General features: G+C 51.9%; 39 protein-coding genes, 1 other RNA gene, 1 pseudogene and 1 riboswitch (1 of these 42 running past the window's edge). Of the genes and pseudogenes, 17 read left to right on the top strand and 24 right to left on the bottom strand.

The annotated features are described in order from the left end of the window. Both AC0QH1_RS30310 and AC0QH1_RS30305 read left to right on the top strand, forming a co-directional pair. Positions 1–1,762: the 3' portion of a response regulator gene (locus AC0QH1_RS30310; RefSeq protein WP_324635169.1), read on the top strand. The gene continues 1,394 nt to the left of window position 1, outside the view; the window shows 1,762 of its 3,156 coding nt (coding positions 1,395–3,156); its start codon lies off the left edge, out of view; the stop codon is at positions 1,760–1,762. Between the two features lie 92 nt (positions 1,763–1,854). Then, positions 1,855–2,658 carry a creatininase family protein gene (locus tag AC0QH1_RS30305; protein ID WP_324635177.1) on the top strand — a complete coding sequence of 268 codons (804 nt, stop codon included), beginning with the start codon at positions 1,855–1,857 and terminating at the stop codon, positions 2,656–2,658. 206 nt (positions 2,659–2,864) lie between these two features. Here AC0QH1_RS30305 and ssrA read toward each other — a convergent pair. After that, positions 2,865–3,260, bottom strand: a transfer-messenger RNA (tmRNA) gene (gene ssrA, locus AC0QH1_RS30300). Between the two features lie 136 nt (positions 3,261–3,396). Between ssrA and AC0QH1_RS30295 the strand changes: the two genes are divergently transcribed. Further along, entirely contained in the window at positions 3,397–4,725 is a 1,329-nt protein-coding gene (locus tag AC0QH1_RS30295) for a lipid-A-disaccharide synthase-related protein (RefSeq protein WP_324635176.1), read from the top strand. A 108-nt stretch (positions 4,726–4,833) separates the two neighbouring features. Here the strand turns inward: AC0QH1_RS30295 and AC0QH1_RS30290 are convergent, their stop codons facing one another. Further along, a complete protein-coding gene (locus tag AC0QH1_RS30290; protein WP_324635168.1) occupies positions 4,834–5,571 on the bottom strand; it encodes a 2-phosphosulfolactate phosphatase family protein in 738 nt (245 codons plus the stop codon). Positions 5,572–5,938: 367 nt separating this feature from the next. On the opposite strand from AC0QH1_RS30290, the gene AC0QH1_RS30285 reads away from it, so the two are divergent. Further along, on the top strand, positions 5,939–6,115 hold the full coding sequence (locus AC0QH1_RS30285) for a hypothetical protein (RefSeq protein WP_324635167.1): 177 nt from the start codon (positions 5,939–5,941) through the stop codon (positions 6,113–6,115). Here the strand turns inward: AC0QH1_RS30285 and AC0QH1_RS30280 are convergent. The 10 genes from AC0QH1_RS30280 to AC0QH1_RS30235 all read right to left on the bottom strand — a co-directional run bounded on the left by AC0QH1_RS30280 (position 6,112) and on the right by AC0QH1_RS30235 (position 18,660). Further along, on the bottom strand, positions 6,112–7,473 hold the full coding sequence (locus AC0QH1_RS30280; RefSeq protein ID WP_324635166.1) for a glycoside hydrolase 100 family protein: 1,362 nt from the start codon (positions 7,471–7,473) through the stop codon (positions 6,112–6,114). The genes AC0QH1_RS30285 and AC0QH1_RS30280 overlap by 4 nt on opposite strands. A 33-nt stretch (positions 7,474–7,506) precedes the next feature. Next, positions 7,507–7,674 (bottom strand): hypothetical protein, encoded by a 168-nt coding sequence (locus tag AC0QH1_RS30275; protein ID WP_324635165.1) that lies wholly within the window; start codon positions 7,672–7,674, stop codon positions 7,507–7,509. Positions 7,675–7,791: 117 nt separating this feature from the next. Continuing rightward, on the bottom strand, positions 7,792–9,465 hold the full coding sequence (locus AC0QH1_RS30270; RefSeq protein WP_324635164.1) for a tetratricopeptide repeat-containing S1 family peptidase: 1,674 nt from the start codon (positions 9,463–9,465) through the stop codon (positions 7,792–7,794). A gap of 144 nt (positions 9,466–9,609) precedes the next feature. Further along, positions 9,610–10,485 (bottom strand): S1 family peptidase, encoded by an 876-nt coding sequence (locus AC0QH1_RS30265; RefSeq protein WP_324635163.1) that lies wholly within the window; start codon positions 10,483–10,485, stop codon positions 9,610–9,612. Between the two features lie 71 nt (positions 10,486–10,556). Beyond that, a complete protein-coding gene (locus tag AC0QH1_RS30260; protein ID WP_324635162.1) occupies positions 10,557–11,252 on the bottom strand; it encodes a COP23 domain-containing protein in 696 nt (231 codons plus the stop codon). Between the two features lie 48 nt (positions 11,253–11,300). Then, positions 11,301–12,317, bottom strand: a complete 1,017-nt coding sequence (locus AC0QH1_RS30255) for a hypothetical protein (RefSeq protein WP_324635161.1) — start codon at positions 12,315–12,317, stop codon at positions 11,301–11,303. A 219-nt stretch (positions 12,318–12,536) separates the two neighbouring features. After that, a complete protein-coding gene (locus AC0QH1_RS30250; RefSeq protein ID WP_324635160.1) occupies positions 12,537–13,988 on the bottom strand; it encodes a hypothetical protein in 1,452 nt (483 codons plus the stop codon). A 530-nt stretch (positions 13,989–14,518) separates the two neighbouring features. Then, positions 14,519–18,106, bottom strand: coding sequence for a WD40 domain-containing protein (locus AC0QH1_RS30245; RefSeq protein ID WP_324635159.1), 3,588 nt, complete (start codon positions 18,104–18,106; stop codon positions 14,519–14,521). Positions 18,107–18,174: 68 nt separating this feature from the next. Beyond that, a complete protein-coding gene (locus tag AC0QH1_RS30240; RefSeq protein WP_324635158.1) occupies positions 18,175–18,360 on the bottom strand; it encodes a hypothetical protein in 186 nt (61 codons plus the stop codon). A gap of 156 nt (positions 18,361–18,516) precedes the next feature. Beyond that, the gene (locus tag AC0QH1_RS30235; RefSeq protein ID WP_324635157.1) at positions 18,517–18,660 is read right to left on the bottom strand and encodes a high light inducible protein; all 144 of its coding nucleotides are present in this window, start codon (positions 18,658–18,660) and stop codon (positions 18,517–18,519) included. Positions 18,661–18,855: 195 nt separating this feature from the next. On the opposite strand from AC0QH1_RS30235, the gene AC0QH1_RS30230 reads away from it, so the two are divergent. Next, complete coding sequence (locus AC0QH1_RS30230) at positions 18,856–19,764, top strand: ChaN family lipoprotein (protein ID WP_324635156.1); 909 nt, start codon at positions 18,856–18,858, stop codon at positions 19,762–19,764. A gap of 60 nt (positions 19,765–19,824) precedes the next feature. On the opposite strand, the gene AC0QH1_RS30225 is transcribed toward AC0QH1_RS30230, so the two are convergent. From AC0QH1_RS30225 to AC0QH1_RS30205, 5 genes are all read right to left on the bottom strand, one after another. After that, positions 19,825–20,637 (bottom strand): inositol monophosphatase family protein, encoded by an 813-nt coding sequence (locus tag AC0QH1_RS30225; protein ID WP_324635155.1) that lies wholly within the window; start codon positions 20,635–20,637, stop codon positions 19,825–19,827. 130 nt (positions 20,638–20,767) lie between these two features. Further along, a complete protein-coding gene (locus AC0QH1_RS30220; protein WP_324635154.1) occupies positions 20,768–22,204 on the bottom strand; it encodes a BCD family MFS transporter in 1,437 nt (478 codons plus the stop codon). 282 nt (positions 22,205–22,486) lie between these two features. Beyond that, on the bottom strand, positions 22,487–26,191 hold the full coding sequence (locus AC0QH1_RS30215; RefSeq protein WP_324635153.1) for a cadherin domain-containing protein: 3,705 nt from the start codon (positions 26,189–26,191) through the stop codon (positions 22,487–22,489). Between the two features lie 278 nt (positions 26,192–26,469). After that, a complete protein-coding gene (locus AC0QH1_RS30210) occupies positions 26,470–27,519 on the bottom strand; it encodes a TIGR03032 family protein (protein WP_324635152.1) in 1,050 nt (349 codons plus the stop codon). Positions 27,520–27,654: 135 nt separating this feature from the next. Continuing rightward, a complete protein-coding gene (locus tag AC0QH1_RS30205) occupies positions 27,655–32,517 on the bottom strand; it encodes a beta strand repeat-containing protein (protein ID WP_324635151.1) in 4,863 nt (1,620 codons plus the stop codon). Positions 32,518–33,276: 759 nt separating this feature from the next. Between AC0QH1_RS30205 and AC0QH1_RS30200 the strand changes: the two genes are divergently transcribed. The 3 genes from AC0QH1_RS30200 to AC0QH1_RS30190 all read left to right on the top strand — a co-directional run bounded on the left by AC0QH1_RS30200 (position 33,277) and on the right by AC0QH1_RS30190 (position 39,993). Continuing rightward, a complete protein-coding gene (locus AC0QH1_RS30200; protein ID WP_324635150.1) occupies positions 33,277–38,301 on the top strand; it encodes a CHAT domain-containing protein in 5,025 nt (1,674 codons plus the stop codon). Between the two features lie 107 nt (positions 38,302–38,408). Then, positions 38,409–39,353 carry an aldo/keto reductase gene (locus AC0QH1_RS30195; RefSeq protein ID WP_324635149.1) on the top strand — a complete coding sequence of 315 codons (945 nt, stop codon included), beginning with the start codon at positions 38,409–38,411 and terminating at the stop codon, positions 39,351–39,353. 124 nt (positions 39,354–39,477) lie between these two features. Continuing rightward, positions 39,478–39,993, top strand: coding sequence for a methyltransferase family protein (locus AC0QH1_RS30190; protein ID WP_324635148.1), 516 nt, complete (start codon positions 39,478–39,480; stop codon positions 39,991–39,993). Positions 39,994–40,118: 125 nt separating this feature from the next. Here the strand turns inward: AC0QH1_RS30190 and AC0QH1_RS30185 are convergent, their stop codons facing one another. Beyond that, entirely contained in the window at positions 40,119–40,847 is a 729-nt protein-coding gene (locus AC0QH1_RS30185; protein ID WP_324635147.1) for a hypothetical protein, read from the bottom strand. 349 nt (positions 40,848–41,196) lie between these two features. Between AC0QH1_RS30185 and AC0QH1_RS30180 the strand changes: the two genes are divergently transcribed. The 5 genes from AC0QH1_RS30180 (at position 41,197) to AC0QH1_RS30160 (ending at position 46,733) form a co-directional block, all read left to right on the top strand. Next, a complete protein-coding gene (locus tag AC0QH1_RS30180; RefSeq protein ID WP_324635146.1) occupies positions 41,197–41,529 on the top strand; it encodes a hypothetical protein in 333 nt (110 codons plus the stop codon). A gap of 293 nt (positions 41,530–41,822) precedes the next feature. After that, positions 41,823–42,074, top strand: a complete 252-nt coding sequence (locus AC0QH1_RS30175) for a hypothetical protein (protein ID WP_324635175.1) — start codon at positions 41,823–41,825, stop codon at positions 42,072–42,074. Between the two features lie 418 nt (positions 42,075–42,492). Then, positions 42,493–42,587: riboswitch (TPP riboswitch) on the top strand. 6 nt (positions 42,588–42,593) lie between these two features. Further along, the gene (gene thiC, locus AC0QH1_RS30170) at positions 42,594–43,967 is read left to right on the top strand and encodes a phosphomethylpyrimidine synthase (RefSeq protein ID WP_324635145.1); all 1,374 of its coding nucleotides are present in this window, start codon (positions 42,594–42,596) and stop codon (positions 43,965–43,967) included. Between the two features lie 439 nt (positions 43,968–44,406). Further along, positions 44,407–45,741 carry a TrkH family potassium uptake protein gene (locus AC0QH1_RS30165; protein ID WP_324635144.1) on the top strand — a complete coding sequence of 445 codons (1,335 nt, stop codon included), beginning with the start codon at positions 44,407–44,409 and terminating at the stop codon, positions 45,739–45,741. Between the two features lie 296 nt (positions 45,742–46,037). After that, positions 46,038–46,733 carry a potassium channel family protein gene (locus AC0QH1_RS30160; protein WP_324635143.1) on the top strand — a complete coding sequence of 232 codons (696 nt, stop codon included), beginning with the start codon at positions 46,038–46,040 and terminating at the stop codon, positions 46,731–46,733. A gap of 228 nt (positions 46,734–46,961) precedes the next feature. Here AC0QH1_RS30160 and AC0QH1_RS30155 read toward each other — a convergent pair whose 3' ends face one another. The 3 genes and pseudogenes from AC0QH1_RS30155 to AC0QH1_RS30145 all read right to left on the bottom strand — a co-directional run bounded on the left by AC0QH1_RS30155 (position 46,962) and on the right by AC0QH1_RS30145 (position 48,414). Continuing rightward, positions 46,962–47,186 (bottom strand): tetratricopeptide repeat protein, encoded by a 225-nt coding sequence (locus tag AC0QH1_RS30155; RefSeq protein WP_442957393.1) that lies wholly within the window; start codon positions 47,184–47,186, stop codon positions 46,962–46,964. A gap of 64 nt (positions 47,187–47,250) precedes the next feature. After that, positions 47,251–47,652: pseudogene (locus AC0QH1_RS30150) on the bottom strand (tetratricopeptide repeat protein); the annotation flags it as partial. A gap of 3 nt (positions 47,653–47,655) precedes the next feature. Continuing rightward, on the bottom strand, positions 47,656–48,414 hold the full coding sequence (locus AC0QH1_RS30145; RefSeq protein ID WP_324635142.1) for a tetratricopeptide repeat protein: 759 nt from the start codon (positions 48,412–48,414) through the stop codon (positions 47,656–47,658). A 425-nt stretch (positions 48,415–48,839) separates the two neighbouring features. Between AC0QH1_RS30145 and AC0QH1_RS30140 the strand changes: the two genes are divergently transcribed. Beyond that, positions 48,840–49,448: a sulfite oxidase-like oxidoreductase gene (locus AC0QH1_RS30140; RefSeq protein WP_324635141.1), complete on the top strand. Its 609-nt coding sequence runs from the start codon at positions 48,840–48,842 to the stop codon at positions 49,446–49,448. 67 nt (positions 49,449–49,515) lie between these two features. Here the strand turns inward: AC0QH1_RS30140 and AC0QH1_RS30135 are convergent, their stop codons facing one another. After that, positions 49,516–50,901: an aldehyde dehydrogenase gene (locus tag AC0QH1_RS30135; RefSeq protein WP_324635140.1), complete on the bottom strand. Its 1,386-nt coding sequence runs from the start codon at positions 50,899–50,901 to the stop codon at positions 49,516–49,518. 354 nt (positions 50,902–51,255) lie between these two features. On the opposite strand from AC0QH1_RS30135, the gene AC0QH1_RS30130 reads away from it, so the two are divergent. Then, positions 51,256–51,909, top strand: a complete 654-nt coding sequence (locus tag AC0QH1_RS30130; protein WP_324635139.1) for a Uma2 family endonuclease — start codon at positions 51,256–51,258, stop codon at positions 51,907–51,909. Between the two features lie 158 nt (positions 51,910–52,067). Here the strand turns inward: AC0QH1_RS30130 and AC0QH1_RS30125 are convergent, their stop codons facing one another. Next, positions 52,068–53,309 carry a nuclease-related domain-containing protein gene (locus AC0QH1_RS30125; protein WP_324635138.1) on the bottom strand — a complete coding sequence of 414 codons (1,242 nt, stop codon included), beginning with the start codon at positions 53,307–53,309 and terminating at the stop codon, positions 52,068–52,070. A gap of 465 nt (positions 53,310–53,774) precedes the next feature. On the opposite strand from AC0QH1_RS30125, the gene AC0QH1_RS30120 reads away from it, so the two are divergent. Then, the gene (locus tag AC0QH1_RS30120) at positions 53,775–54,155 is read left to right on the top strand and encodes a DUF6464 family protein (protein WP_324635137.1); all 381 of its coding nucleotides are present in this window, start codon (positions 53,775–53,777) and stop codon (positions 54,153–54,155) included. A 12-nt stretch (positions 54,156–54,167) separates the two neighbouring features. Here the strand turns inward: AC0QH1_RS30120 and fmt are convergent, their stop codons facing one another. After that, positions 54,168–55,169, bottom strand: a complete 1,002-nt coding sequence (gene fmt / locus AC0QH1_RS30115; protein ID WP_324635136.1) for a methionyl-tRNA formyltransferase — start codon at positions 55,167–55,169, stop codon at positions 54,168–54,170. Positions 55,170–55,549: 380 nt separating this feature from the next. On the opposite strand from fmt, the gene AC0QH1_RS30110 reads away from it, so the two are divergent. Further along, on the top strand, positions 55,550–57,571 hold the full coding sequence (locus tag AC0QH1_RS30110) for an abortive infection protein (protein ID WP_324635135.1): 2,022 nt from the start codon (positions 55,550–55,552) through the stop codon (positions 57,569–57,571). Positions 57,572–57,671 lie beyond the last annotated feature (100 nt).

Raw genomic sequence — 57,671 nt, 5'->3', positions numbered from 1 at the left:
CGGGATAAATCCCGCGCACGAACGATTAACGGGTTTTTCTGACAAGGCAATCCGAGGCAAAACCCCCGAAGAAGTTCTGCCTGCGGAGGTGGCTGAAAGTATTACCCAGCGCTATCAAACTTGCGTGGAAAAGGGGACGGCAATTTGCTATGAAGAGTGCTTGCCTTTGCATGGGGAAGCAACTTGGTGGCTGACTACTCTCACACCCCTGCGAGACGAGAACGGAAAAATCTATCGGATCGTGGGAACTGCGAGCCAGATTGGCGATCTCAAACGGGCGGAAGAACAACTGCGAGAAGCTGCATACGCCGCCGAAGCCGCCAACCGCGCCAAAAGTGCTTTCCTCACGAATATGACTCACGAATTGCGAACGCCGCTCAATGCCATTTTGGGATTCGCGCAGGTGCTAGATAGCAGCCCCAATCTCACCGCCCAGGAACGGGATTATTTGAAAATTATTCAACGCAGTGGCGAAAATTTTCTTGGATTAATTAACGATATTCTCGAATTTTCTAAAATGGAAGCCGGACGCACCACGATCCGTGAAGAGGAGTTTAATTTACTGCAACTGTTGCGCGATATTAAAGAAATGTTTCGCCTTAAAGCCGAACAAAAACAGTTGAAACTAGATTTTATCTTGGCTTCTAATTTGCCGCGCTACGTCCGATGCGATCGCTTCAAACTGCGTCAGATTTTAATGCATTTGCTGAGCAACGCCATTAAATTTACCCGCCAAGGGGAGGTGATTCTACGCGGCACTTACCTGCGCGACAACTACTCCAAAACCACGAGTCGCTTGCATTTTAGTATCAGCGATACGGGGGTGGGAATTGCACCGTCAGACCTGGAAACCTTGTTCGATCCGTTCGTGCAAACCGGATCGGGGAAAAAATTCCAAGAGGGTACGGGATTGGGGCTGGCAATTTGTCGCCAATATGTGGAATTGCTAGGCGGCGAAATTGACGTGACCTCTAAATTGGGAATGGGAAGTACGTTTTACTTTGAAGTGCAGGTGAGGCCACTGGAAAGCCACAATTTCGCATCAGTTTCCGCCGCAACGACTCGCGATCGCCACACCATCACCTGGGAATCCCCCCAAACCGAGTATCGCATCTTAATTGTCGATGATTCTCGGGACAACCAGAAACATCTGGCACAATTGCTCTCACCCCTGGGATTTCAACTGCGCGAAGCGGGCAACGGAGAGGAAGCGATCGCCCTGTGGAAAGCCTTTCATCCGCATCTGATTTTGATGGATATGAATATGCCGATTTTAGATGGGTACGAAGCCACTCGCCAAATTCGGGCTGAAGCACAAGGGATTCCCCCCAATGCTTCTCCTCCTCCCCCACCGGCGATCGTCGGGATGAGTGCGAGTCCCTTGTCTGAGGAAAAATCCGCTGCTTTCGCGGTGGGTTGCGATGACCTGATCGCCCCACCGATTCAATTGTCCACCCTGTTAAATAAAATCGCACAGCACCTTAATATTCCCTACTTAGATGCAGAAGAAATGCGCCAATCACCCTCCCTGGAAAAACCAAGCGATCGCGCCATTATTCACAGCTTTCTCTCGATGCCTGCGGAATGGAAATCTGCCCTAGAACAAGCCACGTTAGGATTAAATTATAGCGAATTGCTCAACCTTCTCGCGCGCATTCCTCCCGAACATGCGTGTTTGGCGGCACAACTGCAAACCGCGATCGATAATTTCGACTATGAAGGCATTTTACAGCTCATTGAGCAGGCTCGCAAACTGGGCTAACTCTCCCCATTTTTCAGGCGATCGCGGCGATAAACTCCCGGTTCCCCACTGATTTACTCACTATTTCAAGTCAATTTCAGGTGAAAACGATGATGCATGGCTTTATTCCTCCCCAGCGGTTTTTTGCATATCTCAGTTGGCCGCAAATCGCGGCACTGCCCGATAAAAACAATACGGTTTTAATTCAACCGTTAGGGGCGATCGAACAACATGGTCCTCATTTACCGCTGATTGTGGATAGCGCGATCGGGATGGCGGTGTTGGGTAAAGCCCTGGAAAAGTTAAATCCCGAAATTCCCGCCTATGCTTTGCCCCCTTTATATTACGGCAAATCTAACGAACATGGAAAATTTCCCGGCACCATTACTTTAACCGCCGAAACCTTATTGGCTACTTTAATGGAAATTGCGGAAAGTTTGTATCGGTCGGGATTTAGAAAATTAGTGTTAATGAATTCCCACGGTGGACAACCGCAAGTGGTGGAAATTGCCGCCCAAGATATCAAGGTCAAACATGAGGAGTTTAACGTTTTTCCTATCTTTACCTGGCGCGTGCCTAATATTAGTAAAGAATTGATGGCGGAAAAAGAGCGATCGCTTTCCATGCATGCCGCCGATGCCGAAACCAGTTTGATGTTGTCTATTTTGCCCGAATGGGTTAATATGGAAAAGGCCGTTGCTGAATATCCCCCGCCGCGACCCGACGGTAGTTTATTGGGCACCAAAGGAGCGCTCACCTTTGCTTGGGTGACGGATCAAATCAGTGACAGCGGAGTGGTGGGAGATGCCACGGCGGCGACGAAAGAAAAAGGCGATCGCATGTTAGCCTCCCTCTCCGATGGCTGGGTCCGCTTGCTCGAAGAAGTGTACGGATTTGGACGCGATCGAAATCGATAACTCGCCGATCGATTATACCGATTTTCAACCCTAAGGATAGGGTGAGGAACCCACCCCTCGCCGCCTAGAGACGATAAATCCCATTTCTATAAACGGGAATCCGCGAAGCATCATACGAGTGGGAGGAGAAATAGCCGAAACGGTGCTAAAAACTTGACACCCCCCTTGATACCAAGGGGGGTGAAAATGTATGGCTGAGGGTTGGGTAATGGAGCCTAGGGGAATCGAACCCCTGTCTTCAGTAGCTATTGACTTTCCGATCGTTCACAGGCTTAGCTCTTCTAACCCTCAGAGCGGGGACCATCCATTATCCCGGATGACAGGATGCAATGGTTTAGTCTTAGCTAGCAATCAACCAGAGAAATCTTGCTAGAGCATCCGTTGGGGTTTTGTCCATAGACCTTAACGGAGTCGGACTACAGACCGCTCAAACCTAGTGGAGGTTTTTTTTACGCAGCAACAGGAGCTGCTTTGCGAGCGAAAGGAACGATGTTGTTCGCAGTTACTTTTTAAAGTTGAGCCTTGGATTTACGAGAGATGACTCACTCTCGGCCTGAATCACGGGTTAGCTTTCACTACCGAATCGAAACCGGTAAGGCCCCGTGCGTTCTTACTTCCATTATAATCAAAATTTTAAGAATGACAAGTGGAGGGGAAAAATTTGGCTCCCTGGGAAAAATATTGCAGCATGCAGCCAAGGCGATCGCGAGCGAGTAGCCGACGAGGGGAGGTATGGCATTGAGATTACTCTGTCTGAGTAACGGTCATGGAGAAGATGCGATCGCGGTTCGCATTTTGCGCCAAGTGCAGCAGCAGGAAAATCCGCCGGAATTAGCCGCGCTGCCATTAGTGGGCGAGGGGCAAGCCTATCATCAATTAAACCATCTTTCCATCATCGGGCCGGTGAAAAAAATGCCCTCTGGCGGTTTTATCTATATGGATGGGCGTCAGTTGTGGGGAGATCTGCGCCAGGGGTTGCTGGGGCTGACTTGGGCGCAATGGCAAGCGGTGCGCGCTTGGGCGAAACAAGGGGGAGCCATTTTAGCCGTGGGAGATATTTTCCCCCTGCTGTTGGCGCGCTTTAGCGGGCTTCCCTACGCTTTTGTGGGGACGGCAAAATCGGAATACTATCTGCGCGACGAACAAGGAGTGCTACCGCGTCAATCGTGGTTCGAGCGCTTAGAAAGCTGGTCTGGGTCGGTGTATTTGCCCTGGGAACGGGGGTTAATGCAGCACAAACGCTGTAAAGCCGTTTTTGCCAGAGATGCTCTCACGGCGCAAACCTTGCAAAAATTTGCCATTCCCGCCCGGGATCTGGGCAATCCGATGATGGATGAGCTTGAAGTGGACAACCCAGAGCCGATATTTTACGATCCGGATGCGGAGTGGAAAGAAACCGAGCGATCGCTGTGTATCGCCCTGATTCCGGGGTCGCGAGTGCCGGAAGCTTATGCCAATTGGCAGATAATCCTCAAAGCGGTAGGGCGAGTCGCAGAAACATGGGACGATCGCTGCCCTCTGTTTCTCGGCGCGATCGCTGCGGGAGTGAGTCTGGAGCATTTATCTCAACAACTGGAAAACGATGGCTGGCGGCGATCGCGCAGCACAGGGACGGAAGAGGAGACCCGCCCATCCGGGGCAGGCGATCGGGCTGAGTTTATCGCCTCCTTGCAAGCTCAGGGTGCTGTCACCTTCACGCAAGATCGGGGGATGTTGCTGTTAACCCAAAGTGCCTTTGTGGACTGTTTGCGAGAAGCGGATGTGGCGATCGCGATGGCAGGAACCGCAACGGAGCAATTTGTGGGATTGGGCAAACCGGCGATCGCGCTTCCCGGTGGCGGTCCGCAGTTTACCCCCGCGTTTGCGCAAGCCCAATCTCGCTTGCTCGGACCGTCCCTGATTTTAGTCCAGCAACCCGATCGCGTGGCCCCGATGCTACAGCAGCTTTTGCGCGATCCGGATCGGCTGCAACTGATTGCCGAAAACGGGACTCGGCGGATGGGCACCCCCGGGGCTTCCCGGCGGATTGCCGCTGGTTTGAGGGAAAAATTGTTTGGGGGCGTTTGACCCGTTCGCGCCATTGGCGATCGCTGAGTATTCATTGATTGGGGAGGGGTTAAGAGGGCTGAACCTCCACATCCACTGGCCCGACTTCCCCACTTCCCCAATTGCCGATTAAGCTTTTTTCACCAAAACGCTGGGTTCGGATTGAATCGGAACCACATCTAAAACATCCATTTTGGCGCAATATTCCAGATCCGCCTCGCCGTTGAGACGCAAAAGCCGTTTGCCGTGGGAGGCGTGGCGCATTAACTGCAATAAATCATCTTTCCAGTAGCGGTAAAGCGCCAGAGCGTCGATGAGTTCGTCATTCCCGGTTAAGTCGTCTAATTTAGCACCGCTGGCGGCGAGAAGTTGGTGGGCGATCGCCCCGGCACAAACCGTATCTTCCAAGGAAAAGCTGCCTTCCCACCCGGAACCGACAATCCACAAGGTTTCCGGGTTATTTTCCAGCAGATACCGCACCACCGCTTGGGTATTGACTAATGCCGCCGCCAGCACCACGGGGACAGCTTCGATCCGTTGCAGGGCGCGGGTGCCGTTGGTGGTGCTGATAAATAAGCGGCAATCTTTGACTCGTTCTGGCGTACAATCTAGGGGTGAATTTCCCAAGTCGCATCCTTCGACTTTGGATCCGCCCCGTTCGCCGGCGCGAAGGCGTTTCTCCGAGGGCCAACCTTCGCTGACTTGCATCAGTTTATTGATATCGCTGAAAAATTGCACGGAGTGGGCACCAGCATGAAGGGCGGTGGCCATCGTGGTGGTGGCGCGCAGGACGTCAACGGCGATCGCGCAATCGGGCAAGCGATCGGTGGGCGTCAGTTCTGGCGTGTGGTACACAAATAGCTTCACTACTGAAAAACACCTGCTTTTGAAACTGCCGAATTATCATTCTATATGGGTTGTGGGAAGAAATAGAATCAATTTCTCCCTAGGGTAGGTAGAAATTTGGCGGTAGGTAGCTTGAGGTGCGCTCTGAAACTTTCGCCTCTTAACATTTAGAGCGCATACATCAGTTCTGCTTTTCAAATACGCTAAGGATTAGGGGGAGAGCCGCTTTCGCTTTTCCCGATCGCTCATTAATGATTCTGCACTTGATAACGCTCTACGACTTCCGCCTCGCGAAAGCCCTGAGACTCACTGAGGCGGTACCAGACCCCTCTACTGTACTGATTGATTTGGGGGGCGTTGACCCGCACCGTTGACGCCAAAATAAGCCGTGCAATGGTTGTGGAATATCAACACAGATTGGTTTGAGTTATCGGTGTCCGCCACAGGGATTTGCATCCCCGAAGGGGAACGTAACTGCATCGCGAATCTGCCGATCCGCTCTCGGTGGGGCAGCAAGCCGCAAAATCACTGCTTTCTCGGATCCGCGATCGGCTCATTCGCCTAACAGATAATCCAGGATAAATATTGCGGATTTTCTTGCAACTCAATGGCCAATAAAAAGCCGGCAATCGTCCAGGTTTGATATTTTCTCGCTTCTTTCCCCAGCAGGCGACCGTTTTTGCCATCATAGTATTCCGGCCATTCTTCGGCGGGCAATCTTTTCGCGGCAATGTCAATCGCTTGACTGGCAATATTGGGGCGATCGCTCTGTAGAGCCGCAGCGGTTAACATCCACAGCAAAACCGGCCAATTTCCCCCATTATGATACGACCAGGGACGATTTTTTGGGTCGCAGCCGGTGAGCATTTCCCAGTCTCTTCCTTTCAGGGCGGGGAAACAAATTTTCATCGGCATGGTTCCGATTAAATCTTCCCAGCGGTCTTCTATCAAATTCATCAATTCTTGGGCTTGTTTTTCGGTGGTTAAACCCGATAGCACCGCCATCAAGTTACCCAATGAAAAAAAGCGACAATCGAGCTGTGACGGACCGAGATTGCCGGCAAAATAGCCGCCGGTTTCGGTCAACCAACGACTTAAGGCATCGTAGGGAATAGAATCAGAATAAATGTTAAACTGATTGAGGGCACTTTCTCCATATTCTTCCCCTTTGTAGCGATAAATCTCGGTTAAGCGATCGAGGTCGAGCCAATAATGCTGTTGCAGGTGATTGGCTAGGGGCTTTAATCGCTTTTCCACGGCTTGGTTAATATAAGCGTTCTCTTGATTGGGGAGGAGCAGTTCTTTCGCGGTTCGCAAGGCATAGTAAAATAAGGTTTGAATTTCTAAGGGATGGCCATCAATTCCCATGCGGCGGTCAATCATGCAAGCGCCATCGGGAACGAGAATGGTGGGATACATATCGAAGCGAGCCACCAAACACAGTTCCATAATTAGCCGGATGCCTTTTTGAAAGTCCGGTTGATGGGCTAAAGAAGATTGTCCGGTGGCTTTGACATAGGCGCGGAGGACGAAAAGCCACCACAAACAGGAATCCACGGGGGTGACGCGCCCGATCGCGCGATCGCCAAAGTCGCCAATTAAATATTCTTCTCCTTTCTCGTGAACGACTTTGAAACTGGCGGGCATTAACCCGCGCCCAACTTCCAAGAAATCCAGTTGCCTTTCTTTGATTTGTAATTTTAAGGTTTGCTGTAGGAAATTGCGAACGATGTCGGTTTTTCCTTTAATCAAAAACACTAGCGCAGAGGAGACAAAATCGCGAATAAAACATTGGTCGTAATTCAGGGATTCTACGCTGGGGTCAGAAGCGGCTACGGTTCCTACGGGATTATCGTAGTAATAGATAATCGTGTTTTCTAGTGTTTCCCACGCTTTGTTAAGGAGACTGTTTTCTGTTCCCATCGAGTTGTGATGCTAATGATTTCATTCCTTAGCTTAGCGTAGTGGGGGAGCGATCGCGAGGCTGTGGGTTTGCGATTCTGTCGCCTGGGGGGTGGAGAGTGGAGCGATCGCGGGCGCATGGCCGGTTTTCGGGATGGTCTTGCATGTTATTATTCCCCCCACCGGGGCGATCGCATTCACCGACTTGCCCATCTTGACCATTCAAAGCGCAATTGTTGGGGTTGGGAATGCGGGCAAGAACTGGTAACAAGGCTGTGCGCCTGGGTATTTTACCACATTTTCTCCCCGATGGGGGAATCGGAAACGGCACCGTGCCTTCTACAATCCGAGATCGTTGTTGGGCGCGGGTGCGGAGGTGGGGGGGTTGTTACTCGGCGCGACGGGGGGCGAAATCGGTTCGAGTCGGTCTGATTCGGAGATATATTGATAGTGTCCCACACCGAGCCAGTCTGTGGGTTGCGTGCAGTATTCTTTGCCCTGGAAGAGAATCGAGACGACGCCATCGGTACAGGCGATTGGGTTTAAACCCCATTCGTGCAATTTGGCCAGATTCGGATCCCGAGAGGTGCGTTCTCTGGAGGAGCGGTTCAGATGACGTTCTAGCTGGGATATATTGTTCATTACGGTGCGGTATTGGTTGTCTTTCCCTTGGTCTAATAATAAGGGTGCAGCACGGCGCAAATCTTCGAGCGCTCCTTCGAGGTCGCCGAGGTTGACGCGGATGGTGGCGCGGTTATTGTAGGCGATCGGGTAGTTAGGTGCGATGGCGATTGCGCGGTTGTAGTCGGCGAGGGCGGCGGGTTCGTCTCCCAATTCTACCTTGGCATCGCCGCGCACTAAGTATGCTTTTTCGTTATTCGGATCGAGTTGGATCGCGCGGGTGGTATCTTCTACCGTAGCTTGCCAGTTTCTCTGTCTGTAATGTGCTAAACCGCGATTGTAATAGACGCGCGTATCGGTAGCATTATGGCGCATGGCCTCGGTCCAGTCGGCGATCGCGCCGGCATAGTCGCCGCTGCGAATGCGGGCGGTTCCCCGGTTGAAATAGGCGCGATAGGCTTCGGTTGAGTCGGGATTTCGCTCGAGGGCTTGGCTAAAATCGGCGATCGCACCTTCCACATTGCCCCGCTCTAAATTTATCAATCCGCTCAGGTTGTAATCTCTGGCTTCTGTGGGATTGTCGGACATGGCGGGTTTCTCTGCGGGCGGATCGCGATCGAGGTTCAAGCGCGACTGGCTCATCCCGAGGCGATCGGCACTCGCCAAAAAGGTTTGAATCGGAATGGCGGCGTTGAATCCGGTTTTAATCGATACGGTACTCCCGGTGGAGGTTTCGGTTTGTCCTTCGGTGTCGCCTTGTCCGTGAATCCCCACTAAGCGCCCTTCACTGTCCAATACCGGTCCGCCACTCATCCCGCTTTTGGTGACGGCATCGTAGCGCAGGTTATATCCTTGGGGACGGTTGTGCGGGCGACTGGTGACCATTCCGGATGTAAACTCGGCTTCTCGTTGCCCACCCTGGCGATTGCCCCGGGGATATCCGAAAATATAAATTTGCGACCCGGGAACCATATGTTCCGAATCCCCCAGCACTGCCACTTCATAGGCGTTCGGACTTTCAAAGGTGACCAGGGCTAAATCCGCATCGCTGCCACTTTTGGGCAGGGAGCGCACTTCGCTGACGGGATAATCTCGCCCGTCGGGGGTGCGAACGGTATAGTTAATTCCGGGACGACAATTGAGCAGACAAGCCACGTGGTTGGCGGTTAGCACGGTATAGCGCTGTCCTTGTTTGTCAATGATGACGCCGGAACCTCCCAAGGCTCCCGCTAAATCCGCGTTAATTTGTACGGCACTTTGTTGGGCAATTTGATAAATTTCTTCGCCGCTTTTGGCTTGCACCTGGGTCGGTAAGGTGATGACGATCGCCGCTACAATGGTGGTGGCGATCGGGATTTTTGGCCAGCTCCTCTCTGTTCGAACGGTAGTCATATTCATCCCCAATTTATTCTGGCTACAATATAGTATTTTGTCGGGTATTTTAACAGTAAGTTAGGCGATGCCCACCCTACGGTTGGAAATACGATAAATCAATTTTGACTGCTTTTCCATTAATTATAACGGCGATTGAAACGCTTACAGCCCTCTTCGATTGGGTGTTGAATTTACTGGGTTTTGGAATTTAGTAATTGGAATAGCCCAACTTAAGGATTCCATTTGGGCGAAAAGTTGGGGGGAAGGCATCGAACCATCGGCAAAAATAAAGGCGCGGATGCCGAGAAACGGATATTTCAGTTTACCATTAATGGCAATTAGTTCGCCGTTTTGAGTTAAAACCGGTCCGCCGCTCATGCCTTGCACCACGTCGTTGGTATAACCGATTTCGTAGCCGCCTACTAGCGATCGCGGCGATCGCATTTGCATTCGTCCGGTGGTGAGGCGAAAGGCGCGAATTCCCCACTGGCGAGTATCTTCCACGGAAACTAAGGTATTGCCATTGCTGGTAAAGTGCCATGCCTCAAACCCAGCGGCATAGAGGGTTTCGCCAAGGGAGACGGTATCCGGGTGGGCGATCGCGGCAACTCGGTAACGGTTGGCACTGGTAAATTGCACGAGGGCTAAATCTAAATCGGCAAATTGCGCCACAGGTACGTGCCACGCGGTTTGCATTTGTCCGTCAGGGGTAATGAGGCTGTACCCTTGTGCTGACCCGTCGGCGATGACGTGATGATTGGTCAGCACGGTATAGGTTTGCCCTTGGCGAGCGACGATCGCGCCGGAACCGGAGCCGGTGGCGGTTAAAATCCGCACGCTGATGGCACGGGCAATTTCCGGCGCTTCGGGGGTGGCGATCGCCCCGGTGGCAATGGATGGCACTGAGGGGCGATCGCTCGCGGTTCTCCCGCTGTGCGAATGCAGGGGAGAAGCAATGGCAGATAAGGGCGATCGCTTCACCATCAAGCTGGCGATCGCGATCGATGCGATAACAGTTACAAGAAGCGATCGATACATGCTACGGCTCTGAGTTTCATTTCCACACCTTCCCCGATTGTCCCGAGGAATTCTCTCCGCCATCAAGTCTACTATAACACACCCCCGCCATCATTAGGTTCCGGTTGCTCATAGGAATCGTCTATGGGTTGGTTGTAACTCCCTCCCATTGTGGCTTCTTCCCATGCACCTAAATCGACAAAGGTTTGAGTGCTATCTAAACCCGTTTCGTAAATAACACCCGCACTGCTACCCACTTGACTAATTTGTAACAGTTGACCGAGAATCTGTCCGGCGCGGTTGGCATTTTCTGGCTTCAGGGTAAACAGCATATTATTTCCATTGCAAGCGTTTTGCCCGACGCTCAAGGCACAAATCACGATTTGGCCATTCACCGGCCCATTAGTGAGCAACAGGTTTTGCAATCGACCGCCATTTGCCATCACCGCCGCATTCAATTTTTGCGAAACGATTTGGCAGCGATTCTGTGGGGTATAAGGTCCGCCAAAATAACTCGACCCTTGGGGCGTCCAGACGATTAACGGGATTGGCTGTCCCCCGGGACGTTGACCTACTGTGGCAAAGTTTCCCGCACCTTGTGGAAGGCAATGAAAACTGGTGTTCCCCCCGGATGGCGGTTGAACGCTTCCTCCGGGATTGTTGCCGCCCATATTGGGCTGATTTCCTCCTCCCACTGTGGGTCGCGCGATCGCCGTGGCGGCTAATCCCACGGTACAGGTCATGGCAACCAGACTGGCGAGGATTGCCGATAATTTGTTGATTTTCATACTGTCAACTCCTTACATTTGTGAGATTGCATGTTATCGAAACTTGCTTTACAATCCCGAACCAGTATTGTTCGGTTGCGGTTCGGTATTGATATTGGTGTAGTCCGGATTATATGGCTGGGATAAGGGTTCGAGTCGGTCTTGTGCGGGCAGGTAGCGGTAAGTGCCGATGGTTAACCATTGGGTGGGCAAGGTACAGTATTGTTTCCCGTCGATGGAAATATATACCACGTTGTTGCCACACTGGGTCGGGGTTAAACCCCACTCGCGCAATAATGCCACATTGCGATCGACCGGTTGAACGGGATCTAAGCGGTTGGTTGCTACATTATATCTATATTCTCCTGCGGGATAATTTCCGATACAGAGGGTTTCTCCTTCCAGGGAGATTTCGGCTAATCCCGGTCCGCCACAGGGAACCCACTGCAAGCCAAACTCGCGCGCGATTGTATCTTTGAGCGTCTCTGTCTCTTGTACCGGGTAGGCTTTGTTGTCAGTCTCATCGTAAAGGTATTCCCCTGCTTGGGCGTCTCTGGTACAGCGGGTTTCGCTTCCGATTTGGATAACGGCAAGGTCTGGATTTCCATTACAAATCGTGGGGGTATAACCCAAGTCTCGCATGACCAGATCCGCACGGGCTGAGTCGCGATTGGCGGCTTCTATTTTAATCGTGTAGTTGCCTTGATTATTCTCGGCGAGGACGCGAATTCGATAGGTGCCCCCACTGCGGAGTGTGTAGGTGATTCCTTGTTTGAGTAGATTGTCGTTCGACTGGCTAACCACCATTTCGTCTAAGGGATTGAAAACTACCAGTTTGAGGTCGAGATTCCCTTGCGCTTCGATCGCGATGGTGATTTGCTCTCCCAGCTCACCGACAAAGTTGTAGTCATTGGCGAGTCGGTGTTCGTTTCCGTCGGGAACGAGTTGGGAACGGGTACTATTCAGGGTTCCTGGCGTAGAACGTCCGCTGGAGAGCGTTTCGATCGCCTGTGCGCTGAGTGTCTGTGCGATCGCCCCACATACCGCGATCGCTGCAATTGATTTTAAAACCCGACGATATAACATTTCCCTTTAAACTCCTATCGCTTAACGTTCTTTAAATTCCCCCTTTCCTGGCGTTGAATCTCTCGCTAAAATGTAGGGTAGTTTGAGCTACAAAATAACTGTCGTGCCAAGCAAATTGACCCATTATTTGGATGTCCTACTACTTCAGCAAAAGGACTATTTAGCCCACCAACTTAACCAACGACCAATGACTAATAACCAATTATTTTCACTCCCTCCTTACCAACTAAACACATTACTACCCATTTGCAGCTCCACAGCGCTGATTCCTTCCACGATCGCTACCAAATCTCCGCCACGGGTTGAAATATTTAAACCGCCATTTACTTCTTGCAACTGATAATTGCTCAAAGCACTGGCTAAAAAGAGAATATCTCCGGTGGGAGCGAAGTTTTCGATGCGCGCAAAATCCGCATCTCCATTTCCGACATACAAGGATTGAATTCCGGGGCTAGAAGGGCTAGGTCCAAACGCTAGATAAAACGCATCCTGTCCATTACCACCAATTAACGTATCCATTTCCCCAATACCTAAACTGGTGGGAACTATATTGTCGATGGAACCCGACAAAAGTTGGATTCCAACGCCGGAAACGAACGCCCCTTGACCAAATGCGGTGATGCGATCGTTTCCGGGAGTTCCGGTAAACGCTGCGACTCGCCCTTCAAATTGTCCCACCGCTTGATAGTGTTCCAAACCGGAATTCAAATTGCCGGTTTCAACCGCATTTGCCACATCGGGATTTGCTAGTAAATAGACTTCTTCGTTGAAACCAGAACCCGTATTTCCGGAGTCAGGCATGTTGCTGCTGCCCTTGAGGATAAAAATGCCATATTCCTGAGAAATATAGTCTGTTTCGAGAGCGCTGACGCCTTCGACGATCGCCACTAAATCGCCGCCATTTGAAATATTTAAACTTCCATTGTTGGGTTCAAATTGATAATCATTCAAATCCCCGGCTAAATGAATATAATCTCGATTCGGGTCGAAGTTTTGAACCCGCGCGAAATCCGCATCTCCATTCCCGAGATAGAATGATTGAGCGGTGGGGTTAGAAGGAGTGGTTCCCACCCCCAGAAAAAAGCTATCTTCCCCTTCTGTGCCAATCAAGGTATCGATTTCGCCGACACCCAAACTGGTGGGAATTGCATCTTGGTTGCTGACGCTAATGACTTCCACTCCAACGCCACTTATACTGGTTTCTTGACCAAATCCAGTGATGCGATCGCTTCCGGGAGTTCCGGTAAACAACCCCAATCGCCCTTCAAATTGTCCAAAAGATTGGTAATGTTGCAAACCGGAACTAAACACGCCTGCTGAAACGGCATTTGCCACATCGGGATTGGTGATTAAATAGGCTGGTTCGTTAAAACCCGCGCCGGCATTTTCACTGGGTGCAGTTCCCAGGGAACGTCCTTCGGCTTCTCCCAGAAAAATGTAGTGTTCCAATCCGGTATTTAGGATGCCATTTTGGACAGCAGCCGCCACATCGGGATTGGCGGCTAAATAGGCACTTTCATCGTATTGGGATGAAACACTTGTCCGCCCTTCAGCTAAGCCAAACTGTTGAAAGTGGTTCAGTCCAGAGGGGAAAACGCCAGCATCTACGGCGGCTTTTACATCCGGGTAGTTTTGCAGGTAAACTTGTTCGTTAAAAATTGCAAAGCTCATGGTTTTTTCTGGATTTAAAACTGAATGAATTGGGAAAAGTTGCCCCATTTTATGGATAAACCGTTTAATTTTAGAGAAATACGGGGACTTTTGAGAGTCGGGAGACACTGCTTTGGTAGCCCTGAGTTTTCCTGCTAGAGATTTAGTGGCTGGAAAATATTTGGGCTACCGGATAGGGCGAAAAGTTAGGGAAAAAATTGTTAAGGGAGAAAAAGAATGTTCCGCTGGTTCGCCCCAATTTTGTTAAGCCTGGAGTCAGGCCGTGTCTTTAACTTAACCGGAGGTTGAGAGGGGTGGCGATGAGAAAAGGTCAGAAAAAGTCAGATGATTGTATGACGTTTTGTAAGGTTTTATAAACTAAGGTGAAAAGTTATGTAAATTTATTACAAGTTTCGGGAATGGCGATCGCAAGGGAGAGAGTGCAGGGTTTTCTCCTGGGATGCGGATCCGTGGCGGTTTTTCCGGGGGCAAACAGACTCCATGAAGTGCGCTAGGGGAGGATTGTTTCCGGGAAGCCATTTCGCCAGGGATTAACCTTTCGCGCCGAGGGCTTTTAACATAGCGAGAGTGCTTTCGCTCAACCCAGTGACGCCGGCAATATTCATCTGCTCATACAGTCGAGGGAGTCGGAACGATCTGGTGGGTACAGGGGTGGGGGTTTCTTGAGTGGCGTTTAAATTCCAGCATTGGATGGTGGCGTCGCGACTGGCGGTAATCAGGGTGTGACCGTCTGGAGTAAAGGTCAGGGAGGTAATGGCATCGGTATGGGCGTGAATGGAGAGGGAACATGCACCGGTGGTGAGATTCCAAAGGTTGAGGATGCCTTCACTGCTGCCACTGGCGAGTCGGGTGCCTTGGGGGCTGAATGCCACGGTAGAAACGGCGGTTTCCTGACGGTGCAAGGCGTCGAAACATTGGCCGGTGGAGACATTCCAGACGCGGAGGGTGCGATCGCGACTGGCACTCGCGAGTAACCTACCATCGGGACTAAAGGCAAGACTGAGGATGAGGCTGAGATGTCCGTGCAAGGTATGGAGACATTCGCCGGTTTCTACATTCCATAAGGTAATGGCGGGGGCGTCGCTGGCACTGGCAACGATCGCACCGTCGGGACTCCAGGCAACGGCGAAGATGCGATAACCGTCACCGGGTAAGATTTTCCAGCAGCGATCGCTGCGAGTGTCCCAAATTCGCAGGGTGCGATCGCGATCGGGACAGGCGAATCGGGTTGGATGGGGACTAAAGGCGAGCGATCGCAGAGCATAGTTCACTCCAGGCAGGGTTCTCACTGGCTGAAATTCGCCCACGGACCAGAATTGAATCACCGCGTCTTCACTGCTGCTGGCGAGGAGTGTTCCATCGGGGCTAAACGCCAGGGCGGACACTTTCGCGTGGTGAGCTTGCAGGATTTTCGCACACTGGCCGGTTTGCAGGTTCCACAGGGCAATCTGGGCGATCGCGCTGCCACTGGCAAGCCATTTTCCGTCGGGACTGGCGGCCAGAGATTCCCAGCCGTCGTCATAGGCTGTCAAGCTTTTCACACATTGCCCGCTGGAGACTTCCCATAATTTCAGGCTGCGATCGTCGCCGCTGCTGACGAGTAGGGAACCATCGGCATTCCAGGCGACGCAGGATACCGATCCGCGATGTGCCTGCCAGGGTTTTATCGGTGTATCGGGTTCCCGGTTTTGCGATCGCTGTGAGGGGTCGAGGATGCGATCGCGGCTTTGCTGACTGTCTGAACCGATCGCCGACTCACCCTGGCAGTCTCCCTGCTTGGCATTGATACAATTAGTCAATCCACCAGACCCCAAGCTTATCTTGCCATCGGTGCTGCCGATACAGATTGCACCCCCTTGGCTGAAGGCAGAAGCACTTATTGTATAAATACGGGTCTCCATGTTGCGCCTGCTTGCGTCTGGTCTATTTGTGAGCCAACCGTCGAATTTTATACCTAGGGGATAAGTGTCGGAGGCAGAAAAACTAAAGGCGAGGCTAAGTGCCAGATGATGGGGGGAAACTCGGGGGGAGAGGGGTTCTCCGGTACAGACATCCCAACAGGCGAGAATTTTATCGGGCTGGGCGATCGCGAGGATGCGGTCGTCGCGGCTAAATGCCACCGATGGCGTCATCCCGGTGAATGTGAGCCAAGACTGGAGACAGTTTCCCGTGGCCACTTGCCATAATTTCACCTGGCGATCGCGGCCACAACTGGCCAACCACTGCCCATTGCCACTAAACGCCAAAGAGGCGATCGCCTGGTCATGGCCTTTCCAATGCCGCATCGGTTGCCGATCCTTCACTCGCCACAAACAAATTATCCCCTTTGTATCTCCCGTGGCCAACCATTCCCCCTCCCGGTTCACCGCCACGGCAACAACCTGTCCGGCAATTGTCGAAAATACCGATTTAGCCAGATTAGAACCCGCAAAATTCACCCCATGAAGCGGCACTTCCCTCAGATCCGCTTGCCATACTGTCAGGTCAGAAAAATCCGCCCCAGTTAAATCGATGTCCAGTTTCGCCAACAGATTGAGAATATTTCCCGCGCCATAGCCAGGAGTCGGCATTTCTGCGCGCAGTTTCACTAAAATCAAGTTTAATTGTTCTGCTAAGTCTTCTTGACTGGGATAGGTGGCTTGGAGACGCTCTACTAATGGGTCTAAAATCGCCTGAATTTGAGCAGTTTTGATATCCTCTTTGGCATTGGCTTGAATTAAGGCATAGTGATTCAGGTAGAGGTGGTTTGCATAACGAAAGTCTACTATTTCTTCATAGATTATCTCGATGAGTTGTTTGGTGACGTATTCTATTACCAAGGCACTTTGGGTAAAGCCGGTGGTGGTTTTTTCAATCAGCGATCGCCGTCGCAAAAATTCCAGCGCCTCGATGACCCTCGGTTTCGATTCCGGTGGTACGATATCCCCCAGCAAGTCAGTTACAGACATCGGTTCGCGGGCGATCGCCAGCCAATACATGACTTTCGCTTCCAACATCGAGAGGCGCTGAAATTGCTCGTCGAGCAAGGTTTTAATCCCCGGTAACAGGGGATTTTTTTCGGCTAAAAAGTCAGTTAAACTGCCATCATATAGCTCTAAAATTGCGGTGGCGGCTTTTTTGAGCGCCAGTGGATTTCCGTGATAGCACTGCACCAGTTCTCTGGCGCGATCGGGGGCGATCGCCAGTCCCTTATCTTGCAGGAGTTTTTGGGCGGCGGTTTCGCTTAATCCGGTCAATTCCAGCACCCGAACCCGTAAGGTATTGCCTTCTAAGGTGGCAATGGTTTCGGGTTTTTCTCGGGCGGTGATTATCAGACAACTGGGATGAACCAGTTCTCCCACTTGTTGGAGAATTTCGTCATAGCTTTCATATCCTTGGCGGTAGCAGCCGAGGGGGAAAGAATGGGGGGTTTCTGCAGAAATTTTTTGGGGTTCAAAGAGGGATTCAAAATTATCGAAAATGACCAAGCATCGCTGCTGCTGAAAATAGTGCAGCAATTTTTCCACTCGGAATGAGGTTGATTTGGGTAAAGGAGTGTCGGGTTGGTAGGAGAGAAAGTGAATCAGCTTGGCGAGGGTGTCGCGCAGGGAGGGTGCATGACGAAGACTGCGCCAAATCACGCAGTCAAACTGAGGCGAAATCTGCTGGACTAATTGGACGGAAAAAGCGGTTTTGCCCATTCCACCCATGCCTAAAATGGCAATTAAGGCACAGTCCTCTTGTAAGATCCAGCGTTTTACGGTGGCGAGTTCTTCGTGACGTCCGTAAAATTTGGAGATATTGACGGCTTCCGTGCAATCTTGACGGGGATGAAGGGTGCCCGGGGAGGTGGTGGGGCAGGGTTGAGGGTCGGCGGGGCGATCGCACTGTTCGGTGTAATGCCGGAGGACTGCGTGTAGATTGCGCTTGGTGACTCGTTCGCCGATGGCTTGGGAGAGCAGTTGCCACAGTTTAGAGCCGACATCTTTGATATAATCGGGGTCATAACCGCCTTCTAGGGCAATTTCTTGGTAGGATTTGCCGCACCAAGATTGGCAAAAGACAAGTTCTTGAACGTCATTTAATCTCTGGGGCTTGATAATTTTATCTATAATTCCCAGTGCGTCTTCAGTCCTCATGCCCTCGATTTTACCCGCTGTTTTGCTCTATTATAGCGGGTTGGGGGTGATTTTCGTTGCGATGGGATTTAGGCGAGGAACAGTTCGGCGATCGCGGCGAGGACCAGGGCGAGTAAACCCACGCGCAGGGAAGTGGGGACTACCGGATCGACGGTGGAGGTGTTGGGGTCTGTAGGGGGGGAGAAGACGAGGGCGATCGCGGCGATCGCGTTCATCGGAGGGGGAGTTTGGTTGGGGGTTGGGGGTGGAGACATGGGGAGGGTTCCTCTGGGGCAACTGCAAAGACTGAGGGGGTAAAACCGTTTCATCTGTATAATAATGACGGCGATCGGGGGTCAGGGGAAAATGTTACCCCGATGCCCGCGATCGCGTCAGTTAGTGAAAACGGCGTTTTAGATGTCACAATCGGATTACATTAAGCCGATTTGGGATAAAATCCCTTGACCGGTCATCAGTTCGGTCAAGATGCCAATGGTGAAACCTAACATCGCCAAGCGACCGTTCCAGGTTTCGGCAAAGTCAGTAAAGCCAAATTTGGGTTCTTGCGTTTCCATACTCGTTAACCTCGTGAAAAATCAAGTCTTTGTAATTAAACTTAACGTAGTCGGCGGTGAAATTGCAACATTTTTTAACAATCTCCCCCTACAGTCAGAGGGGAGGGTGACGAACCCGCGATCGTTCAACGGTTCATAATTAATTAACGGAGTCCAACTACACTGCAGTAGCGAACCCTAGGGGAAAATAAAGCGATGAGACAAACCCAATTGAGCCAACTGTATGCCTGTTCCGTGGCGATGGTGTTACTGTGTTCTGCGCCGAGTTACGCGGAAAGCATAGACGGACTCTTCCCATCGGTAGAGATGCCTGCGGTGGCGTCTGCGTCTCGGGAAGCGGTCTTGGAAGAACTGAAAAAAGCCGATGTGGTGTATTTGGGGGAAACCCACACCCGAGATGGAGATCGCGAAGCGCAACTGAGGATTATTCAGCACCTACATCGACACAATGGGAAAGTAGCGATCGCGATGGAAATGTTTCAGCGCCCCTATCAAAGCGCGATCGATGCCTATTTGCGCGGGGAACTTAGCGAAGAACAGCTCATCGAGCAAACCGAGTACGAACAACGGTGGGGCTTTTCCTGGGAAAGCTATGCGCCGATCCTGCGGTATGCCCGCGAACATCAACTGCCGGTTTTGGCCCTCAACACGCCCACGGAAGTGACGCGAAAAGTCGCCCGGGAAGGATTGGCAAGCTTGACGCCCGAGGAACGGCAACATATTCCGCCGGTGGAGGAGATTCGCACCGATAATGCCGATTATCGGGAAATGGTGCTAGCGGTGTATCGACAGCACATGCAGGGGGGGCACGGATCCAGTGCCAACTTCGAGAACTTTTTTCTCGCCCAGGTGTTGTGGGACGAAACGATGGCAGAAACCATTGCCAGATTTGCGATCGAAAATCCCGACTATCAGGTGGTGGCGATCGCGGGGCAAGGTCATATCCTGTATGGGTATGGGATTCCCAGTCGGGTGGAACGACGGCTCAACGGGCAAAGCGGTTCGCGTCCATTCGTGCAGCGATCGCTCCTGTTAAGTGCCCCCGAGGAGATGCGATCGACTCAGGACAAACCGATTGCCGATTTTGTTTGGCAACTCGACTAACTGGGGGTGAAAGCTGGCGGCGCGAGTTAAAGTTCAAGAAAAGCGATCGAGAATTAACCCTCAATCCTGACGCAAACACTCCACCAGGGGTTGAAACACGGACAACTGCTCAGATCGGGCGACAACTAAGGTGGGGAAGGGACGCTTTTCGTAATTCGTCCCCACCTTCAGGGGAAACAGGGGTTGAGATTCCAGGGGTTGCCAGATCGCGCCGGATGCTTTGACGATCGGCCAAACGGCGGCAATATCCCAAATTTTCGGCGTTCCTTCAACGCCGCCGATGCTAAATCCGGCGGCGACAGTCAGAAAATTGTAACTGGCAACGCCTAACATGCGAATTTTGCAGGGAAAGGGATGCTGGTAGGCGCGGATGCTGCGCGAACAGAATCCGAACAAGTGATTGACGCTGAGTTCTTCCTCGCTGCTGTGGATGGCGCGATGATTGAGAAATGCGCCCATAGGTCCGGTGAGTCCGGTATTGCCGTACCAAAATCCGTGGAACGATTGACTCAGGGGCGGTACGTGAACGTACCCGAAAACGGGGGTGCCTCGGTAGCACAGGGCCATAGAAACTGCCCAAATGGGAATCCGGCGGGCGAAGTTGGTGGTGCCATCCAGGGGATCGATGACCCAGCACCATTCGGAATCGGGAAACACATGTTCCGCTTCTTCGCTGAGGATGCCATGTTCCGGGAAGCGAGCGTCGATCGCTTCGATAATTTGGCGATCGGCCCACAGATCGGATTGGGTAATTAAGCTCCCATCGGGTTTTTCGGATGCCTGCACTTGACCGAAATCGGCCATTAAATCTTTGCCGACTTTGATAGCTGTGGTCTCTGCAAAGTTTAAAACTTTGTCCCAAAAATCAGTCATTAGATTTAGATTTTAGAGATTCGAGTTTAGGGTTTATCATTAATCAATCTGGGAGAAAACCGATCTCGGCGGGGACATCGGTTTTCTCTACAGTAGACTTTTTTCGGTTTGGGGGAAAGGGGTGGGTATTTTACTCTAAGTCGCCTTCGATAACCGTGGCGATCGCTTGCTTGGCATTGTCGCGGAATTCCCGGATGTTCACCCGCCGCAGTAATACCACCGCCGCAATCATGCCCGCCGCTTGGGTGGTAAAGACTAGCCCATAGGCGAGAAGGGGTACGGAAAACAAGGCGCGACCGAGGTCTAACACTGCACCACCGGTGACGGTGGATAGTCCCCGAGCGATCGCCTGCGCTAACCCCCACGCCCCAATAAAGGTTCCGGCAGTTTCGGCTGCTGTCAGATCCAGCATTAAGCTAATCGCTCCGGTTGTAATGATGCCAGAAGCTAAACCGTAGAGCAATAAGCTGCCCATTAACATGCCCGGGATTGCGCTATATCCCGCCAGGATAATCAAACCGAGACAAATCGCGGCGGCAATACAGCCCCATTTGGTGGTGTTTTGCTTGCCCAGGCGCGGGACGATTAAAAATCCGGTGGACCCAATGCCGATTAAGGTGCCCATCCCGAAGAAGGCATTCAGTTGGGTGGTTTCGGAAAGCGCCATGCCAAAGACTTCCCCACCATAAGGTTCCATCACTGCATCCTGCATAAATAAACTGATGATCATTACCAGCAGGAAGGTGAAAAAAATCCCAGTTTGCGGACTGGCGGTTAAGACGCGCAGGGCTTTTCCCAAGGTGATTTGGTCTTCTCGGTTAACCATTTTGGACCGTTTGCCGTAGCGAGAATATTTGTCCTCTACTCCGACGGTGGCGACAAAGGTTAGGGCGAGGACGAGGGCGGGGACGATGATGAATAGGCGATTCACCGATGCCTGTAGGGTGGCGATCGGGGTATCGAGGGCAATTTGCGCGAGCAAGCGACTGCTGATTATCGCGCCGATGATAATGCCCACCATCAGCATCGACCAGACGATGCCCACCAGTTTGGACCGGTTGTCTTCGTCGGAAACATCCACCAGGAGGGCGGCGAAGGGGGTGGAACTGGCACTGAGGGCTAAACCGTACAGGGCGAATACACCCCCGAGTCCAGCGGCCCAGGCTCTTGTTTGGGAACTCCACCCGGTGGCATCTAAACTGTTGCCTAGTTGCCACACCACTTGCACGGCGAAGAAGGCAACGAAGGTAAACAGCAAGGCACCAATCCAGACGTAACCCGTGCGATGCTTTCCCCCTAGGGGTTTCGCGTCGGACATCTGACCGAACCAAATGCGGGCGGGACTGACAAACTGGTGCATGGCGATCGCGGTTGCTGCAATGAATGCCGGGACTTTCAGTTCGTCGATCATCACCCGGTTGATGACGCCTAGGGTTAATAGGGACATTATCCCCAGTCCCATCTGGAATAAGCCTAGGCGAAACATGGTCAATAGGTCAATTCTCGGCATGGATTCGCTAGACGCCGAGGGGGTAGATTGGGAATCGGGTAGATTGCCAGTTGCCATAGGGAGGAAAGGTGGTTATCGATACAGGGCTTGCGCTTTATTCATGTTAGGATAACTTTAACTAAGACGATAGGGGTAGTGGTTTAGTCCTGACCCTTGCTAGAAAATTACTGGCCGAGGGGTTGACTTTTATTGGGTTTTATGCATTTGCCAATCGGGATTGGCGGTTGCGCTTCACTTGCCGGGGATGCGATCGCCCGGGGGATGATCCCCTTGGCGGCGATCGCGCGGTTTATATAATTTTCGCACTTTGCCTATCGGTGGCTTTGGGCGATAACGCCCCTAGATAACATTGATGTCAAATGCCGCATTCTCTAACATTCCACCTACGCCATCGGACACGGAAAAGATAAAGCGATCGCTCGCGGAGGCTCCAGCCATCGGCGAGAAGAATATCTCAGAATCCCCATCGTCAGCACTCCAGACCGCGTTAGCGCCAGAGAGTTGCGGATAATCGTCATTCATGGCGTTGGCTGTGAGTTGGGTAACGTTGGTGCCGTCGTAGAAGAATATCTCATTGTCGCTACCCCCGTCGATCCCGCCGGAACCGTGCCACACCACATTAGAGTTGGAGATGTGCGGATCGAAGTCGTCGGTATCGTTGGTCGTGAGTTGGGTAACGCTGGTGCCGTCGTAGAAGAATATCTCGTTGTCGAGGCCACCGTCGGTACCGCCAGGCCCGTACCACACCACCTGGGAGCCGGATATCTGGGGAGACTGGTCATTGGTGAGGTTGTTGGTCAGTAAAGTGGTGGCGTTCCCATCGTAGAACGAGATCTCATTGTCGAGGAGCTGTGATGTTTCCCACACCACATTGGAACCGGATATCTGGGGAACCCTATCCGCAACAAGCAGATTCTGGGAAATGTTCCTGCTACTATTCCCGTCGTAGAAAAATATCTCCTCGGTGAGACCATTCAGCCTCACCCAGGCGACGTTAGAGCCAGAAATTGTCGGATCGAAGTCTGGCGTGAGGTTGTCGGAAAGCTGGGTAATGCCGTTACCGTCGTAGAAGAATATCTCGCGATCGAGACCATCGACGCCTTCCCACACTAGATTGGAGCCGGAGATTTGAGGCGATCGGTCGTCGGTGGTGTTGTCGGTAACTTGCCGGGTGGCGTTCCCATCGTAGAAGAATATCTCCCAATCGTTGCCATCATAAGCCTCCCACACCACATTGGAGCCGGAAATCTGAGGATCGAGAGAGTGAGTGTCATTGTAGCGATAGATAGATTTGACGGTGTTGCCGTCGTAGAACATGATATCGCTACTGTCGCCATTATATCGAGACCAGACCGCGTTCGAGCCGGATATCGCCTCTCCAGTATCATTCGTATAATTATGGCTGAGCTTCAGAATCCCGTGGGTGTAAGTTAGGCGATCGCTATCGATATCTGCCTGAGTGAAAGTATCGTTGCCAAATAGCGGCGTGCCGTTTAACTTCAGTTGTCCGTTGGTCGGTGCATTGACGAGAGTATAGGTCAGTTGCGTGGCACTTTGCTCTGGATCGGTGACTTGCAGGAGATTATTGCCAATGCCGACAGTGGCCAACCGATTCACACTCAGGGGTGAATTGGCGATCGCGATCGGCGGTTCGTTGAGGTTATTGAGGGCGATCGTTACGGCTTTATCCACCGTTTGACCCGCCCCATCGGTACTTCGCACAACAATCTGATGAAGATTTTCGGTTTCGTAGTCCAATCTCGTCCCATCGGCCACCGTTATCCGATCGCCAACTATCCCAAACCGACCTCCCGCATTATCCACTAACGAATAAGCGTGGGTGTCGCCGCTATCGGGGTCGGTGGTGGTCATCGTCCCGATTTCCGTCCCATTGGCACTATTCTCATCCACTACGGTATTCGACACCGCCAGATCCGTGGGCGCTTCATTCCGATCCGTCACGGATATGGCAAAGGTTTTATCGAAGGTCAAACCGCGCGCATCGGTGGTGCGAATGGTGAGTTCGCTCTGGTTTCCCGCTTCGTAATCGAGTAAGCTACTATCCGCGACGGCAATCTGCGTCCCGGAAATCGCAAACCGTCCTCCCGCATCATCCACTAGGGAGTAACTGTGAGTATCCCCGGCATTCGGATCTGCCGTGGTCAAGTCTCCCACTACCGTGCCGTTTGCGCTATTTTCGGCAATCGTTGTATTGCCGATCGCAATGTCCGTGGGGGCGGTGTTGGGAAGGGTTTCGCTCACATCGCCAACGCTGACGGCAAAGGCGCGCTCGAAATGATTCCCCCCGGCATCTGTCGTGCGAATGACGATCTCGTGACTGGTCGCCGTTTCGTAGTCCAGTAAGCTCCCATCGGCTACGGTTAATTGATTGCCGGATATCGCAAACCGACCTTCGGCATTATCCAGCAAGCTGTAGGTATGGGTATCGGTGGTATCGGGGTCGGTGGGCGTGATGGTGCCGATCGCGCTGCCGTTGATACTATCTTCCCTAACCACTAGATTAGAAACCGACAAATCTGTAGGCGCTTCGTTCGCATTCTCCACCGCAACGGTTAGGGTCTTGGTAAAGGTATCTCCTGCGGCATCAGTGGTTCTCACTACAATCCGATCGCTCGTTGCGGTCTCGAAATCCAATGCCTCACTATTGGCAACGGTGAGTTGGTCTCCGGCGATCGCGAATCGACCTGATGCGCTATCCACCAATAAGTAACTATGTGTATCTCCCGCATCGGGGTCGGTGGTGGTCAGGGTGCCGATTGCCGTCCCTTCGCTACTATTTTCGGCAATACTGGCCTTGGAAAGCACAATATCCGTGGGCGCGCGATTGGGAATTGTCTCTTTCACCTCGGTGACACTCATGGTAAAGGATTTCTCGAAGGTATTCCCCGCCGAGTCGGTGGTTTGTACGGTAATGCTGTGCGTCTGGTTTGTCTCAAAATCCAGTAACGCGCCATTGGCAACGATAAGTTGATTCTCTTCCAGGGCAAAGCTTCCACCGGCATCGTCGATTAATCGGTAAGTGTGAGTATCTTCAGAGTCGGCATCGGTGGTGGCGAGAGTGGCGATCGGCGTACCATCGCTACTCTTTTCGGCAATAGAGCTATTCGAGAGCAGAATGTTCTCCGGCGCAGTGTTTGCGGGCGTTTCTTCCCCCGGTGGCGTGGTAGGCGTTTCTTCCGCCGGTGGGGGGGTGTGAGTTTGTTCCCCCGAAGGCGGCGTTTCTTCCGCCGGTGGGGGGGTGGGAGTTTGTTCCCCCGAAGGCGGCGTTTCTTCCGCCGGTGGGGGGTTGGGAGTTGGTTCCGCCGGTGGGGGGGTGGGGGTTTCCCCTTGCAAAGGGGCAGGGTCGGACATGGGCCGATCCGGTAATGATGCTTCCGGTTCTTCTGGCGCTTGTACTTGCACTTGCGGTTCTACAGGGGGGTTTCCTCCCCCCGCTTCCAGAATGCTGGGGGAAGAAACATCGAGCAAAATCGCTAAAAATCGGTTCGTGTCTTTGTGTTGAACGATGGTGTGGTTGCGATAAACTCCACTCCCTTGGTAGATATTTAAGCGATCGAAGGTTAACCCGCCGGTGAGTTGCAGTTTATCCTCGGAGGGATTAAAATCCGTGACGATCGCTGCTTGTGCTTCGGTATCGCCGCCGAGGGTGGGGGCGAGGATGTAGGTGTCTCGGTCTTGTCCTCCGGTGACGGTATCGCTACCGAAGTCGAGGAGAAAGGTATCGTTTCCCCTATCTCCTACTAGGCGATCGCTACCCAAACCGCCAAGCATGCGATCGTCTCCCATACCGCCATAAACGATATCGTTGCCCTCATCCCCCTGCAAGCGATCGTTTCCTTCACTACCCCCGAGAAAATCATTGCCATGTCCGCCGATGAGGGTATCATTTCCACTATCTCCATAGAGAATATCGTCCCCTGACTCACCATCGAGAACGTCGTTTCCTTGCCACCCATAGAAAAAATCTGGCGCGCCCATTCCGGTTAAAGTATCTTCAAATGGTGTGCCCTGAATAACTGTCATACTGTTTAAGCGTTTTTAATTGCTACATTCATTGCCGAGCTCATTGATTGCCCGACTTCTTTACTGTTATGCATGACGCTTCGGGAAACTGTCATCGTTTATTTACAAAAGTTTGCAAAAGTGAAATTTTCCTGTTTAAAGAAAATTGGGAATCTCAGAACTGGAATCTGACAAATTCAGCTTGACGAATTAATGGCTTTGTGGTAAGTATTTGAGGCAGAAAAAAGGGAGCGATCGCCCTCCCAGGGATGCTCGTTGCTGCTTTTTATACCCTATTCTCACTTTTGCTGAGTGGGCCAACTGCCAATCGTAATCAGGCGGCAAATTTCATCGGTTTTTACTCCGATCGCCATCGGACGGCGCACCCCCGGTAAAACGGCTACGTCATACAACTCCTCAAATAAACTGCCTTCCAATCGCAACCAATGAACGATATCCCCACTTCGCACATCGATAACCAGCAAACCGCAGCGTGCGTCTGCGCCTTTGTCTTGCAGGGCTTGGTCTAAAGGTAAACCGCTAAACGTCTTATTGTGGCGAGGTTTGGAGATGCCGACTACAGCGAAATCCTCGTAAAACGCCAACCCGCGCAAGTATCCCGGACAAAAGGTAACGGGTTCAAATCGACCAGCGTTGATATCTGCATAACCGAAATATCCCGTCCCGGAATTGAGCAACCACAGTTTATCCCGATACAGACGCGGCGAGTGAGGCATGGAGAGATTGTCTAACAGAATGCGATCGCCCTTCACATCGATAACGCAACCGCCATTGTGCCGTCTGTCGCGCCACCCATCCGCCACATCACTTTGACTAATTGCCGTTACGTAGCGCGGCGTTCCGTTGTCCATCGCTAACCCATTCAAGTGACAGCGATCTTCGGGGGCGAGTTTGGAAATAAACGGCGGTTGCCAGAAGGGGATAAAACTGTGCGTGTGGCTGACAGTTGCCAAGCAGCTAAACAAAGTATTGACAAAAATCGGGGTTTCAGTGCGATCGCGGGCAATATCGTGAATGTCTAAATCGCCAGTGGTATAGGCGAGTTGCGGAACGTAGAGGCGATCGTATCCCTGATGCACTTGTCCCGGTTCTAGGGCATTTTCAAACCGCCACAACTGATAGAGCGAACTCACAAATAATGTATTTGCCGACGCCGATAACCCCATTGGCCGATTGAACGTGCGTTCGAAAATCGATAACCGCCCATTCGGTTGCAACCCGATGAGAAATAGCTTTCCGGTTTGGTAGGTGGTAAAAGCCAGACTGACGTGGTGTTGGTACAGCCACTCGGGAAACTGGCGCGAACCCATAATTTCTAAAGACATCATATCCCTCGCAAATTCAACAGGCGATCGCTCATCTTAACACTCTGATTTGGAGCAACAACCGCTATTTCAGTCGGTTTTTAACCGACTTGAGCTATGAGGCGTGGGATTAATCCCACGCCGGATCTTCGGGAAAAACTAACTAATCGCCTGCGCCACATCTGTATCTACCCACAACAGCGCACCATCGAGAGTGTAAGTGTTATAAGCGTTCGTTCCCGATGAAGTGATACCACCAGATACCCAGCCACCAGTCGAACTCACCGAATTCCCCGCTACCCCATCGACGATTAACCGCGTTAACCCGTTAGAAGTCACATCAGACAGCGCCTTCACATCAAAACTATCCAAAGTGAACTCATTGTTATTGCCATTGAGATTAATAACTTCAATCCCAGATAGTTTATTGTTAGCAATAGCCGTCAAATCCAGAGCGAACCCCCCATCCAGGCGCAGAGTATCCGTTCCGCCACCCCCTTTAATCCGCTGAAACGAGGTATCGCCAATTCCGATTAAATCGTCTCCGATGCCGCCATAAAGCACGTCAGCAGCGCCACCACCGATGAGGGTATCGTCCCCCTGCGCTCCCACTAGCACATCCGCCGCAGTTGTTCCCGCCAACCATTCCGAATTCGTCCCCCCCTGCTGACTCACCGAGTTAGTGAAATTCCCTCCCCAGACAATGTAAAATTCCCCGGCATTGCTATTTCCCCCAGGGTCGGCAAGGTGTGCGCCGACGATCGCATCATCAAAGCCATCACCATTGATATCTCCCGCACTGCTGACTGAGCCACCAGAGTAGTCATTCACCGAAATGCCATTGATAACGAAACCCCCAGTACCGGCAGCGATATCGCTCAAATTCACGGCTGTGCTATCGGTTTTGCCAAACACCACATAGGATTCCCCTGCATAGCTTTTCCCGCCGGGGTCGGCACCCCTCGCCCCGACAATCAGATCGTCCAAACCATCGCCATTCATGTCTCCCACAGTGCTAACCGATCGACCAGAGTCGTCATCAGTATCGATGCCATTGATAACGAACCCCCCACTTCCAGCAGCGATATCGCTCAAATTCACGGCTGTGCTATCGGTTTTGCCAAACACCACATAGGATTCCCCAGCCTCGGTGTTACCGCCCGGGTCGGCACCCCATGCGCCGACAATCAGATCGTCCAAGCCATCGCCATTCACATCGCCGGCACTGCTGACTGAGGCACCAGAGAGGTCACCAGCATCGATGCCATTGATAACGAACCCCCCACTTCCAGCAGCGATATCGCTCAAATTCACGGCTGTGCTATCGGCTTTACCAAATACTACGTAGGATTCCCCGGCAACGTTGTTCCCCCCAGGGTCGGCACCCCATGCGCCGACAATCAGATCGTCCAAACCATCGCCATTCACGTCGCCGGCACTGCTGACTGAGGCACCAGACCTGTCATTCGTATCGATACCATTAATGATAAACCCGCCAGTGCCGGCAGCTATATCGCTCAAATTCACGGTTGTGCTATCGGTTTTGCCAAACACCACATAGGATTCTCCAGCAGCACTATTCCCGCCGGGGTCGGCAAAATATGCGCCGACAATCAGATCGTCCAAACCATCGCCATTTACGTCGCCGGCACTGCTGAGTGAGGCACCAGACCTGTCATTCGCATCAATGCCATTAACGATAAACCCGCCAGTGCCGGCAGCTATATCGCTCAAATTCACGGCTGTGCCATCGGTTTTGCCAAACACCACATAGGATTCCCCCGCCTCGGTGTTCCCGCCAGGTGCGGCACGCCATGCGCCGACAATCAGATCGTCCAAACCATCGCCATTCACGTCGCCGGCACTGCTGAGTGAGACACCAGATAAGTCATCTTCATCGATGCCACTGATGAGGAAACCGCCACTTCCGGCAGCTATATCGCTGAAATCCACGGCGGTGCTATCGGTTTTGCCAAACACCACGTAAGATTCCCCGGCAAAGTTGTTCCCCCCGGGGTCGGCACGGTATGCGCCGACGATCGCATCATCCAAGCCATCGCCATTCACGTCGCCGGCACTACTCACAGGGAGACCGGCGCGATCGCCCCCATCAATGCCGCTATTCCCAAAACCGCCAATCCCTGCCATCACGTCACTCAGTTCGATTCCCGTGGCTGGCAGAGGGATGGTGGCGCGATCGCTGGCAATATCATCTTCTGTGGGGATGAAATTATTCGACGTGGCATCCGGATCTGGCTGGTCTACTGCACTCACTTCTGCGGTATGGACAAGGGTGCCGTAACTCTGCACCCTGCCGCTAATTGTGAGAGTCGCGTTACCTCCACTGGCTAAAGAAGGCACGGTCCAAATCCCGGTATTCTCGTCGTAGGTGCCGCTAGACGGAGTTACCGTCACTCCTTCCATCCCTCCAGGCAAAAGATTGGTGATGGCAATATTCGTTGCTCCAGCCGGACCATTATTCGTCAGTGCTACCGTAAACGTCAGGGTCTCCCCGATCGCCGGTGTGGGATTGCTGACGCTATTGGTAAGCTGTAAGTCCGCATCGGTATTTATAGTCAGAGTAGTTGTCGCCACTACACTCTCTGTAGTGCCATCATTCACCGCAAACGCAATGCTGCGCGGGGTTGCATCTGGCAGGGGATTGCTGTTATTATAGATAACGCTTCGCAGCACTTGCTGGTAGTTCGCCACCGTATCCGTGCCGCTTAAGGTTAAAATGCCCGTGGCCGAATCGTAACTGGCGGTAATATTCGTGCCAGTGGTGGTTGCCCCGAGGGATTCCGCACCTCCATCCAGCAAGTTGGTAATGGTGACGGTAGCCGCACTTAAGGAAGGATTATTAACATCAGTGACCGCGAGACTGCTGCTGTCTACCACCGCCACTGCACCGCTACTGGCGATAAATGTTGCCGCGTAGTCGATGCCTGCCACATTGTTGCCATTCAGGTCTAATTCCGGTGGCGTATTCGGGCCAATATTCAGAGTGGTGGTGGCAACGCTGCTGGATGTGCTGCCATCGGTGACGGTAAATTCGATTGTGCGAGCCAAGGGATTGGGAGAAGCGGCAGTATTGTTATAGGTGAGGCTTCGCAGCACCTGCTGATAGTTGGCCAGAGTATCGGTGCCACTGAGGGTGAGAACGCCATTGCTATAACTGGCGGCGATATTGCCAACAGTTGTGGCACTTAGCACTTCATTCGCACCGTCGAGTAAATTGGTAATGGTGACGGTGGCACCTGTCATCTCGGTGCTATCCACATCGCTCAGACTCAGGGCAACCGCGTCTAGAATCGCCACCGCCCCGGAATTTCCAGTAAAGTTAGTGGAAAAATTGCGATCGCCACCGGGTTCGTCGGCAGTTCCGTCCAAGTCTAACACTGGCGGTTCCGGCGTATCATTAACTGTGAGAGTTAAGTCTTTTTCAAAAGTTAGCCCCTGGGCGTCTGTTACCTGCACGGTAATCTGATGACTGGTAATCTCCTCAAAGTCTAACAAACTCCCATCGGTGACTTGCAGGCGATCGCCCTCAATCGCAAACCGTCCCCCAGCGGTGTCCAGTAACGAGTAACTGTGGGTATCTCCAGCATCGGGATCCCTGGTGGAGAGGGTGGCGACATCGGTGCCATTGGCGCTATGTTCGTCCACACTGGTTTGAGAGAGGGCGATATCGGTGGGGGCTTCATTCACGTTTGTGAGTTCGATCGTCACCACTTTATCGAAGGTCTGCCCTCCGCCATCGGTGGTCTGTACGATAATGTTATGGCTGGCAGCACTCTCAAAATCCAATAACGCGCCATTCCCCACCACCAGGCGATCGCCATCAATGGCAAACCGTCCCCCAGCATCATCGATTAAGCTGTAGCTGTGGGTATCGCCGACATCGGTATCCGTCGTAGATAAAGCGGCAATAACTGTGCCATCGGCACTATTTTCGGCAATATTGGTATTAGAAAGCCCTATATCCGTAGGCGGGTTATTGTTGGTTTCATCGATCGCGTCGGTTACTTCCAGCGTAAAAGATTTCTGGAAGGTATTCCCCGCCGAGTCGGTCGTTTGTACCGTAATATTGTGCGTCTCGGTTGTCTCAAAATCCAATAACTCGCCATTGGCAACAATTAGTTGATTCGCTTGCAGCGCAAAGCGTCCCCCGGCATCATCGAGTAAGCTGTAGCTGTGAGTATCGTTGGCATCCACATCCCTGGTGGAGAGGGTAGCGATACTGGTTCCATCGCTACTATTTTCGGCAATAGAGCGATTCGAGAGCAGAATATCCGTGGGCGCGGTGTTCCCGGGGGTTTGTTCCCCAGGTGGGGGCGTTTCCGGGTCCGAGGGCGCAGATCCGAAAACCGACAGATCGGGCAAGGGCGCTTCCGGTTCTTCTGGCGCTTCGGGGGAGGGTTCTATTCCCGCCGCTTGCAGCATGGTGGGGGTGGGAACCCCGAGCAAAATGGCTAAAAATCGGTTCGTATCTTTATCTTGAATGATGGTATCGTTACGATAAATCCCAATCCCTTGATAGATGTTTAAGCGATCGAAGGTTAACCCCCCGGTGAGTTGCACTTCATCCTCCGAAGGATTAAAATCGGTGACGATTGCCGCTTGCGCTTCCGTGTCGCCGCCGAGGGTAGGGGCGAGGATGTAGGTGTCTCGGTCTTTTCCGCCAGTGACGGTATCGCCACCGAAGTCGAGGAGAAAGGTATCGTTTCCCCCATCTCCCACGAGGCGATCGCTGCCCAAACCGCCGATTAAACTCTCATCTCCCGCACCTCCATACAGGATATCGTTGCCCTCACCCCCATCCAAGCTGTCATTTCCTTGACTTCCCCCCAGCAAGTCATTGCCATTCCCGCCGAGGATGCTGTCATTTCCCTTATCTCCATAGAGAATATCGTCGCCCGCCCCGCCATCGAGGAAGTCGTTTCCTGGCCATGCATATACAAAATCTGCCGCGCTGGTTCCGGTTAAGCTGTCTTCGACTGATGTGCCCTGAATAACTGTCATAATAGTTGAGCGTTTTGCCTTGCCGCCTTCCGGCCTAGGATCGGGGTGAGTGGCACTTTCGCCGTCACTGCCGAGTTTATCGATTTGGCGTATCTCTTTTAGTTATGCATTACCCTTGGGGGAACTGTCATCGTTTATTTACAAGAATTTACAAAAGCTTAATATCCCGCTCTAGGTACAATTAGGCATTGAAGAAATAAAATCGGAAAAAAGTGCTTGACAAGCGGCAAAGGTTATGGTAAGTGCGTGAGGCAAAACAGTCCTTCGACGGCGGGTAACTCATCATCCTGTGCGATCGCGGTGCGCTGCCCAACTCTGGATTTTACCCACCCAAACCGGCAATCCTGGCGATCGCCCTCCTGCGATCCCAAGTTACGCGAACTGTGCGGCAAATTTTGTCAAAACCCGCGTGAGATAAAGATTCCGTCCCTCTGACTTCATCTTCCCGGGAAGGGGATCCTACGAAAGAAACTGAGATCCTCTGCTGGATATGGACAAACCGCGATAGATTGAAAGAACTGGCAGGAATTTATACTCAGCGGGAGAATAAAATTTTTGGTGAAAAAATCGGACTTTACATTTTAGTAATTTTAAGCTTTAATGGGATGACTAACGCCAGAAACCTTCGCAAAGCGCAGGTCAAATAACCCTCCAAACCAGAGGGCAACTCGATTCCCAGACCAGTGGGCATTAAAATTGTCAGGAATGCCGGGTTTGGGTATGCTAAAAGAACAACACTCTCGCCAAGGTGGTTGACTAATGGAAAACCCCAAAGGAAAAAAGTTGGATCCGGCGGGGATTTCCAGTGGACTTTCCCTCCCACAGTGGATGCAGCGAGAATTTTATCGCAGGAGGGAGCAAACGGTGAGCGATCGCGACCATGCCAAACCCCAATCCAAACCCAGGGGCCAAATGCTACAAAATCTCGCCCGCCTTGTGGCGATCGCCTTCTGTTGCATCGACCCGCAGATAGTCCGCGCGCAACCCATCGTTCCCGCCGCCGATGGGACCGGAACCCGCGTCACTCCAGAGGGAAATCGCCTACAGATTACCGGGGGACAAGTCTCCGCAGATGGGGCCAATTTATTCCACAGTTTTACTGAATTTAATCTCCCGGCGCAACACACCGCCAACTTCATCGCCAATCCCCAAATTCTGAATATTTTAGGAAGAGTAACCGGCGCAAATGCCTCGATAATTAATGGCGAAATTCGGATAACCGGGGCAAATGCCAATTTATTTTTAATGAACCCGGCGGGCATTGTTTTTGGCCCGGATGCCCGGTTAAACGTGCCCGGGTCGTTTTTAGCCACCACCGCCACGGGAATTGGCTTTGATTCGGGGTGGTTTAATGCGGTGGGAAATCATAATTATGCGGCATTAGTCGGACCGCCAAAAGCGTTTTATTTTGGCAATCCGCAACCGGGGGCGATCGCCAATTTTGCCGATTTAACCCTCAACCCGAAGCAAAATCTCACGTTATTAGGCGGCACCATTTTAAATACCGGCAGCCTCACCGTTCCTGGGGGCAATATTACCATTGCCTCGGTTCCCGGAACGCAGCGAGTGCGCCTTTCGCAACCGCACCATTTGCTCAGTTTAGAGATAGCCCCCGCAGCACCTCACACCCCCGCTTCTGCCACAGCGATCGCCCCTCTGGCATTACCGGAATTGCTCACCGGGGGCGAGATTTCCCATGCCACGGGCATCCAGGTCAACAGCGATCGCACCATTGTGCTAAGCGGTTCGGGTATTGCGATCGAACTGGGAGATATCGCCCTGTCTCGCACTGACATAAGTGCCGAAACCCTGGGGCTGTGGGCGGCCAATCAGCTCACTTTAAGAGAAAGCCAGATGCAAGCCACTGGGGATTTAACCCTGAAGGCGGGAGAGACCCTGCGCGTGCGCGATAGCCGCGATCGCCCGTTTTTAGCCAGCGCCGGGGGCGATTTGCGGATACAAGGCGATCGCGGCATCGATATTTTAGCCTTGAACGGCATCGGCGAGGTAGAAGGGAGCCGTCGCCTCACCTCACCCTTTCGCGCCCTCGGAGACATCACCTTGGTGAGCGACGGCATCATCTCCGGGGATTCTCACTTTAGCGCGGGCGGCGATTTCGCCATTCTGCAATCCAACGGCAATCCGGGCACCTTCATCAGTTTCTACGATCCGATCGTTACCTCACAAGGAAATGTGACCTTTGGCGACTATACCGGCACCTCCCTGAAAGTAGAAGCCGGCGGGCGGATTACCGGGGTCAATATTACCATCACCGGACCGGATCTCACCCTCGTCGGCAGCGATCCGGATATTGCCATTTTAACCGGGTCAGCCGCCTTAATTTTGCGATCGGGCACTGCCCTCGCTAATGCCCCCAATCTGCCCCCCGATCGCCAAATTTCCGATACCTTATTTAACAGTAGCCCCGTGCCCAGCAGCGCCGGGATTACCGTTAACTCCCTGTCCACTGCAGGCGGTCCGGTCATCTTATCCGCCCCGGGAGATATCGTGACCGGCAACGTGACCACCGACGGCGGCGATATTACGGCAACCAGCAGCAGTGGCAATATTATCGCCGCCGGGGAATTGCGATCGCTCAGCAGCACCGGGGGCGGTAATATTACCCTAGAAGCGGCCAGTACCCTCACCCTCAGTGCGGTGAGCGGGGGGACCGGAAATATTACCCTCACCGGAAACGAAATCAATTTGAACGAAACTGTGACCGGCAGCGGGATTCTGGTGCTACAACCCACCGATACCACCCGGAATATCACCCTCGCTAACACAAGCGATAGCGGTGAGGCAATTTTCGATATCACCAACGAAGAGTTGGCCCTGGTGCAAGATGGGTTTAGCAATATTACCATCGGCGCGACGAATGGGAGTGGCACGATCGCCGTGGCGGAAAGGGTGGAGTTCACCGATCCGCTCACTTTGCGATCGCCAATCGGCCAAGGGGCGATCGCGGTGAACGATAATATTACCCTTTCCGATAATGCCACCTTGGCGATCGAAGCCGCAGAAGCGACAATTCTCAGTGCCGGCATCAGCACCGAAGGGAAACTCACTTTTGGCAACATCTTTCTCAATGCGGATATTGCGTTTACGGCCAGTAACATCACCTTTAATGGCACCGTAGATGGCGATCGCAATTTATCCGTCAATGCCCCCCCGGGAACCGTGCGATTTAACCAACCGGTGGGCGGAACAACTCCCCTCCGCAGTTTGGCGATCGCTGCCGAAACCGTAGAACTCACCAGCGATATCTTTACCGTAGGGAACATGAGCTTTAACGGGGCAGTGCGGTTGTTCGATAATGTAGGATTGACCACCCTGGGTGGGGGAAGGATTGCGTTTGGCCGTACCCTGGACAGCGCAACCAACGCCCGAAACGATTTAATCCTGAATGCCCCAGAGGCCAGTGTGAGTTTTGATGAAGCGGTGGGAAGTGCCGAGGATGGAGCGTTAGGGGCGATCGCGGTGGAAAATGCCGCCAATGTGACCGCCGCCGCCACCATGACCGCCGAACAGATAATCCTGTCCGCAACCGAGGCGATCGCCTTGGGGGATGTGAGTCTTCTCCCTTCCTCGGAACTACCAGCAGGCAGCGTTCTAGAGCTGATTGCCGGCGATCGAATTGCAGTGGGCAATCTTACCGCCGAGGAAGGCAATCTGCGCCTCACCAGTGGCACGAGTACCCTTACCACAAGTGATATTGCATCCCCGGGAGGTGATTTGCAAATTGTCTCCGAGAGTGAGATTACTACCGGGTCTCTGAACACCGCTTCCGCCACCGCATCTGGCGGTGAGATTTCCCTCACTAGCGAATCAGGGGCGATCGCCACCGCCGCGATCGACGCTTCTGGCGCAGTGGATGGCGGTTCCGTCACCCTCGCCACCTGCGAAGCTTGTCCGGAGAGTGTCAGAGAAGAATTAGCCCCCGGGATTGATACGGGGAAAATTACCGCAAATGGCAGTGAAAATAGCGCCGGGAATATACGATTAACAGCACCGGGAGATATTCAAGTCAGCGCGATCGAAGCGCGAGGAACCGTAGGGGGGAGATTGGAGATTGCCACCGATCGCGTTTTCCGGGCGATCGATACCTTTGATGATGGAATCGTTCCCGAAGCAAGTCTGTCGGTGGTCGGAAGTGCGGAAGAAGGCGAGATGCAAATTCGTCACGGAAGCGAAACCGTACAAGCGCCATTTGTAGTAGGAAATGCCACAACCAATGGGACGGCGGGTGCATTGAGTGGTGCGGCAAATAATACGGTTTTGCCATTGCGATCGTTTCCCTTTTCTTTCACTCAAGGGAATATTTCTCTGCTCTCCGCCGCCATTCGACCCGTCGAACCCGTCCCGGATCCGCAACCTTTCCCCACTCCGCAAGAAAGTTTGCCGGAAATTTCCGATGAGTTTGTTAACAATCAGTTAACAAAACCGCCAGAAATTCAGCCGATTGTTGAGCTGGAAAAGCGCCAAAGAATTTTGAGTATTTTACCGAGCGATCGCATTTTGCGAGAACGGCTCGATATAGAGCAAAATTTACGTTTAGCTCGATTGAGAAATTTGCCGCAAGCTATTGAAGGAATTGAAAACCTCCGCCAACAAGAGTTTCAAAACTACTTCCAAGAAGAGTTTACTTTCCAGTTTGTCTCCTTTACAGACATCGTAGAACAACTGCAGGCGATCGCCAATGCCACCAACACCACTCCAGCAATTTTGTACGTTATTTCTAATAGCGAAGCGGTTGATTTACTGCTGGTGACGCCCGACGGAGAACCGATTCATCAAGTGGTTCGCGACGCCGATCGAGCGCAACTCTTGGCAAAGGTTCAAGAATTTTCTTCCGAAATTATCCTTTCGGCGCGATACCAGAATCAGGATTATTTACCCCTCGCTCAACAACTTTATCAGTGGTTGATTGCCCCGATCGCCCCCACATTAGAAGCGCGAGGAATCGACACCATTGCCTTTTCGATGGATGAGGGATTGCGCTTGTTGCCCATCGCCGCCTTACACGATGGCGAACAATTTCTGATTGAGAATTATAGCGTTGGTTTGATTCCCAGTTTAAACCTCACCGATCCCACCTATCAAGATATCAGCAATTTGCCGATTTTGGCAATGGGAGCCTCAGAATTTACCCGCTTAGCTCCCTTACCTGCAGTGTCCCTGGAAATAGACATCATTGCCAACCAACTGTGGGCCGGTGAAGCATTTTTAAATGAAGCATTTACGCTAGAAAATTTACAACGCCAGCGCGCTTCCGAACCCTATAAAATCGTTCATTTAGCCACTCATGCGAATTTTCAGGCCGGGAATCCCAGGAATTCTTATATTCAGCTTTGGGATACGCAATTGAATTTAGCCCAACTGCGGGAATTGGGATGGAACGATCCGCCGTTGTCTTTGTTGGTACTAAGTGCTTGTCGCACAGCCATTGGCAATCCGGAAGCAGAGTTAGGATTTGCCGGGTTAGCGGTACAAATTGGCGCACAAACCGCGATCGCCAGTTTGATTTCCGTCAGCGATGAAGGTACCCTCGCCTTGATGACCCAGTTTTACCAGGCGTTGAAAACCGCCCCCATCAAAGCCGAAGCCCTGCGACAGGCGCAACTGGCGCTGTTAAACAAACAAGTATGGATAGAAGGCGATCGCTTATCCGGAACCAGAGGAACCTTCCCTTTACCCTCAGAACTCATCCAGGGAACTCAGCGAAACTATTTTGACCATCCGTATTATTGGTCCGCGTTTACCCTTATTGGCAGTCCGTGGTGAGCAAAACACCCTCCTGACAATGGATGCGGGCTTTTGGGGTTGCCCCAGTCTCCCCTTTTGAGCCAATATTCGTTACAAATAAAGAAACGAGTAAGGACATCAGAACCGTGAACACGATCGCGCTTGGTAAAAATGGACCGCATGTCTTGCCCCTTGGTATTGGCGCGTGGTCCTGGGGAGACAAACTCTTCTGGAACTATGGCAAAGACTACGGACAGGCAGAGGTTTCCGAAGCCTTTCACGCGGCGCTAGACGCCGGCATCACCTTCTTCGACACCGCCGAAGTTTACGGTCCGGGAGAATCCGAGAAATTGCTCGGTCAGTTTATCCAGCAAACCGACAAACCCGTGCAGGTGGCCACCAAATACGCCCCCTATCCCTGGCGGTTTACAGGTCGGGCCGTCTCCGACGCCCTGAGCGAAAGTCTCGATCGCCTGCAATTGCCCCGGGTAACATTATATCAAGTACACTGGCCGTTTACCTTCTTTATGAGTCAAGAAACCTTGATGAATGCCTTGGCGGATGAAGTGGAACGCGGCAGAATCGAAGCGGTGGGAGTGAGTAACTATTCCGCCGACGAAATGCGCGAAGCCCACCAAATCCTTGCCGCGCGCGGCATTCCCTTGGCAGTCAATCAGGTGAAATACTCCCTGCTGTCTCGTAAAGTGGAAAGCGAAGGCATTGTGAGTACCGCCCGCGAATTGGGGGTGGTGATTCTGGCCTATAGTCCCCTAGCGCAGGGGTTGCTCACCGGGAAATATACCCCCGACGGGAAAAAACCCACCGGTCCGCGTCAGTGGGATTCGCGCTTTCAACCAGAAGGGTTGCGGAAGATCCAACCCCTGCTGAATGTATTGCGAGAGTTGGGGGACAAGTACGAGAAAACCCCGGCGCAAGTAGCGCTCAATTGGCTGATTGCCCAAGAAGGGGTGATTCCGATTCCTGGGGCGAAAACTGCCACACAGGCGCGCCAAAATGCCGGCGCTTTGGGTTGGCAGTTAAGTGCGGATGAAGTGGCGAAGTTAGAGGAACTTTCTCGTCCTTGGTTATAGGCGCGCTGCCCTTCGTTCCCCCTGGGGGGAACGATAGCCTCGGGGCGGCTGTGTCGTCCCCTAACACCCCGCCTTTTGTTACAATAGATTAAAATCTATGTAGTTATGTAACGGAGGATGGAAGATGAGAAGGCTCTTGACAAAATGGGGATTAAATGAGATGAGCTGGCGCGGCGATCGCGGCGAATATTGGTTTTTGGCTCAAGCTGTGTTAATTGTGGCATTTGTGCTGTTGCCCGCCTATCGCCCACCGGGGTTAAACTTGCCTTCTGCGATCGCCGAATATGCCCTCTGGGGCGTTGCCGGTGCGATCGCCCTGGTGGCGTTGATTTTAATCGGAAAAGGACTGTTGGATTTAGGCGGAAATCTCACCCCCTTGCCCTATCCCACCGAAAATGGGGAGTTAGTGCAAACCGGGATTTATGGCATCGTGCGACATCCTTTATATGGTGGCTTGATTTTAGGCGCGATCGCCTGGTCTTTGGTGCAGTTGAGTCTCTCTCACCTCCTCGGCGTAGCCCTGTTATTTGCCTTTCTCGACGCCAAAAGCAGACGCGAGGAAGTTTGGTTAAGCGAAAAATATCCGGAATATTTCGATTATCGCCAACGAGTCAAAAAGCTGATTCCGCTGATTTATTAATCGCGATATTGTGGGCGATTTAGTCACTTTTTTCGGTTTTCTATAATTCCCAAAATTTAACCGATAAAAAACCGGGCTTTATCAGTAAAGCCCGGTTTTTTATAAAAAAATCTCCACCTAGCGGTTCAAATTTCCCTCGGAGAATCCGGTTCCGACTCCTCCGGTGCAGCATCAGGAGAATCGGTTTCTGGCACAATCAAGGGGAACTGGTCTGGGGAAAGCGTCGCCTCAAAAAAATACAGGCGATCGCAATAGCGATTCTGCGCCGAACACACGGTTTCAATTGCCACATTATTGGCTTCGCTAACATTCAGGGAAAGCATAACTTTTTCCCCAGGTCTTATGGTTTCCGAAGCCGTCCGCACGCCATCTAAATAAACCGTTACCACATTCGGTGGACTTCCGCGATCGTTATCGCGCATTCCAAAATCGAGCAAAAGAGACTGAAACGCCCCCGTTGCATCTTCCCTTTCTTCCGGTAAAATTCGACAAGTAATCGAGGCTTCTCGGCTACCCGGTCCTAAAAATAAATAGGAGCGATAAACCTTTCGCCCCACCGCCACATCCAGGGTTTCTTCCCGCGCTCGACCCGGACCATTGCTGACGCATTGAGTGTCGAATAGATAAACAGGACGCGCTTCTTGCGCCTGTACCTCAAGTAGCAGCGGGGATGCTAACCCGAAAGAGAGCATCGCACCGCCAATTAATTGAGCGATTAAGCCAGTTTTTTGCATGGCGTCACCAACCAACAAATAGGGTTTTACCTTTTTATGATATCGAATTCCGGCAACAACAGTCACCGCCAGGGCGATCGCCTTTAGGGTAGAAATCCAGCCGGTGACAATTCGAGACACAGCCGCCACACAATTTGGCCGATCGAGCGGCAGAAATTCCGCCCCCTTAACCCGGGTTTTCTGTTTTCCCCTCCGGCTATTTTTTGCCGCTCCTGGTCCAAAAGTTGGTAAACATCATCAGAATCGCCCCGATGAAAATCACCACAGCCAATCCGCCGGCCACTAAATTTAACACCTCTGTATTTTCCATTTTCTTATTTTCCTTGGCTCGTTGACAGCTTTCTTCGTTTTATCATATCCCCGTGCCCGAAAAAAAAATTTTCCAATTCTTCCCAGATGGAAAAGTATATGCTATAGTTTAAACGGAGAAAGACTCTCTCGATCCTACAAAACTCTTTAGAATTGTATAATGTTTGACATCCTTTGCGAATTTTCCCGCACCCACTGCCTCACCATTTGCGCCCTCCTGGTGCCCGCCAACTTGCTAGCCACCTTGCAAACCCTCATTTTTACGGCCCTGGGATTGTCCGCCCTCTCCGTGCGCCTCATGGGCGGAATCGCCAGCTTGTACGCTCTGGTAATGGTCTTTCACGTCTTGACCTGGTTCCTCATCGGCGTGGTGATGCCTCCCACCTACATCCTCCTGGGTCTCGCCACTCTCTGTCTCGGGATTAACGCCTGGGCGATCGCCCATTCCCCCAGCATGGTGCAACTCTTCCGCCAAGCCCGCCTTCCAGTGTAGCACCGCTCCCTCCGGAACCAATGGCGCGGGAAAGCCGCCCGGGATTTTTGTTCACCCACAATCCCGTCATTTTGTCAAGGTTTTCCCGGCGATCGCACCCCCTCACATGGGCAACTGCGCCCATTTGCGATCGCCTCCAATCCCCACTCAACCCCCCGCAATTCCCCTTCAGCCCCATTGCAAACAGTGCTATCCTATCCCTGAGCCTTTATCTGCACTCTCGCGCGATCGCCCTTTCTCATAGTCGGCGATCGCGGTCGTTGATTGTCGTTGCAACCCACCCCAAACCAACCATGAAAGACAAATTTCTCCAGTGGCTTAACCTCTTTTTAGTAGCCAATGTATTTTTCGTTTTCCTCAGCTTCTTGTGGTTCGCGATCGCCGTTATCGGTCGCTCCACCGGCGTCAATCTCGGACTCGATTTATGGCAGAAACTCTGGCAACCCGTCTTTAATCCCGCCATTGGCATTCTCATGGCCGGCGCTCTCTTAAACGGACTGATAAGCTGGCTATCCAAGCGCTTTAATCAATCCAATCAACTTTAATCCCTCCGGTGCGTACTGCCCACCTGGCAATTTTGCTAAAGAGCAAACGGAAATATTTGTCCAGGGTAATTTTGATTTTAATAACCCGGCAATTCCTGTAGGGTGGGCAGTACACCCCTAACAATTTTATCGCTTAAAATCCCTTGCTTTCCCCCGAGAATAGCAAGTCACCTGCAACCGAGAAGAAGACACAATTCCGGTTACTTTTTCCCAAATCCACCGCTCCATAGCTGGATCGCTCGTGCGGCAATCAAGGCATGATTTTACCACAATCCGCGCCCAATGCATCCCACGCCCTGGGGTCCGAATAACTCAGGCGATCGCCCGCCAAAGTCCCACCCCAAGACCCTTACCCCTGCCGAAGTGTTAAGATTTGCTGCGTTCCACCTCGACAAATTCTTCAACCGTGTTAAAATCCCGATCGAGCTAGGGGTGCCCGAGTCTCGGGCTGAGACAGTCCCTTAGAACCTGAGTCTGGGTAATACCAGCGGAGGGAAGCTGTTATTTGAGGACACAATCATGCGAGCACAATGGGTTGCCAATCGGCGCGGGCAAAAGAACGTTAGCCAAATGCACTACGCCCGCCAGGGTGTAATCACCGAAGAAATGGAGCATGTGGCGAAACGGGAAAACCTGCCCGCCGACCTGATTCGCGACGAAGTGGCGCGGGGACGGATGATAATCCCTGCCAACATCAACCACACCAATCTCGAACCGATGTGCATCGGTATTGCCTCCAAATGTAAAGTCAATGCCAACATCGGTGCTTCTCCCAACTCTTCCAACGTCCAGGAAGAACTCGACAAGCTCAACCTTTCGGTCAAATACGGTGCCGATACGGTGATGGACTTGTCCACTGGGGGCGGCAATTTAGATGAAATTCGCACCGCCATTATCAACGCTTCCTCGGTTCCCATCGGTACGGTGCCGATTTACCAAGCGTTAGAAAGCGTTTACGGGCGGATGGAAAACCTGACCCCGGATGATTTTCTGCACGTCATCGAAAAACACGCGCAGCAAGGGGTGGACTACATGACCATCCACGCCGGCATTTTAATCGAAAATCTGCCGTTGGTGAAAAACCGTCTCACGGGCATTGTATCTCGCGGCGGCGGGATTATCGCCAAGTGGATGCTGCATCACCACAAGCAAAATCCCCTGTACACCCATTTCGACGATATCATCGAAATCTTCAAGAAGTACGATGTTTCGTTTAGTTTGGGGGATTCCCTGCGTCCCGGATGTACCCACGATGCGTCCGACGAAGCGCAACTCACCGAACTGAAAACCCTGGGACAACTGACTCGCCGCGCCTGGGAACATGACGTGCAGGTGATGGTGGAAGGGCCAGGTCACGTACCGATGGACCAAATCGAGTTTAACGTGAAAAAGCAGATGGAAGAATGTGCCGAAGCACCGTTTTACGTGCTCGGACCGTTGGTGACCGATATCGCTCCCGGTTACGACCATATCACTTCCGCGATCGGGGCGGCAATGGCAGGGTGGTACGGCACGGCAATGCTGTGTTACGTGACGCCGAAAGAACACCTGGGCCTGCCCAATGCGGAAGATGTGCGAAGCGGGTTAATCGCCTATAAGATTGCCGCTCATGCCGCAGATATCGCCCGCCATCGTCCGGGAGCGCGCGATCGCGACGACGAACTCTCCATCGCCCGCTATAATTTCGACTGGAACCGTCAGTTCGAACTGTCCCTCGACCCCGATCGCGCCCGGGAATATCACGACGAAACCTTACCGGCAGATATCCACAAAACCGCCGAATTCTGCTCGATGTGCGGTCCGAAATTCTGCCCCATGCAAACCAAAGTTGACGCCGACGCTTTGACCGAATTAGAGAAGTTCTTAGCCAAAGAAACCGTCAGCCAAGGTTAACCTAAAATCAAACTAAGGTGGCCACAGGCCACCTTTTTTTTCATCGAGTAGAATCGGGCGATTGTCCTCCCCAAAACCCGCTCGATTGCCAATATTATTTCTGGTTATATAACTGCATACATAATTGAGTATTTCAATCAAGGAAGCGATCGCGTTCTCTTTTCAGCTTCGATCTCGTTTCTAAAATCTATCCCGCAATTCCTCCTCCCTTCCCCCACCGGGCACCGCAGGCCAAACTATTGCAGGTGTACAACCAGCGATAGCTCAACCCTACTCCGAGAGAATCAAATCGGAGGAGGGAGTCACCGGGGAGAGAAAACGCGATCGCCTTCCTCCGGTAAAATAACCGAGGGAAGTTAGAGCAGATGCGGCGACGCAGCCCAAACCTGGAGATGCAAGCTAAACCCAAAACTCTAACACAACTAAACCTACATTTGCCATGACAGTTTCTAGAACGATTTGTCTCGGCTTTCTGGTACTCATTAGCATCGGCACCTTTTTGCTAATGCTACCCATTGCCACAGCAGACGGGACTTGGAACAATTTTGTGACTGCATTCTTCACCGCCACCTCGGCGGTGTGCGTGACGGGTTTAATCGTCGTAGATACCGGCAGCTACTATTCGGGAATTGGGGAATTTTTTATCCTCTTTCTGCTACAGATTGGCGGGTTGGGCTACATGACTGCCACCACCTTTTTGCTATTGCTCCTAGGGCGGCGATTTGGATTGCGGGACAGACTAGCCATTCAACAATCCTTAGACAAAGCAGAAATGGCCGGCGTAGTGCAACTGGTGCGCTCCATTATTGCCACCACCTTAATCTTTGAACTCACCGGCATATTTTTCCTCCTCCTGATTTTCGTGCCCGATTATGGGTGGAATTATGGCATTTGGCTCTCGGTATTTCATAGCATTAGCGCCTTTAACAATGCCGGATTTAGCTTATTTGAAGATAGCTTAATGGGGTATGCCACCTCATTGCCGATGAATTTAATTATCACCTTTTTAGTCATCTTTGGTGGCCTCGGCTATCAAGTGATTATGGAAATTTATATGTGGATACGCGATCGCTTCGCCCGCAGTCGAGAACGAGTAGTATTTTCCCTCCACTTCAAAATCGTCACCACCACCACCCTATTTTTGCTCGCCCTCGGCACCGTCGCCTTTTTCTTCACCGAAGCAAACAATCCCGCCACCTTCGGTCAATTTAGCTTCGGCGAAAAAATCATCACCGCCTGGTTCCAATCCGTCACCACTCGCACGGCAGGATTTAACACCATCCCCCTCGGAGAAATGACCTCGGCGGCATTATTTATCACCATTGCCTTCATGTTTATCGGAGCCTCTCCGGGCAGTACCGGGGGCGGAATCAAAACCTCCACCATGCGAGTCTTGCTCAGTTGCACCAGAGCGGTTCTCCAGGGACGCGAGCAAGTGCTGTGCTTCCAGCGCCAGATTCCCGTGGAACTGATTTTAAAAGCCGTAGGAGTCGTCGTCGCCTCCATTGGAATGGTCATCCTGGGAACCATCGTCCTCGCCGTCACCGATTCCACGTTCCCCTTTATCGAACTCCTCTTTGAAGTGGTATCGGCATTTGCCACCGTGGGGCTATCCACCGGGATCACCGCCGCCATCTCCCCCCTAGGCAAAGTGGTTTTGATTATCATCATGTATGTGGGGCGCGTCGGGATGCTGATGCTGATGAGCGCCATTCTCGGAGACACCAGACCCACCGCCATTCGCTATCCCGAAGAAAATCTGTTGGTGGGATAAATCACTTTTTCCCCCCAAACTTGCTACGGTAAAACCATTCACTTGCTCTCTCCTTCCCCCCCCCTTATCTTCCCTCCTCTTCGGACCCGGTGCCAGAGGGCACAATCCAGGGCCAGGAGGCGAAAAAGGCAACTCCCAGATATAGCAATGCGTTTAGGAGTTGTAATATTTTTCATGGGGTGCGAGGGACAAGAAATTCTACGAACCCCCTGTTTCTTGTCTCTCGCGCTCTCCTGTCAATCACACCACTCATTTAGTGACTGTTTAATCAATCGATTCCCATCAAGGTAGCAACTGTGAATTTATCCTCTCTGAGTTTCTTTCGGAATCTGCATCCAGAAAATAAGCAATTTGCCGTTATTGGGTTAGGGCGATTTGGTCGAGCCGTCTGTTTGACCCTGCATGGTTTGGGATATGAAGTGCTCGCCATTGATATGGATGAAAAAAAAGTCTCCCAAGCCCTTACCGATCGCATCGCCGCCCACGCTTTAGAACTGGATACCACCGAACCCACCGCCATCCAACAAGCGGGAATCACGGATTTCGATACGGTGATTGTCGGCATCGGCAATTACTTAGCCCAAAGCATTATTACTACCCTAAATTTGAAAGAAGAGGGGGTAAAACATGTAGTGGCAAAGGCATCGTCGGAAATTCACATGAAATTGCTCAAAAAAGTGGGCGCGGACCATGTAGTATTTCCAGAACGGGAAATGGGGTATGCTTTGGCGCGAAATATCACCAAACCCAGCATCCTCGATAGCTTTGAACTGGATCCGGAACACAGCATCGTGGAAACCCTCGTCCCGGATAATTTTGATGGGAAAACCATTGCCGAACTCGAACTTCGCAATCGCTATGGGCTGACTGTTTTAGCCGTCAGTCACGATAGCAAATTTGAAATTAATCCTCCGGCAAATCGCTTGCTGAAGAAAGGCACCATTATGGTAGTGATTGGTTCGAATAAAGGAATCGATCGCTTAACGCCGTGAGGGAACCCAAATCGGCAATTCAAATCCTGCCAAGGCACAGGCAAAGCGCGTTAGCAACTATGCCCGTTAAAGCTATAGTCCGCCGACGCGGACTCATTTTTTTACAGGGATTTCGGCGGAGTTGAGATTCTCCCATTTTTCAACAATAATGATGCAGATGAAAGGTAGGGACATGGCAGTGTCTTTCCCCGACGGGATATCTGTCTCGTGAAGGCATGAAAATTGGGATTAAAGGTCTGCCGCCGATTCAGTTTGTTGGGCTTTTAAAGCGTTGCCGAGATTGATAAAAGCCTCGGCTAAATTTGGGTCGATCGCGATCGCCTGTCGCCATGCGGCGATCGCGTCTTGGGGCTGTTCGCGTTGATACAACGCCACGCCCAAACTGTTGTAAGCATTGGCTAAATTTGGATTGCGCGCGATCGCTTCTCGCTCTTGCGCGATCGCTTTTTCCATCTCTCCCGCTTCGGAGAACGCTTCGCCTAAATTGTAATGCGCTCTCAGCCAAATTCGGATCGAGGCGCACGGCATTTTCCCAGGCTTCGATCGCCTCAGCTTTTTGATTTTGTCGGTTCAGAGCTTGCGCCAGTCCATTGTAAGCCGTGGCTAAATTGGGATTGCGGTCCAGGGCTTCTCGCTCTTGCGCGATCGCGGCACTCAGTTCTCCCTGCACTCGCAGGATCCGCCCCAATCCCGCATGAGCTTCGGCGCGGTTGGGATTGCGCGCGATCGCCTGCTGATAGTTTGCCTTTGCCTCTTCTAGGTCTCCCGCCGACTCCAGTTGCTCACCTAAGTTATAATATGCCTCGGCCAAATCTGGGGCAAGTAACTCACTTAAACCAGTATCCTGTGCGATGGCCTGTTCGTAGGCGGAAATGGCTTCTCGCAACTGGCCTCGGGCTTTCAGGGCGTCGCCTAACTTCGCTTATGCTTCACTTAAGTTTGGGTTGCGGGCCACGGCGGCTTGATAGATGCTCACCACCTCCGATTGACGCCCGGTGGCTTGCAAATTGTTGGCTAAATTAAACTGCGCTTGGGCCAGATTGGGATTGAGGCGCAGGGCTTCCCGAATTGCCGCGATCGCCTCCGAGACCTTTCCCTGAGTCAGGAGTAGCGCCCCGAGGCGATCGTGGGCCTGCGCCAGATTCGGATTGAGGCGAATCGTTTCTTGCAACGCGGCGATCGCTTCGGCGGTACTGCCTTCATCTTGTCGCAACAGGGCGAAATTGTACTGGGCTTGCGCTAAATTAGGGTTCAGGCGGATAGCTTGTCCATACGCCGCCACCGCCCCAGCGCGATCGCCCTGGGCATTCAGGGCACTACCTAAGTTATTGTAAGCTTCGGCGTAATTGGGATAAAGGCGAATCGCTTCCCGGTACTGGGCGATCGCCGCTTCCACTTCCCCCCGTTGCTGCAGCGCCCGCCCCAAGGCATTGCGCGCCTGGGGATAATTTGGATATTGAGCTAAGGCTTGTTGCAAACTGGCGATCGCACCTTCCACATCCCCTTGTGCTAAGCGTTCCACCCCGGTTTCGTAGTAGCCGCGCGTGATTACATTTTGCGCCACAACCAAAGATGCCGACTCCGGGCCTGCAACCACTACTGCAGAGGCGATCGCCGTCCCACAACAGAGGCTCAATACGCCGCAAAGTCTGGTTGTGAACCGATGAGGCATAGCAAACATAGATGACAACCCCAACAATTTGACCGACAAGGACATCAAGTTCGAGAAACGAAATCGGCGCTTTTCTCCCGACAAAGCGCTTGGCAGAACAACGAGACCCACCCCGGCAAATCATGGCATGCAGTGCAATCAGCCCGCGAGGGACTTCGCCTGCATGCGCCGCGACACCGATGCTCGCCCGTATCTGGTTTTCATACCATACCACAAGCCAAAGCTCCCTCTACCCTCATAGGGAGAAAATTAACAAGGAATTAAGAAGAATTAAGCACTTTTTTAATTCTGCCTTTTCAATTCTTAACTTTTTCTCCTTCCCTGGGAAAAGCGCCGATATGATATGATGGCTTTTTAAGTGAGGGAAACCCTCGGGGAATCCCGAAGCGAAATGACAATGGCACAATTAAAATAGCAGTGCATCAGTAGAAATTATGCTGGGTAAATTTTTTAAGAAACCCGACCCCGAACTGAGCGATCGCGTTCCTCCGGGTCAGTATTTGACCAAAGGATTTCCCGTACTCACCTACGGGGATACACCGCAAATTTCCACCGACGAGTGGGAATTTAAAATTACCGGATTAGCCACCCCCGCTACCTTCAAATGGGCCGATATTATGGCCATGCCGCAACAGGAGTTTACCGCCGATTTTCACTGCGTCACTCGCTGGTCCAAACTGGATGTAAAATGGACCGGGGTAAAAGTCCTCGACTTAATGAAACAAGTGGAAGTCGATCCGAAAGCAGTTTACGTGATGGAGCACTGTTATGGCGGTTATACCACTAACATTTCAATAGCAGATTTGATGCGCGAGGAAAACTTCTTCGCCCATACCTTATTCGGCGAACCGCTGCCCGCCGAACATGGCGGCCCCCTGCGGTTGGTAGTGCCCCATCTTTATGCCTGGAAAAGTGCCAAATGGATTAATGGGTTTGAGTTTCTCAGTGAAGAAGAATTAGGCTTCTGGGAACGCAATGGCTATCACCCCCGAGGCGAACCTTGGGCAGAAGAACGCTACAGCAATAATCTGTTTGGATTGTAAGCGTTTTGTGGGGTAGGGAGAGTGAGTCGTTCCCAGCCAATGCTGGGAACGAAATTACCCGCAAAAATTAGCCGCCAAACATGAGTTTTTTGATTAATTTGAGCTTACCTTTATAGGGAGCATAGCGCCAATCTAAATCGAACAAAAACGATTTTTCCAAGACGCTTTTTTGGTGGGAAAAGGTATCGAAACTGGCTTGGCCGTGATAGCTGCCGATACCGCTATTCCCGACGCCGCCAAAGGGCAATTCAGAGACGCCGAGGTGCATAATCGTGTCGTTGATGCAGACGCCGCCGGAAGAGGTTTCGCGCAGGATTTTTTGCTGGATTTGCGAATTTTTGGAGAAGAGGTAAAGGGCGAGGGGTTTGGGTTTGTCGTTGACGATCGCGATCGCTTCCTCGAGGTTGGAATATTCCAGGATGGGTAAAATTGGCCCAAAGATTTCTTCTTGCATCAGGGGGGAATCTAAAGAAACGCGATCGACTACCGTGGGGGCGATATATCGTTCCTCGGCATTAGTTTCCCCGCCGATCGCGATGGTGTCGCAGTCTGTGAGCAATTCGGCGAGGCTACGAAAGTGTTTGTCACTGATAATCCGGGCAAAATCCGGGCTTTCGGCAGGGTTTTCGCCATAAAATTCTTTAATAGTCCGGATAATTCCCGCCGTTAATTGAGGTTTGATATCGCGATGGACGAGGAGATAATCTGGGGCGATGCAAGTTTGGCCTGCATTGATAAATTTTCCCCAGACAATGCGGCGACAAGTGCTGTCTACATCGATATCGGGTTCCACGATGCAAGGGCTTTTGCCGCCCAATTCTAAGGTGACGGGAGTCAATTGTTTCGCCGCCGCTTCCATCACTTTTTGACCGATTCGAGTGCCACCGGTAAAGAAAATATGGTCGAATTTTTCGGCGAGTAATTCTTTGGATTCTTCTACGCCACCTTCCACAACGGTGATATAAGCCGGATCGAAAGTTTGTTGGATTAAATCGGCGATCGCCCGGGAAGTGGCGCTAGAAAATTCCGAAGGCTTCAAAATCGCACAATTTCCCGCCGCGATCGCACCCACTAAAGGAGAGATGGTTAACTGAAACGGGTAATTCCAAGGGCTAATAATTAATACCACACCCAAGGGGTCGCGATAAATTCGGGCAGGGGCAAAGAATTGATCCAAGGGTCGCGCCACGGTTTTCGGTTTTACCCAAGATTTGATATGCTTGAGAGCGTAATTGATTTCCCGAACGACCCCGAGTTCGGCGGAGTAAATCTCTAACTTCGGCTTTTTCAGGTCAGCCTTAAGCGCATCCACCACGCTTTGTTCGCGATCGCAAATCGCTTGTTTGAGTTTTTCCAGTTGTTCGATGCGAAAGTCCAGATCTAATGTATTGCCCGTGGCAAAAAATTGCCGTTGAGCGCGGATTTTCTCGGTAATCGGGGAAAGAGTTAGCATGAGCTTTAGTTTAACCGGATGTACAGCAAAAGGCAAACGCCCTTTTTGCTTATTGTATGAAATTCTTGCAGATTTTTCACCTTGCCTTGTCCGGGGGTGACACACAGACCCTTCCGCTGTTAATGTACTCCGCAAGATTCCCAGGCTTTTTCCGCCCAATTGAAATGACGCGGCGTTTTTTGCCCAGGGCAGGTTTGCTGTAAAATTCCCCCTTGACCTCTCGCCTCCATTAAATCGGCTTCGAGGGGATATTATACTTTTGGTGAAAAGCGTCAAATTATACAATTTATGTGTTTTTCCCCTTGCCTATGCTAGACTAAAATCAGACTGAAAAAACTGGAGGCAAAATGTGGCATGGTACAAAAAATTGAAGCTTCCCAAAAGTCCGACATTATCTATCCCGAAAGCGACGGCAAACCAATGGCAGAAAATACCGAGCAATTCACCTGGATTGTGGTCATTAAAGAGAATTTAGAAATTCTGTTTGCCAACAATGCCGAGGTGTTTGTGGCCGGGGATTTACTGTGGTATCCAGTGCAGGGCAATAACAAACTTTGTCAAACCCCCGATGCCCTAGTGGTCTTTGGCCGTCCGAAAGGGAAAAGAGGCTCTTACAAGCAATGGGAAGAAGACAATCTTCCCCCGCAAGTCGTCTTTGAAGTCTTATCCCCGGGGAATACCTTGAAAGAAATGGCGAAAAAATTGCAATTTTACGACCGCTATGGGGTAGAGGAATATTATTTATATGACCCAGACCGCATCGATTTGAACGGGTGGCAGCGTTCTGACACTCGATTAAACGTCATCGAACAAATGAATGGATGGGTGTCGCCGCGCCTGGGAATTCGGTTTGAAATGACAGACAGCGGACTGGAGATTTATCGTCCCGATGGACGGAAGTTTTTGACCCCCGTGGAATTAGACCAACGGGCGCAAGCAGCAGAACAACGAGTCCAACGTTTGGAAGCGCGACTGCGGGAATTAGGGATTGACCCGGAACAGGTGTAATAGAGGCTCTCGGTGCGCGATATCCCTGGTTTTAGGAAGAATTGCAGGTGAGTAGAGACGCGATTTTGAAGCGTCTCTACGGGGGTTTTTGCTGGCGACGATCGCAGATTTTAATGCCTACTTTTGTCAACCGGATTTGCAATCGGCACTGCATACAATTAGAGTTGAATTTTGCGGATGTCTGCCACTTCTTGCCTGACCGTTGCGATCGCCACCAGACGACCTACGGTGGTGTAATGACCGCCGCCTTGAATCGGAGTGGTGGTAGAGCGCTCGCGAAATCGATCCAGATTCTCTAAAAACCACTCTCGCGTCGTCGGCATGGGCAACAAATACAACTCCCGAGGGGTGATGAAATAATAACACAGCCAATCCGCTTCGGTATAGATAAAACACCCGGGGGTGCCGCGTTCAAAATTGCTGTAAGTTTCAAAAAAGAAATTGCCCGTTTTGTGCCAGCGATCGCCCTTAATTTCCAGTTTAAACTGACCCTTGTTGGTTGTTAACAACAAATCTACATCAATTTGTTGATAATTCGGATCGTTTTCCACATTTTCTACGGTAATAGTTTGGGGCAAACTGGACAACCACTGGGTAATATCGGCGGTGGCTTGTTGTGCGACGCCAACGCCTTCAGTCATAGTATAAGTTTTGGGCACAACGGTGGGTTTTGCGGAATTTGCCGATCGCTTCAGGGTGGGTTTGGGTTTTGGTTTCGGGGTATTGCCCGGTTCGGGAAGGCGGTAATTGGCCACGGCATCGACGATGCGATCGACTTGTGCCGTACTAAGGCGAAGAGGCGAGTTATTTAGCACAGAAAAGAGCGCCTGAATGCCATGCAAAACCGGAACCGCACATTGTGTTGCTTCCACCCATTGCGCTACGGTAAACACCACCGGGGCGCTGATACAATCCTCGGGAAAATTATCCACTTCGGTGACGATCCACTGACGAAACATTTGCAGATGATAAGCGCTTTGGGAACTGGGACTGCTAGAAATGGCCACCCAACGGTTTCCTTCTCGGCGCTGCCAGCGATCGCGATGGGCGCTAAACGACCCTTTCCAGGTTTTGAGTTCGACTAAAAAAACGCCCCCCGGACCGATAATCAAATGGTCGATTTCCGTTAACCGTCCGGGTATTTTGGTAGGAATAAAGGCATTGTTAAATAAGATATAGCTGTCGGGAATAAATTTCAGTAACAGGGAGACAATTCCCTCCCCCAAGTTGCCTTTAAATTGATTGCTGAATTGATTCACATCAAACAAAAAACCGCCCACAGCACCGGCCCAGCCCTCGGGCAATTCGGATTGAGTCGCGGCGCGATTTTCTGCTATACTTTTGTCAACCTGCTGTTTAAAAGCTTGGCGCAGGGATGGGTGTTGAGATAAAGTTTTCATGGGGTCAGACCTCACGAGCGATCGCGGGAAACCGATGGAACCGGGGATTGAGCGATCGCCATCCCCGGTACGTTTATTGTCGTCCTGGTTTGAGTGATGCCACGAATCGGCGAGGGTTTCTGCTATCCCGAATACAGTTTTGGGAAAAAGCGGTAGGGCAAAATTGGAGAATTGAGAATTAAAAATTGAGAATTAGAAATTCCCAATTGCGGTGGGGAGTGAGAACGAAAAACGAGGAATGAAAAATTAAAAATTAAGAATTAAGAATTAGGGATTAAGAACTAAGAGGTAGGCAGAGGGAAAGATTGGTGGTGAAAAATCGAAGCGCAGATGTGGGGGGGGATAGGGAAAGCAAAGGTTACGAGGGCGATCGCGATAAAAAATCTTAAGTTATTTGGACTTTCACCGAGGTTGAGCGATAGATTGCGCTAACGTAAAAAATGTAAACAGCTTAACAGGAGAACTATGGAGCCAGATTCTCTACCAACCGAGGTCATACTGACCAAACCAGTTCAATCCCTGGGAAAAGTCCAACTCGATTGGAATCCGCAACCGGGGAACTATTTAGATTTAAAAGGAAAAACCTACGCAGTCTTAGAACGGCGTCACCGATACCAACTCAAATCCGGGCGCTATCGCTTGCACAACATTGCCCTCTACGTGCAATCCGCGCAACGACCGCTCGAGAAAACATGTGTAGAGGGGCGCTGGGTACTCGGAGATGCCTCCTGTCGCTTCAACGCCCATTCGGAATTAATTCGCTGTGCGGTCAACCCAGAAGGACCTTGCGCCGAATGTCGCTTTTACGAACCCGCCACAGAGACAACCGAGCGATCGCGGTGCTAGGGAAAACGCAGTTCAGCCATTTTCAAACACATCCCCCACCTGTAAATGAGTGCCATTTGCGAAATCCCAGCCCGACTGGGCGCGTTTGCCCGCCAGTTGAACTTGTTGCAACAGCAAAAATCCCTCCCCAGTTTTGACGATCGGGCCGATATGTTTGGCAATGCTGACCACCTCACCGGGAGTACCCGAACCGGAATAAAGGGCCGGCCAAGTATGTTCGAGGACGCTAAACGAGGGAGGGAGCTGTTCCCAATACTCATCCCCCACCGGTGCGGTGGCGATCGCTTTCAAATCCTGACCGCGAAAGCGCGCCACGCAATTGGGGAAAAAGCCGCGAATTTGGTTATGCAACGCGATCGCGCTGCGCGACCAATCCAGTTTGTAATCCTCCTTTTTAATCAGCGGCGCATAGGAGGCTTGCGAATCATCTTGGGGAATCGGTTGCACCTGACCCCGCTTTAACTTCAACAAGGTTTCCACCAACAACCGCGCCCCCAAACTAGCCTCAGTCTGAGCCAAGTGGTGAGCATTTTCCAGCAGTTCGATCGGCGTGTGAGCCTTCAGCAGCATCGGGCCAGTATCCATCCCGGCATCCATCAGCATTGTCGTGACACCAGTTTCCGCCTCGCCATTGTACAAACACCATTGAATCGGTGCCGCCCCTCGGTATTTTGGCAGCAAAGAGGCATGGACATTGATGCACCCTAGAGGCGGCATCTCCAGTATTTCCGGAGACAAAATCTGACCATACGCCGTCACCACGAACGCATCTGCCCCTGACTGTCGCAGCTTTGTCAGGGTCTCGGGGTCTTTTTTAACTCGTCTCGGCTGCCACACCGGCAAATTATGCGCCAATGCCACAGATTTCACTGCTGATGGGATTAACTGGTTGCCCCGCCGACGACGCTTATCCGGCTGCGTGACCACCGCCAACACTTCAATTTCGCCATCGGCTAATAACATTTCCAAACAGGGAACGGCAAACTGGGGAGTCCCGAAAAATACGACTTTCATTTTGGTCAGCAGTCACGTAGGTGGTTCAGGTGAATCATCAAAGGGGGTGTTGCAGTACCATGAGAGTACCAACGAACGGGGAGCAGTGACCCGCGATCGCATGGCCTGCCCCCAGATAGTTTCGCAGATCGGCGGCACCTTTGTCCAAACTGCCCCCTATCTCCGGCTGCGCGAGAGCTGCCGTATTTTGCGAAAAAATGATGCATTCTCAGTCTTGGTTTTTTAGGATACCATCATTCATAACCGTTTCATTCTATCCTGTCGCAATCCTTGTCCTCGCCAACACAGGCTCCACGCAAGCCAACTTCCATCCCCTCTTCACAGGTAGGCTAGAGGGCAACCCCTTGTCCTTTTTTCCACCCTCCACCTGATGCTCGCCGATGAACTTCTCGATTCCCGACTCGATCGCATCTGCTTTTCAGTTCTTCTCCAACCCCATCGCCGCCGGGATCGGGCTGGGTGTGGTGCTGCTGGTGCTGACGGGCGTTCTCATCGCCTTCTATCGCCATCGGTTCGAGACCCGCGAAGAACTGCCCCTAGAGGACTCCTCCCCTGCGATTTCCGAGGATCTGCTGCCCCACCTGCTCGATTCCGCTTCCCAAAGCGCCGCCGCTCGACTGTATCAACCCATCGACTTATGGACCGGGCGCTTGATTTTACCGCCCCCAGATCGTCGCGACCCCGAAGGTGCGGTCTGGTTTGAAGTTCACAATGCCGATCGCGCCTACGCCCATCTCAAACATCGCGTGGTCACGTTGAAATGGACTCGCTCCCCGGAAGTCCAGAAATTCGTCCGCGCCGTCACCGTGGATGTCCGCTTTACCCGCCAAGCCAAACACAGTCACAAAAAAGGCTTCGTCCATCCGATCCGACTGGATAAACTCAATACCGTCGGCCCGTTAGAATCCCTCGCCGGCGCGCGCCCGGAAGATAACGTTATCGTCGCTTTGCATAACCCCGTGGTAGACGAGCGCAGTGGCGAACCGAGTTTAATTATTTCCCGCCAACCGGTGGAAATTAGCGGGCGTCTGGTGGCTTTGGTGACGATTATTCAGCGGGTTGCCCATAGCACAACAGGTGGTATAAGTCAACCCAAAACGGGCAAAAAAAACAAAACCGACCGGGGAATTGCCGATGCAGGCCCGATAAAAAGCGATCGCTTTCTGGTACGTCACTATAACAAAATCACTGGGGAATTCGACGGCCCTTTTGACCTGATTCGCATTCCCCAAGTGCCGCAAAACAGCAACGGTATTTACCCTTCCACCCATCGGGCGATCGAAAAATCTCCCTTAAATCCAGAAGGATGGTACGTTTATGGGCAAAAAGATGGGGATAGTCTGTTTGTGGTGCAAGCGATCGAACCGCGTGGGGCAATGCGTCTCAAACCCCAACAACTTGCCCTGGGCACTCAAAACGCCCTGACCTATCTGAAAAAACAAAATTGGCAAAATACCTCGGATAAAAAAGGTACCGCCTCTACTATTTTGCTCGACCCGATCGCAGAAAATCCCAGAGCGGCGATTTCCGCTTGGCAAGAAGGTGACAAAGCGATCGTTATCCATGTCTTTGGCGGGATTGGCGGGAAAAAAGCAGAACCCACCCCTTTCGGCGTGGTTACGGGTCATTTTTCCTATGGCATCGCTACTGTAGTTCGCGATATCCTCACCGGTGAATTGCGCTTTGATATCGAATATCGGCAGGTGTACGCCCACAACCGCCAAGGTATCCTCTCTGATGCGATTAAATGGTTTAGTTTTATGGGGGATTTACAGCGCGGCTGGTTGGGGACGCGACCGATTTGCGATATCTTGGTTAAATTCGACCCGCTTACCGTGGATTATGATTTTGACGGCATGAAAATTTCGCCAATGGCTGAATTTCGCCGCCAATTGGCGATCGTCTGCGCCCGATATCGCACGGGAAATGGCACCGGCGCATCGGTGGTGACGCCAGAATCCTCTTGCGTGCAGGATTCCAATCAAGCGCTCTATATTACGATTAAACGCATCGAACATGCGATCGCCAATACTCCCCGCATTCAAGAATGGCAGCAACATTTCCCCGACCATCCCCAAACTTGGCAATTCAAACAATTAATCAATCTGGGCAAACATCTGGAACGCCATTTAATTCCTTTTGGCATCGCCCAACCAGACTGGCGTCAAAATGTGGAACAAATCGCCGCCAGTGACCAACCGGAAAACCTCATCAGCACCCTTGTGAAAGGGATTATCGCGTGGCGCACGATGCTCCCGCGTCCCGCCCAAGATAACATTGCCAAAATCCTCTTAAAGCAAGGTGCCGCGCTCTGGGTCATCCGCACCAATCAAGTGGGCGGGTTTAATCCCCATATCGCCCCCACCGCCCCCACCGGCATCTTTACCCATCGCCTGGGCTAATTAAAAGGTTGCCATTTTTTTTCAGAGGGGATATAATGAGGGTAAAGCTCGTTGGCCGGGGCAGGACATAAAAGCAATTTACGCATTGCTTTTATGTCCT

The organism is Phormidium sp. CCY1219 (assembly GCF_055795085.1).
Note: the sequence above shows the minus strand (reverse complement) of the source record. Positions and strands in the feature narration are given on the sequence as shown.

Excerpts from the sequence above, each read along its gene's own strand:
- AC0QH1_RS30245 (WP_324635159.1), bottom strand. The coding sequence starts at position 18,106 with ATGAGGACTGAAGACGCACTGGGAATTATAGATAAAATTATCAAGCCC.
- AC0QH1_RS30155 (WP_442957393.1), bottom strand. The coding sequence starts at position 47,186 with ATGGAAAAAGCGATCGCGCAAGAGCGAGAAGCGATCGCGCGCAATCCA.
- AC0QH1_RS30230 (WP_324635156.1), top strand. The coding sequence starts at position 18,856 with ATGAGACAAACCCAATTGAGCCAACTGTATGCCTGTTCCGTGGCGATG.
- AC0QH1_RS30145 (WP_324635142.1), bottom strand. The coding sequence starts at position 48,414 with ATGTTTGCTATGCCTCATCGGTTCACAACCAGACTTTGCGGCGTATTG.
- AC0QH1_RS30180 (WP_324635146.1), top strand. The coding sequence starts at position 41,197 with ATGTTTGACATCCTTTGCGAATTTTCCCGCACCCACTGCCTCACCATT.
- AC0QH1_RS30120 (WP_324635137.1), top strand. The coding sequence starts at position 53,775 with ATGGAGCCAGATTCTCTACCAACCGAGGTCATACTGACCAAACCAGTT.
- AC0QH1_RS30200 (WP_324635150.1), top strand. The coding sequence starts at position 33,277 with ATGGAAAACCCCAAAGGAAAAAAGTTGGATCCGGCGGGGATTTCCAGT.
- AC0QH1_RS30215 (WP_324635153.1), bottom strand. The coding sequence starts at position 26,191 with ATGACAGTTATTCAGGGCACACCATTTGAAGATACTTTAACCGGAATG.
- AC0QH1_RS30190 (WP_324635148.1), top strand. The coding sequence starts at position 39,478 with ATGAGAAGGCTCTTGACAAAATGGGGATTAAATGAGATGAGCTGGCGC.
- AC0QH1_RS30125 (WP_324635138.1), bottom strand. The coding sequence starts at position 53,309 with ATGAAAACTTTATCTCAACACCCATCCCTGCGCCAAGCTTTTAAACAG.
- AC0QH1_RS30130 (WP_324635139.1), top strand. The coding sequence starts at position 51,256 with ATGGTACAAAAAATTGAAGCTTCCCAAAAGTCCGACATTATCTATCCC.
- AC0QH1_RS30220 (WP_324635154.1), bottom strand. The coding sequence starts at position 22,204 with ATGGCAACTGGCAATCTACCCGATTCCCAATCTACCCCCTCGGCGTCT.
- AC0QH1_RS30175 (WP_324635175.1), top strand. The coding sequence starts at position 41,823 with ATGAAAGACAAATTTCTCCAGTGGCTTAACCTCTTTTTAGTAGCCAAT.
- AC0QH1_RS30240 (WP_324635158.1), bottom strand. The coding sequence starts at position 18,360 with ATGTCTCCACCCCCAACCCCCAACCAAACTCCCCCTCCGATGAACGCG.
- thiC (WP_324635145.1), top strand. The coding sequence starts at position 42,594 with ATGCGAGCACAATGGGTTGCCAATCGGCGCGGGCAAAAGAACGTTAGC.
- AC0QH1_RS30140 (WP_324635141.1), top strand. The coding sequence starts at position 48,840 with ATGCTGGGTAAATTTTTTAAGAAACCCGACCCCGAACTGAGCGATCGC.
- AC0QH1_RS30205 (WP_324635151.1), bottom strand. The coding sequence starts at position 32,517 with ATGACAGTTATTCAGGGCACATCAGTCGAAGACAGCTTAACCGGAACC.
- AC0QH1_RS30260 (WP_324635162.1), bottom strand. The coding sequence starts at position 11,252 with ATGAAAATCAACAAATTATCGGCAATCCTCGCCAGTCTGGTTGCCATG.
- AC0QH1_RS30305 (WP_324635177.1), top strand. The coding sequence starts at position 1,855 with ATGCATGGCTTTATTCCTCCCCAGCGGTTTTTTGCATATCTCAGTTGG.
- AC0QH1_RS30135 (WP_324635140.1), bottom strand. The coding sequence starts at position 50,901 with ATGCTAACTCTTTCCCCGATTACCGAGAAAATCCGCGCTCAACGGCAA.
- AC0QH1_RS30275 (WP_324635165.1), bottom strand. The coding sequence starts at position 7,674 with ATGGTCAAGATGGGCAAGTCGGTGAATGCGATCGCCCCGGTGGGGGGA.
- AC0QH1_RS30210 (WP_324635152.1), bottom strand. The coding sequence starts at position 27,519 with ATGATGTCTTTAGAAATTATGGGTTCGCGCCAGTTTCCCGAGTGGCTG.
- AC0QH1_RS30280 (WP_324635166.1), bottom strand. The coding sequence starts at position 7,473 with ATGGGAACAGAAAACAGTCTCCTTAACAAAGCGTGGGAAACACTAGAA.
- AC0QH1_RS30250 (WP_324635160.1), bottom strand. The coding sequence starts at position 13,988 with ATGAGCTTTGCAATTTTTAACGAACAAGTTTACCTGCAAAACTACCCG.
- AC0QH1_RS30255 (WP_324635161.1), bottom strand. The coding sequence starts at position 12,317 with ATGTTATATCGTCGGGTTTTAAAATCAATTGCAGCGATCGCGGTATGT.
- AC0QH1_RS30270 (WP_324635164.1), bottom strand. The coding sequence starts at position 9,465 with ATGACTACCGTTCGAACAGAGAGGAGCTGGCCAAAAATCCCGATCGCC.
- AC0QH1_RS30110 (WP_324635135.1), top strand. The coding sequence starts at position 55,550 with ATGAACTTCTCGATTCCCGACTCGATCGCATCTGCTTTTCAGTTCTTC.
- AC0QH1_RS30265 (WP_324635163.1), bottom strand. The coding sequence starts at position 10,485 with ATGTATCGATCGCTTCTTGTAACTGTTATCGCATCGATCGCGATCGCC.
- AC0QH1_RS30235 (WP_324635157.1), bottom strand. The coding sequence starts at position 18,660 with ATGGAAACGCAAGAACCCAAATTTGGCTTTACTGACTTTGCCGAAACC.
- AC0QH1_RS30225 (WP_324635155.1), bottom strand. The coding sequence starts at position 20,637 with ATGACTGATTTTTGGGACAAAGTTTTAAACTTTGCAGAGACCACAGCT.
- fmt (WP_324635136.1), bottom strand. The coding sequence starts at position 55,169 with ATGAAAGTCGTATTTTTCGGGACTCCCCAGTTTGCCGTTCCCTGTTTG.
- AC0QH1_RS30165 (WP_324635144.1), top strand. The coding sequence starts at position 44,407 with ATGACAGTTTCTAGAACGATTTGTCTCGGCTTTCTGGTACTCATTAGC.